This window comes from Arsenicibacter sp. R0_47 (assembly GCF_057652235.1).
This window is the reverse complement of sequence record NZ_JBYFCJ010000036.1, coordinates 1-57,671: the sequence shown is the minus strand read 5'-3', so window position 1 is coordinate 57,671 and position 57,671 is coordinate 1. Positions and strand designations below refer to the sequence as shown.

The following is a 57,671-nucleotide window of genomic DNA, read 5'->3' as shown; positions in this document are numbered from 1 at the left end:
AGCACGGTACTGATGACGAAAAGTACAAAGCGGCACTCGAGTATTACAAAAAGGGAGACTGGTATAAGGCAGGGGTGCTTTTTGAAGAATTAATTCCCCGCCTGCGTGGTAGTTCGGAACAGGAAATGTCTCAGTTCTATTATGCATACACACAGTATCATCAGCAGCTATACGCCGTAAGTGCTACCCTGTTTAAGAAGTTCTACGAAACGTTTGCCCGAAGTGATTACGCCCAGGAATCCATGTATATGTACGCCTTGTCCTTGTATAAGGATACGCCCAAATACAACCTGGATCAGTCGAATACCTTAGTGGCGATGGCTTCGCTTCAGGATTTTGTGAATGCATATCCTGAGAGTAAATACCGTGATGACTGCACCAAAATGATTGGTGATCTCCGTAAAAAGCTGGAAACGAAAGCCTACGAGCGGGCCAAATTGTATTACAAAACAAGTTCGTTCAACATTTCGTCACTGAAGTCATCCGTTGTTGCGATTAACAACTTTCAGAAGGAATTTCCGGATTCGGAGTTTAACGAAGAATTAGCGTATCTTAAAGTTGATGCCCAGTTTCAGTACGCACAGAACAGTATGGAAACCAAGCAGAAAGAACGCTACAAGGATGTTCTGACTTATCATCAGGAGCTGACTGATAAATTCCCGAAAAGCGCTAACCTCCGCCAATCGGAAAAAATGTTTGAAACGAGTCAGAAAGAAATTGAACGGCTCGATAAACTTGAAAAAGAAATAAAAGAGTTACAGCAAAAGCAGAACGATGCAAATCGTCCGGCGAAAGTAACATCAGCGAATTAATTTAAAGTAGTCTATTGTTGTTCAAACTGAAGACAAACTACTTCTTTCAACCAGCAAAATATGGCAACGAATCCTTCATTGATTACCCGCGATACGGATAAAATCGCAGCCGCAACAGGCAACCTGTATGAGTCTGTATCTATTATCTCAAAGCGTGCCCGTCAGATTTCTACAAAAATGAAAGAAGAGCTGAGCGGGAAACTTTCAGAATTTGTGTCGGCGGTTGATAACCTCGAAGAAGTTTTCGAAAACCGCGAGCAAATCGAAATTTCGAAATACTACGAACGTATGCCTAAGCCTACTTCGATTGCTACAGATGAGTTTCTGGAAGGCAAAATCTACTTCCGTTACAACACTGAAGAAGAAGCTTAGTCTGAATAGTACATGTGACAGAACCGCATGGGCTTTCCATGCGGTTTTTTTATGGTAAAATGATGCAGGGAAAACGGATTCTGCTTGGTGTCTCCGGCAGTATATCGGCCTACAAAGCAGCTTACCTGATCCGCCTCCTCGTAAAGGCCGGTGCGGATGTGCAGGTAATCATGACCGAAGCCGCTACCACATTTATTACACCCCTTACACTGTCGACCCTGTCGAAGCGGCCGGTATTAACAACCTTTGTCAAGGATCAGACCGGTCAGTGGAACAATCACGTTGATCTGGGTCTTTGGGCTGATGCACTGGTGATAGCCCCTGCTTCGGCCAACACCATTGCCCGCTGCGCGCAGGGGCTGTGTAATGACCTGCTGTCAGCGGTGTATCTCTCGGCCCGCTGTCCGGTGTTCTTTGCGCCGGCGATGGACCTCGACATGTATAAACATCCGGCCACCGCCGGCAACCTCAGCCGCCTCCGCTCCTACGGCAACCATATTATCAATGCAGCATACGGCGAACTGGCCAGTGGGCTGATTGGTGAGGGCCGGCTGGCGGAACCGGAAGAAATTGTGCAGGTGCTGGACCGGCATTTTAATCATCTGCCGGCCCTTGCCGGTAAGCGCGTATTAATCACAGCCGGCCCGACTCAGGAGCCCCTTGATCCCGTCCGGTACATCAGTAACCACTCGACCGGCAAAATGGGCTATGCCATCGCTGACGCCTTTGCCAAGGCCGGCGCATCGGTTACGCTCGTCAGTGGTCCGACAGCACTGCCGCTTCCCGACAGTACCATCCAGCGGATCAGCATCCGCTCGGCAGCTGACATGTTTGTCGCTACCGAAGAGGCGTTTCCCGAGGCTGATGTTATTATTCTGAATGCAGCCGTGGCTGATTATACACCGGCACATCCGGCGGATCAGAAGATAAAAAAGAAAGATGCACTTTTTGATCTCCAGCTAACCAAAACAACCGATATTGCGGCTACCCTGGGAAGCCGGAAAACGGCAGGCCAGCTGATGATGGGCTTTGCCTTAGAGACTGAGAATGAACGGCAAAACGCACTGAAAAAGCTGCATTCCAAAAACCTGGACTGGATTGTACTGAATTCGCTGCGCGACAAAGGTGCGGGCTTCGGACACGATACAAACAAAATTACCGTTATTGACAAAAACGAAGAGGTTTACGAATTTAGCCTTAAATCTAAAGAGGCCGTAGCCCGGGACATCCTGCACCTCGTCGAACGTGCTTTATAACATCAGCGCATTTTCATTTATGAAATTCATCCTCACATGCTGTCTGTCGGTCTGCCTATTCCTTACGGCTCAGGCACAGGAGCTTAACTGCCGCGTTACGGTCAATGCCGACCAGCTGGCAGCGCAGCAGAAAACTGATTTTACGTATTACGATCAGTTAAAGGCCTTTATTACAGACATGCTTAATAACCGTCGCTGGACCAATGATCAGTTTACCTCGACGGAAAAAATAAACTGTTCCCTGAATATTAACCTCCTGAAATCAACTTCGCAGGGCGTATTTGAAGGAACGGCGCAGTTTATTATAACAAGGCCGGTCTACGGGACAAATTATGAAACAACCGTGTTCAGCTACGTGGACCGGAACTTCAGCTTTGCCTACCTGCCGACCCAGCCGGTTTATTACCGCGATAACCTGTATACCGACGAACTTACATCGGTTATTGCCTTCTATGCCTATCTGGCACTGGCTGTTGATTATGATACGTTCAGCAGACTGGGTGGTAATCCATATGTCCAGAAAGCTTATTCGGTTATGAACTATGCCCAGCAGGGACCGGCACGCAGCTACTGGGGCCCCGAAGGTGACAAACGGAACCGATATTATCTGGTTGAAAATCTTCAGAACCAGCAGTTTCTGGCGTTTCGCGAAGGGTTGTATACCTACCATCGCATGGGCCTCGACCTGTTTGCATCGAATCCGATTGAAGTTCGTAAGCAAACCCTTGATCTGCTGACTAATATCCGTAAATTGATGTTGCAGGTGCCCAACTCTGTTCTGATCAACTCGTTTTTCGATGCGAAAGGCGAAGAAATCATTAACATCATGTATGAAGGCACGCCGAATGAACGTAAAAAGGCGTTCGATCTGCTGGCTCAGTTAGATCCGGGCAAAACAGAAGCCTACCGCCGCCTGTTAAATTAGGGTGATTTTCAGCGCTTTTTTTTTAACGTTGCACGCATTCCGGCAGGGAACCCGCCAGCCTGAGTGCGTTGTTTACTTTGTAAGGAGCTAACCGTATGCTGACGCATTTACTCATAAAAAACTACGCCCTGATTGACAGGCTTGAGTTGGTACCTGATACTGAACTCAATATCATTACAGGTGAAACAGGTGCCGGTAAATCGATCATGCTGGGAGCCATCGGCCTTTTGCTGGGCAACCGCGCAGATACCAAAGTACTATACGATCCGGAAAAAAAGTGCATCATTGAAGGGACCTTCAATGTGGCCGGCTATTTCATTGAACAGCTTTTTGATGAAGAAGAGCTGGACTATGGCACTACGTGTGTAGTGCGGCGGGAAATCAGCCCGAGCGGCAAATCACGGGCTTTTGTGAATGATACCCCCGTGACACTGGATGTCCTGCGCCGGGTTACCAGCCAGATGATGGACATTCATTCCCAGCACGATTCGGTGCTGCTGGGCTCCAATGAATACCAGCTTCAAATTGTGGATACCTACGCGCAGGATGATGATCTGCTGCGGATTTATCACAATGATTTTCAGGCCTACCGAAAGGCCCAGCAAGCCTACGATAAACTCCAGCAGGAAGCATCGTCGATGCGCAAGGAGTTTGATTATAATAAATTTCTGTACAAAGAGCTCTCGAAAGTTCAGCTACAGGCCGACGAGCAGGAGCAGCTGGAACAGGAACTGAACGTATTGGAAAATGCCGAGGAAATCCGCGAACGGCTACAGCTGGCCAGTGACTATCTGGACAATCCGGAACAGTCGGTTATTGACCTGCTGAAAGGCGTTGTCAGCAGCCTGGCGACCGTCAGCAAGCTCTCGGCCCAGTATGAGCCCCTGCTCGAACGCGCTCAGAGTGCTTTGATTGAACTACGGGATCTGGCGAGTGAGATCAGCGACGAACAGGATGGCGTTGAAACCAATGAAGACCGCGCGGAAACAATCCGGGAACGGCTCTCGGTTATTTATCAGCTTCAGACAAAGCATCAGGTAAAAACAGTTCAGGAACTGCTTATTATTCAGGAAGAGCTGGCCAGAAAAGTCAGCAAAGTCCTGAACCTGGACGATGAGCTGGATGCAGCAAAGGCGCGGGCAGAGCAAACCCGGCAGGTGATGATGCAGAGTGCAGAAGCGCTTTCGTCAGCCCGCCTGGCCGTGCTGAAACCGATTGAACAGGAAATTGCTACGCTGCTGGCCGATCTGGGTATGCCGAATGCTTCGCTGCATATTCTGTCAGAGACCGGTAAGCCAACCATGACCGGCATTGACACCGTTTCGTTTCTGTTCAGCGCCAACAAGGGCATTAAGCAACAGCAGCTAAAAAATGTAGCGTCGGGCGGTGAATTTTCCCGCCTGATGATGGCAATTAAATATATTCTGGCCAGCAAACGTTCCTTGCCGACCATTATTTTTGATGAGATTGATACCGGAATCTCGGGTGAAATCGCCATTAAAATGGGTATAATGATGCGGGAAATGGCCCATAATCACCAGATTATTGCCATTACGCACCTGCCGCAGATTGCCGGTAAGGGAACGGCTCACTATTTTGTGTACAAAGATCATTCGGCCGATAAAACCGTCAGCCGGATCCGGCAGCTGAGCCTGGATGAACGGGTTCAGGAAATCGCCCAGATGATCGGCGGGAATAATCCTTCGCAGAGTACGCTGAAACACGCCCGTGAAATTCTGAAACAAAACGCTGCCGTAGCGGTCAGGTAACGACCTGTCGGCTACGGCCTTAATTCCAGTATACGCTACCAGTTGCAAACACAATCATGAAAAAACTTGTACTGACCTTTCCGGCAGCCATGCTTATCAGTGGTATTCTGTTTTCCTGCGGAAATTCCGGACAGCAGGAAGCTATTGACAAAACAGAGAAAGAGGTTTTTGCCGTACATGATGAAGTAATGCCTAAAATCGGCGACATCATGAAACTCCGCAAGGAGCTAAACCAACTGATCACTACCGAAGATAGTCTGGCTGCCGCATCGGCTTCAGCTACCGTTCTCTCGGACGAAAAGAAAACGCAGGCTACCTTGCTCTCCCGGCAATTAGGCGAAGCCGATAGTCTGATGATGGCCTGGATGAACGGATACAACGCTGATACACTTAAAAAACTGGAGTCGGCAGATGCTTTGCGCTATCTGGAGCAGGAGAAAGGAAAAGTAACAAATGTCAAAGAAAAAATTAACAGCAGTATCGCCAATGCGCGTCAGTTTCTGGCTAAACCTTAGTCTGCTAACCGGTGTACTGCTGGGTAGCTGGGCCTGTCAGCAGGGTTCGGATAAATTACCGTTCCTTGGTGCTAAAAAGCCTGTGCAGCGAACTGTTAACGGGAAACAGGTTACAGATACAATCTATCACGCAATTCCTGCCTTTTCATTTGTGGATCAATATGGTGATACCGTTACTAACAAAACGGTTGCCGATAAAATCTACGTGGCAGACTTCTTCTTTACTACCTGCCCGACCATCTGCCCGAAGATGAAAACCCAGATGAAACGGGTTTACGAGCGTTTTAAAGGTAATGAAGCCGTAATGATTCTGTCGCATACCATTGATCCGGCACATGACTCGGTAGCAGTCCTCAAGGAGTTTGCCGGCAATCTGGGAGTAACAGGAAAGCAATGGCTTTTTCTGACCGGTTCAAGAGAAAAAATTTACGAAATCGGTCAGGATAGCTACATGGTTACCGCTGCCGAAGATAAATCTGCGCCCGGCGGCGTGGTCCATAGCGGCGCATTTATTCTGATTGACAAAGACAAACACGTTCGCGGCATATACGACGGCACTACTGAAAAGGGAGTAAATCAGTTAATGAGTGATATGGATAAGCTGCTTGCCGAAAAGAAAGGATGAAACTGACATTATATTGCGGGATCGGCCTGCTCTCCGCCACGCTTCTTCTGATGAGCAATTGCCAAAGCCAGGAAGAGATCAAACGACAGAAATACATTACGGAGGGCATGCTGGTGTACCAGAATACCTGTGCCAACTGCCACCAACCGGACGGGAAAGGACTGGAAGCCCTCTACCCGCCGCTCGTTAACTCGGATTACCTGGCCAAAAAGGATTCGGTAATTCATCTGATCCGGTATGGATTACAGGGGCCGATTCAGGTCAACGGCAAGCGGTACAACCGTGTTATGCCGCCCAATCCTCAGTTGAGTGACCTGGAAATTGCCGAACTCATGACGTTCATGTATGACCGCTGGGGCAATGATCCGGCGCTGGTTGATGTGGCACACGTTAAGGAAGTGCTTAAAAAAGAATAAAACCGAAAAGGGAGTCATCTGACTCCCTTTTCGGTTTTATAAACGACCCGGCCGGCTCAGAGAGGCGTACTTTCAACATTAAAGACACCCGTTGGCTTCCGGATTGTATATTTTGAAAAGTCCTGATTTGCATCCAGACCGATGCCTTTCAGACGCTCGCCGGTCAGTTTGCTGGTGATCGTAACAGGCCGTTCGGTAAAGATTTTCTTTGTGTTCGGATTCCAGTTAAGCACATCGGTTTCAAGCGTTTCCTGCTTCTCCTTATTTACAACCACTACGTTACCGAGCACAGTATACAGGTCTTTGGCTTTATCGTAGCGGCCGGAATCAGACCGGAGCGTCGTAACGACATCGGTACCGGTCGGACCGTAAAAATCGATGTGTACCTCTTCGGGATACTTCCGGTCTTCGTTCAGAAAGCGCAGCTGCCGAGCCGTCGTCATCCTGACTTTCATCAGCGCGGCCTCGCTATACAGCATCTGCACATTATTGATCTCTTCGATCGGCCCTTTATAGGCTTCGTATTTTTTCGCAGTTTTCTGCTCTTCACACGACCAGCATACGCTGACAGCGAACAGGAAAGCAGCAGAACGTAACAATAATTTCGGGTGCATAATCCAACGTAAACACTTAGTTAACAACAAGTAGTAACGTCTTGTTCACTGTTAATCAAGCGCGTAGCGGTAGAACCACTTATCGTTCAGGGTGAAGCCTAAAGCAATTTTAACGTAGCGTTCCCGGATCTGTGTACCAACCAGCGTTCCCCGCTGTCCGCCCACCACGGCCAGATTCAGGTTATTAACGAAGTAGGAACCGATAGGCAGGGAAATCCCAAGACTACCGTTAATATCGTTCAGCTGTTTGCCGGAAACCTGATAAGGAGACTTGATGTACTGAAAACCGGCACGATACGTCACAAGGTCCCAGTATTTTGTCGACGTAATCTTAGGAACATACTCTAAACCGGCCCCAATCCGCATACCGTTCATTAGCTTCGGATTTGAGTTATCAGCGGTCCGGAACTGGCTCCACTTCTGAAAGCCAACGTCCACCCCGACAGTCAGTTTGTTGTTGCGTTCAAGGCTGATCCCGAATTGCACCTGCTCCGGCAATGTCACATGTCCGGCCAGATTAGACCGTAGTGTGTCCGGATCAGACAGGCTGGTGCCTGACAGAGTAACCAGCTGATTTACATCCGTCTGCACTGCTTTTACGTTGGTTTTAGGATCATAGGTAGCCCCGACATTCAACGTCCACTTCTCCCCTAGCTTCGGTCGCCACGCGCCACCCAGTTTCCAGATAATATCGCTGTAATTAGTACGGTTGATCCGCGATACGGTAATATCCTGTGGCTGCACCGACGACACTACGTCATTGATCAGCAGCCGTGAATCTGAGTTATTCGTAATATTTCCGAACAGGTATGTGGCTTCAACCCCGACATACAGGTTTTTAAACAAGCGGAAACCATTGGAAAACGACGCTTTATTCAATGCCCCTTTTCCCGAATAATTTTTCTGTACTTCATAGATTGTATTCGGTACCTTGTCGAACACTTTCGTCTGGTAGTCAACATACGAATAGGGGCGCAGATTCAGCGAAGCAGTCCACCGCGACGACGCCGGAAAGGCCAGGGCAATGTAATTAATGTTTGCTCCGAAATCACGCTGTGACATCGTTGCGCCACCCTGATTCTGGCTTATCTGGGGCTTATACTGCCCGATGATACCGACTTCAAAAACCGTAAACCGGGCGCGGCGTGCCAGTAAGGCTGGGTTTTGCAGGTTCAAATGGATGGTATTTGCGTTACTGATACCAACGCTTCCCATACCCAGGTTGGCAATATTTGCCTGGCTGTATTCTTCTCCGACTCCTAACGCTGAATAAGGCGAGTTTCCTAACCCCTGCGCACGCGCAGCTGGTGACATGCAGGACAACAACAAGCCCCCAAACCCTAAAACTTTACTGAATCGCTGGTAATTTCTTGACATTATATTCTAAAATACGGTTCAATCCCCGCAGCACCAACTCCGGCACTGCAAATATCGGGGGTTTCAGATGACTTTCAAAAAGGGACGCATCCCCACCGCACAGAACTACGGTTAAATCAGGGTATTTCTTGCGGTGTTCTGCAATAATCCCCTCCAGTTCAAACAACATCCCGCTAACAGCCCCGCTGCTCATCGCCTGCCGGGTATTTTTTCCTAACAGGGGCGGCCAGCCGGTTTCGCGGATTTCCTGCACCGGTATGAGCGGCAATCTCGCTGTTTGCTGATGCATGGCCAGCAGGCGCATGTTCAGCCCCGGCGATATAAGACCGCCCTGAAAAGTGCCCGAGCGATCTACAATATCGGCCGTAATACAGGTGCCCAGATCCAGAACCAGACAGTCCTGCTCCGGAAACAAGGCCATGGCTCCTACCGCCGCCGCCACCCTGTCGGCTCCCAGCGTCAGCGGTGTTTCATAGTTCTTCGTGACCGGTACCGGTAACTGAGCATCCAGTACCAGCCAGTCAATACCGGCCAGCTCCGGAATAGTATCGGCCAGCGACTGCCCGGCGTGACTCGTCGAAGAAACAATCATCCGGTCCGGACGCTTTACCGCAATTGCCTCACCTAACTGCTCAACGGACGTAAAACGGTCAGTTGCCGTTAATGTTGCTCCGTCAAACCAGGCTGCCTTGATCCGGGTGTTGCCCCAGTCAACAATTAAATTCATGTGTTCAGCTACAGTTATGGAATCGGGCCGTACTGGTTTGTACTCCTTTAAAACCGGTTTCGTTGCGTTGCACATGTTTGCAACGTCAAATAACCCTATATTCGCCGTAAATACGGCCCGATTTAATTATTTTTAACATTATTCCGGCATTTGGCTCACAAAAGCCGGCAGTGTGACGTTTTTAGCAAGCCTGAGCCACAAATTGTCTGATCACCGGCCTCATGCTGCTACAATGCGATGCGTCGCTGCTTAGTTCTTAGTTCCATGAATACCCTCCAGAATTTTCTTGAGCATTACTTTACCGGTAACTCTCTGAACAATCTCTACTGGTTTGCCGGATTTCTGCTGGCAGGTTTGTTTCTGCACCGTGTACTGGCGCGGCACATGAGCCATCTGGTCTACCGGTTACTTAAACGCGATATTGCCGGTGTGCCGCTTAATGATTTCGTGCAGTTGATGAAACCGCCGATTGACGCCCTTATTTTAATGTCGGTTATCTATGTTGCCTGTCATCAGCTGACGATACCTGAACACTGGAATCTGATTCCGCCGGAGAAATTCGGCTTCAGAATGATTGTCGGCCGGATTTATAATACCGTTTTTATGAGCATGGTCACCTGGCTCTGCGTCCGCGCGGTAAAGGTGATCGGGCTGCTGTTTCAGAAACGGGCCGAACTAACCGAAACAAAGGTTGATGATCAGCTGGTACCGTTCGTGCGCGACCTGCTCATTCTGTTCGTGTGTTTTCTGGGGCTTTTTGCAACGCTCAGCTGGGTGTATGATGTCAATGTACTGGCACTGGTTACGAGCCTCGGAATCGGTGGTCTGGCACTGGCGCTGGCAGCACGCGAAACCCTCGAAAACCTGTTCGCGTCGTTTGCCATCGTTCTCGACCGGCCGTTTCTGGTCGGCGACTCTGTAAGTGTGGGCGGCGTATCGGGCGACGTTGAGCAAATCGGTTTCCGCAGTACCCGTATCCGTACCGACGACGGCAGTCTGTTAACCGTTCCGAACCGGCTCATGGTCAGCCAGTCACTCGATAACTTAACGGAACGGCAGACACGGAGAGCAAAGTTTATACTGCGCTTTCCCTACGACACACCGGCTGACCGGCTGAATGCCGTTCTGACAGACCTGCGTACCCTGCTTCAGAACCACGCCCGGACCAATAAAAAAACGAGCTATGTGCGGCTGGACTCGTTCGGTGACTCCGGTTTTGAGGTACTTGTTATTTTTTTTGTTGACTCACCCACTATTTCTGATTTCCGGATCGTTAAAGAAGAAATAAATTTCAGTATCATCGACATTATCCAACGGCATCAGGTCGCGTTTGCTATTCCCGCCCGGATTGTGCACGCTGCGGAAGCCGGTCAGGCCGAAAAACTGATATAATTCGCCCGGTGTATCGTATTACGAAAGAAATGCCGGGTAATTTTCCATAATAAATCAGAAACTTTTTGTTGTTTTACGCGTTATCTTGACAATACCAGGTGATTGACTTACTTTTGCTGAAGCATTCCGGCAAAAGCCAGCCAAATCAAAATATCCAAATTTGTTGAACACCGTGGCATGCAGGCAGTTTTATAACTCCGGCCAGCGCTTAGAAATCTCGGTCATTTAGCAAACTCATCCCCCAGAATGATACCTGTTTCGGTCCCCCCCGGGCTCTGTCTTCTGGAAAGAATTCAGCTACTTCTTGTTTCTAATGCCATTTCACTAGTGACACGTTAACTACTATACCGTCTTCTGTATCGACAGAAAGACCCTCTGTTTTCCTTAAACATTGTTTCTCAACACAAAGGTTATCTGTTGACCTGCCTTATATGTATAACATTGAAGAATTAAATCTTAAGCTCCTCTCCGAGCTACGCACGATTGCCAATGAGTTTGGGATTAGCGACGCCAGTAAGTTTCAAAAGAAAGAACTGATTTATAAGATATTAGACCAGCAGGCCCGTATGCCGGTTCCTGAAGACACTGCCCCTCAGGCTGACAGTGAAGCCGCCCCCCGCCGCGGACGCCGGACCCGTACCAACGCCGGTGAAGCACCCGCTACGGCACCGGCAGCCGCTACCCCGGCCAGCCCGGAAACACCGGCTGCTTCTGCACCGGCGACATCACCTGCTTCAGAAAGCCGTACCCGCCAGCGTACCCGCCGGGAGCCGGGCAACCGCACTACAGGCGATACCGCAACGGATTTGCAGGCAACGGCGCAACCGGCTGAAAACGTAGGTGCTGAACCGGCAGCAACGGAACCGGCTTCTCCGGTTGCCGAAGCACCGAAAGAAACACAGGCCCCGGAAACACAGGAACGCCGTCAGACTGACCGGTCTCAGGACGAGCGTCCACGCCGGGAAATGACCCGCAACGAAGCACGTCAGTTACGGGAAAACCGCTTACGGGCAGAAAACCCGCAGGCGTACGAACAACGCGCTACCTACGAACGGAACCGTCAGCAGAAACCGGAAGGCTTTGAACGGCAGGAACGTCCGCGCCGGGATAACTTCCGCGACCGTCGTCCGCCGGTTACCGACGAGTCGGCCCTGAACCTGAGCAGTGACCAGGAAGAAGAATTCGTAACCGCCGTGCCAATAGAAGTACCGGCACAACCTGTTGCGGAATTTGTACCGGCTCCCGACAGCATACCGGCCGATGCACCGGCATCGTTTACGGATGCACCGGTAGAGGCCGACCGCCAGCAGCCCCAGCCAAACCAACCGGCTCCGGCAGCGCCTTCGCGTGAATCGATCGAGTACCAGAACCGTGTTCGCCGCCAGTACAATCAGCATATCCGCGAATTCGACGGTATTATTGAAAACGAAGGGGTTCTCGAAATTATGTCGGATGGCGGCTATGGTTTCCTGCGGTCAGCTGACTATAACTACCTTGCCAGTCCGGATGATATTTATGTTTCCCCTTCTCAAATCAAACTGTTCGGCCTGAAAACCGGTGATACCGTCCGCGGTCAGATCCGTCCGCCGAAAGAAGGTGAAAAATACTTTGCCCTGCTGCGGGTATCTACCGTAAACGGCAAAACAACAGACGAGATCCGTGACCGGATTCCGTTTGAATACCTGACACCACTCTTCCCGGAAGAGCAGATCAAGCTGAGCACACGGCCGGAAATCCTGTCAACACGAGTGCTGGACTTGTTTGCACCGATCGGTAAAGGCCAGCGGGGTATGATTGTCGCGCAGCCTAAAACGGGTAAAACGGTATTGCTGAAAGAAATCGCCAATGCCATCACCAAAAACCACCCGGAAATTTACCTGATAATCCTGCTGATCGACGAGCGTCCGGAAGAGGTTACGGACATGGCCCGCAGCGTAAACGCCGAAGTTATTTCGTCAACGTTTGACGAGCAGGCAGACCGTCACGTGAAGGTGGCCAGCATGGTGCTTGAAAAAGCAAAACGCATGGTTGAATGCGGACACGACGTGGTCATCCTGCTTGACTCGATTACGCGTCTGGCACGGGCTTATAACACGGTTGTTCCGTCGTCCGGTAAAATCCTGTCGGGTGGTGTGGATGCCAACGCCCTGCACAAACCAAAACGCTTCTTCGGTGCAGCCCGTAACGTGGAAAACGGTGGTTCACTGACGATCATCGCTACGGCTCTGATTGATACAGGATCTAAAATGGATGAGGTGATCTTTGAGGAATTCAAAGGTACCGGCAACATGGAACTTCAGCTCGACCGCCGTCTGGCCAACAAGCGCGTATTCCCGTCGGTGGATGTGCTCACGTCGGGAACCCGCCGCGAAGACCTGCTGATCGACCGCGAAACGCTGCAACGTATCTGGATTCTCCGCAAACACATGGCCGACATGAATCCGCTGGAAACAATGGACTTCCTGCTCGACCGTCTGAAAGGGACACGCAACAACGAAGAGTTCCTCATTTCGATGAACCGATAGGTAATCCGGATTCCCGTTGTATAGTTTTAAAAAAGGAGTGGCGTAAAAAGCCACTCCTTTTTTGTTTGTCAGAAATCCTGAATTATTCCCTGTACGTAAGTAAAATTCTGATTTACTTGAATTTATGGTTTGTACCCGTAAATTTGGAATGACTTTTGTGATACTACCCTACTCTACCAGAGTTGTAGTATATCATTCCTGTTCAGGCCCTAAACCCCTGAAAACATTATGTTTACGAATAAAACGCCCTGGGTAATCATGCTGGTTATCTGGATTGCCGGCTCAGCATGGTGGCATGTCTGCCATATCAAACAGCTTTGCGCTGAAGAAGCAGCGCCGGTTGTGGCGGCCTCCGGAAACACGCCAATCGGCCTGGTCATTTCCGATGGCGGCCGTTTTCGCCTTGCCTTACCGGAAGACTTTGGTTTTGCTAAATCAGATCCGATTGCCAACCGGCGTAATATTGATATCAGTCTTGATTCACTGGCACTTTACCTGCTCAACAACCCGGAACGTCACCTGACAATCACCGGATTTTACAAACCCGGCGAAATCAACAATACATCGGCAACAAACCTGGGCATTGCCCGCGCTGAAAATATCAAGGAATACCTGATGCAGAAGGGCGTTCCGCTGAGTTCAATTACCATTACCGGCAAAGAAAAAGAAGATCTGGCGCTGAGTACAGCCGGCGATTCAGTCATGGGTGGCATTCAGTTTGATTTTGCGGCCATCGTACCTAAAGTCGATTCAGCGGCACTTGCGGCATCAACCGCAACTGTGGCGGCAAGCACCAGTGTAGCAACCACATCAGCGCTCTCAGCCAGTACAACGGCACCGGAAACCATGACGGCGATGACCGAAGAAGACCTGGCTAAATCGCAGAAATATACCTCTATTTTCGAGCCTATCGACCTGTATTTTCCATCGGGTCAGTCGGAGTACATAAAAACAGACGAGACAAAGAAGTTTTTCAAGGCTGCCATCCGCTATCTGAAGGAAAACCCGGATAAAAAATTGCGGCTTACCGGTTTTACCGACGACCAGGGCCCTGACGACATTAATTTAAATCTGTCGAAGAAGCGGGCCGAGTTTGTGAAAATGCGCCTTAGTAAGGTTAATGTGCCCGGTGATCAGGTGCAGGTTGAGGCCAAAGGTGAGGCGAACCCTAAAATGCCGAATACGACCGAAATTGGCCGGAAAGCTAACCGGCGGGTTACTGTTGTTGTGATTAAATAAACTATTTCAAGTTAATACGTATATGTTTACTCTAAATCCACACAATCTGGCTGATGCCATGCTACACCACGGCTTTATGCTGCTGGTAGCAGCGGTCATCGGTTTCATGATTGGGTTTATCTCGCAGAAAAGCATGATCAGACAGCTGGAGGGTGATCTGGCCATGGCTGAACGTGAGCTTGATTTGTGTGTGCGGGGCTCCGGTTTACCGACTAACATCGGCCTCGACGAGGCTGCCGTTCTGACCCGGATACGGGCGCGGGCATCTGAACTGAATTTTGAACGGATCGGGCGGGCCTCAGAGCTCGACGCCGATGACTTAAAGGCAATTAACGGAATCGGTCCGTTTCTGGAGCGCAAACTGAATGCAGCGGGTATCTACACCTGGCAGCAGGTGTCCAGCTTTTCGAAACAGGACATTGATAAAATTAACGAAATCATTGAGTTTTTCCCGGGTCGCATCGAGCGCGACAACTGGGTTGGTCAAGCCCTTGATTTGTACAAACGGAAGCAGTAACCCAATGCCTTAACTTTTACCCGTATGTTTGGATTAGATCCGCTCAGTCGTCCGGTTGCTATTATTGAAATAGTACTTCTGCTTTCCGGAGCTGCTTTTGCCGGCTGGCTTATTGCCCGCCTGATCATGAGTGCCCGGATTAAGGCATTACAGAATGAAATTGCCGGAAAAGAAGCATCCCTTGCCGAATGCCGCCGTACCAAGTCGCCCTCGGTTACAGCAAGCGTAACAACGCCGTCGCCGTCGGTTCCGGTACCGACAACCAAAAATACCCGGCCGGTAATCGCCGAAGTCGTGTCGCCAACCGTAACAATGCCCAGTCAGACGGTTATTGCCGATCCGTTAACGACAAAGGTAACCGAAACACCTGTTATCCCGCCGGTACCGGAGTCAGTACCCCAAACACCGGTGGTTCCCAAAGCAGCCGTTCCGGCAACGCCGCCGCCAACCGGCAACTCGGAGTCAGCCATTCTTGCCAGAATAGCCTTACGCGCCTCAGAACTCAATTTCGACCGCATCGGTCATGCCGGTCCGCAGGAAGCCGATAACCTGAAGGAAATTAATGGCGTTGGCCCCTTTCTGGAGCGTAAACTGCATAGCCTCGGCATCTATACATTCCGGCAGATTGCCAACTTTACCAAAGAAGACATCAAAAAGGTCAACGAAATTATTGAGTTTTTTCCAGGCCGGATTGAGGGCGACGACTGGGTCGGACAGGCCAAAGCATTTGCTGAATTTAAATCGCGGTAACCAGCATTACGCAGCTTCGCTGAGTAGTTGTTCAATAAGACGCGGCAAACCGGTTGACGCAGGTTCCGTAATAAACGTAACGTTTTTCCGGTTCCGGATCTCGGGCGTATTCGGGTCAACGACATAAACCGGCACACCCGGACGAACGGCATAAACCAGCCCCGCAGCAGGATAAACCGCCAGCGAAGTACCGACAACAATCAGGATGTCAGCCCCTTCGGTAATATCCATGGCGACATCCATCATGGGAACGGCCTCGCCAAACCACACAATATGCGGCCGGAGCTGCGATCCGCGCTCACAACGGTCGCCCATTTTAATTTCCCATCCGTCTATATCGTAGACCAGCGTCGGGTCATACGTGCTTCTGGATTTAGTCAGTTCCCCGTGCAGGTGCAACACATTGGCCGATCCGGCTTTTTCGTGCAGATTATCCACGTTCTGCGTGATAACCGTAACATTATAGCCACCTTCCAGCCTGACAAGCGCCCGATGACCGGGGTTCGGTTCGGCCGCCAGGGCCTGTTTCCGGCGCAGGTTATAAAACTCCTGCACCAGGGCCGGATTTTTCCGCCACGCTTCGGGCGTTGCGACATCTTCGATCCGGTAGTTTTCCCACAAACCGTTTGAATCACGGAACGTTGCCAGTCCGCTTTCGGCGCTGATGCCCGCGCCGGATAACACCACAATATTTTTCCGGTTTTCCATTCGCTCAGATGTTGGATTCGGCCGGCAATATACCAGTGTTATCGAAAACAGAAAGCCTTTTTTTAGCACACAGCCCCCCGGAGAAACAAAGACTGCTTTTGCCCGGGCAGCTATGTGCTAAACGGTTCAATGAAGCTTAGAATCCGGCAGCGTCGTCGGCGCTCGGGCCATAGCTGCCCGGAATCGGAATGTCGAGCAGACGCAGGTAAACACCTAACTGCGCCCGGTGGTGTGTGGTCTGGCTGAAGGCATGCCGGATGGTTTCCCCTTTGGTCAACTGGGCCAGCACTTTATCGCCATAGCGCATCTCCCAGGGCAGATCAAGCTGTTCTTCACTAACAGTGGCCAGTGTCTGACGTCCTGACGCTGCTTCCCTGTCAAAAATGGCCAGCAGATCATCAGCGCTGCTAACCGAAGCCGGTTCATACGGATGGGCGGCAAAATCCAGTACATCAGTATCAACAGCCATCGTTACCCAGCCCGGAATTTCAGCGATGTGGGTGGCCAGCTGGCGGATGGTCATGCTCTTTGGATGGGGCTGCCAATCAAGTTTGTCCGCAGGAACAAGGGCCAGGAATTTACGGGTAGTTGCGGCCTCGGCCTCAAACTCTTGCTGAAATGCAGGGATGATTTTCATACTTGTCTTTGTTGTTTTTACAAAGGTACCCTCCCCTTGTGACAGCCCTATGTCAGCAGGATTGTCGTTTTTTTAATTTTCTTTGTAAATCAAGGCAACCAGCCGGCCATACCTGTCTGTTGCCACAACGCTGTATCCGGCACGTTTTCGAACGCAGCCTCCAACTAAAGCCCTTTTACGCCCATGAAAACACTTCGCTTGCTCCCGTTTCTGCTGCTGGCCCTGGCAGCCTGCCAAAGCAAACCCAAACAGGAAACTGAAACCAAATCGGCCGTTGCTAAAGATGACAGCGCTGCGGCGCTGGCCAAAAAGCCGGGCCCCGACGATCCGCGCTCAGCAGCCGACCGGCTGATCCGGGCGCTTTACTTTGAGCATAACAAAACGGACAACCCGTTCCGTGAAAAAAACCGTGAACTGATTGACCAGTATTTTGCGAAACCCCTGGCCGACCAAATCTGGCCAAAAGCCGATGCCCTGAAGGCCGGAAAGGTAAACCCGCTGTTCAACGCACCTGATAAAGCCATAACCAAAACATGGGTTAATCCGGCGGCGGTTGGCGGCACACGGGCCATTGTCTACGTCACCTTTCAGGACAGCGGCAAGGATCAGGAAATTAAAATTGATATGCAGCAGTTTGCCGGCCGATGGCGGATTACGGAGATGACTTATCCCGACGGTAAAACACTGACACAGACTGTTCAGTAATGCTGTAGACAGTGCATGGCATTTTGTTGTTTACAGAAACAGACCCTCTGAACGGAACATCATTCCGTTCTACATACATATACTTGTGAAGGATTATCAACCAGAACTCAGAACCGTCGGTGTGACGCGCTATGTCACACCCCTGCGCGAAGGCGGATCGCTGCCGGCGATTGCCGAGGCCGACGATGACTTTTTATACGTGCTGAAATTCCGGGGAGCCGGTCAGGGAGCCAAAGCGCTGATTGCCGAAATCATCGGCGGCGAGCTGGCCCGTCTGCTCGGTTTCCGGATTCCGGAAATTGTGTTTGCCAACCTCGACCCTGCTTTTGGCCGCACCGAACCCGACGAAGAAATTCAGGATCTGCTGAAAGCCAGCGTTGGCCTTAACCTGGCCGTGCATTACCTCTCGGGAGCGATTACGTTCGACCCTATCGTCAATTCGGCCGACCCGCTGCTGGCCTCGCAGATTGTGTGGCTCGACTGCCTGATTACCAACGTCGACCGGACAGCCCGCAACACCAATATGCTGATCTGGCACAAGGAACTGTGGCTGATTGATCATGGCGCCTCGCTGTATTTTCACCATACCGGCGGCGACTGGAAAGAGCACAGTCTCCGGCCGTTCGGTCAGATCAAAGACCATGTTTTATTGCCCAAAGCCTCGGAGCTGGAAGCCGTCGATACGCAGTTCAAAGCCATCCTGACGCCCGACCGTATTCAGGCCATTGTGGCCCTGCTGCCCGATGAATGGCTACTGGCCGACCCGAACGTTGAGTCGGCCGAAAGCCAGCGGCAGGTATATGCTCAGTTTTTAGATTCACGGATAGCCCATTCCGACGTATTTGTAAATGCCGCGCAGTATGCCCGAAAGACACTTATTTGAGTATGCCGTCATTCGCGTTGTACCCCGTGTCGAGCGCGAAGAGTTTATGAACGTCGGTGTGATTTTGTTTTGCCCGTCACAGGGTTTCCTGAAAACGGTGTATACCATTCCCGAAGACCGGTTGCGGGCCTTTGCGCCGTCGCTGGATATCGACGAGCTACGGGCCCGTTTGCAGGCGTTTGAGCGCGTCTGTGCCGGCCGGTCGCAGGGCGGGCCGATCGGGCAGCTGGCCATCGCCTCACGGTTCCGGTGGCTGACGGCTATGCGGAGTACGGTCGTCCAAACATCAGCCGTTCACCCCGGTCTGTGCACCGATCCGGCAGAAACCACAAACCGGTTATTTGATCAATTAGCGGGGTAATGTTTCGGCGTCCATCTGCGACTGTTTTTCGGTGTCGCGCATGCGCAGGCTGACGCAGAGCGAAATAGCGGCGCAGGCGGTCAGGTACCAGTAAAACCACGTAGCATGCCCCATTTGCTTGAACAGCAAGGCCACGTACTCGGCCGTTCCGCCGAACAGGGCAACGGCCAGCGCATACGGCAGACTGACACCCAGCGAACGGATATTGGCCGGAAACAGCTCGGCTTTGATAATGGCCGAGATGGACGTGCACATGCTCAGAATCAGTAACGCCAGCGTGATCAGCAGCGTTGCGAACCAGAAGCTGTGCGTTTCGCCCAGCAGCATCAGGATCGGTATGCTTGTCATGACGCTCAGCACACCGTAGATGATCATCATGCGCTTCCGGCCGATCCGGTCGCCGAGCATACCCATAAACGGCTGGGCAATCATAAAGACGACCAGTGAAATAACCGCAATGGTAGTGGCATCGCTCTTGCTGAATCCGGCGGTGTTGACCAGATACTTCTGCATATACGTTGAGAAGGTGTAGTAGGAAACCGTCAGCCCCAGGGTTATGCCCACGACCAGCCGCGTTTCGCCGCTGTATTTTACCAGCTCCTGCAAGGTACCCTTGCGGCTGTCGTCGACCTGTTCCTGCTTAAACGACTCGGTTTCTTCGATGCCACGGCGCAGGTAAATGGCCGACAGCGCCAGCAACGCACCGATGCCGAACGGGATGCGCCACCCCCATTCTGTTAACTCCTCAGGGGTCAGCAGCCAGCGTTGCAGGATCATCAGCACCGCCAGCGCGACCAGCTGCCCCATGGTTGTTGTTACATACTGAAAGCTGGAATAAAACCCGCGCAGGTGCTTCGGTGCCATTTCGCTCAGGTAGGTTGCCGCCGTGCCGTATTCGCCCCCGATGCTGATGCCCTGAATCATCCGGGCCAGTACCAGCAAGATCGGGGCAAACAGTCCGATCCGGTCATAGCCCGGGGCCAGCATGATCATCAGCGACCCGCCGCTCATCATCAGTACCGACAACGTCAGGGCTGATTTACGCCCCCGCCGGTCGGCATAAGCACCCATGATCCAGCCGCCCACGGGTCGCATCAGAAAGCCGATGGCAAAAATACCGGCGGTATTCAGGAGCTGAGCGGTTTCGTCGCTCTGCGGAAAAAAGGTACCGGCGAAATACAGCGAAAACACGGAATAGGCGTACCAGTCATACCATTCGACGAGATTGCCGATGGAGCCTCCCAGAATGGATTTCAGTTGAAAGCGGTTTGTTGATGGCGTATCAGGTTGTGTCATACAGTACATGGGTAATGAATCAGGCCCAATGTACAATGAACGGGTCTGATAATGCATGTATGATACGAGTTTATGTAGAGTTATCCACAATTTTACTCAACCGGCGCCAATCAGGATCACCGGCAGGCCACCGGTTGAAATGCGCTGGGCATCCGCACCGACCTCCTGCATACCCTGTGACGCCATGGCTGCCTGCAACGCCTCAGCCGAGGGAAACGGCAGCTCGAACATCTGATAAAATGCCGGTGCCTCTGCTGATGCAGGGAGCATTTTTGTGATGGTATACGGTGCTTCACCGACCGGAATGCCGGCTTTCTCGTGTAGTAATGCCAGGTGAGCAACATAGTCTGCCTCAAATTGCTGAACATCCGAAGGCTGCGGATAAAGTACGATTAATCTGAGCATGATTCAGGGAGTAATTAGTTTGTTTTAACGTCAATATGGTGGCCGCTTACCTGTTTCCAGCCGGCCTCAGTTCGGGTAAACACATACGTCAGCAGGGATTTGGCATCATACTTTCCCGTTTGCGGACTTTCAAAACCCCAGTAAGATGTACCGGTAACGACGCCGGTTGTCCCTATACCCGGTATTCCTCATTTTCAATCCGGCAATAGACATTGGTCGCATTAGCAAACATAGTGCAGGTTGTTTCCAGATCACGCAGCTTTCCGTCTCCGCCTAACATCCGGTAGTCTTTTACCGCTCCTTTCCGAAGCGTTTCCGACGGATTCATCTCATAGGCTTTCACATAGGCCTGAAAGTACGTTTTAAATTCACGGGTATCTCCGGATTGCTGGCCCAGGGCACCAGTCTTTACGCAGATGATCAGGAAAAGGGTAGTTAACAGTTGCTTCATACAATCAGCGTTTTGGTGAATGCCCAAATGTCTGCGTTTCAGCAAGCTTATCCTTTTTTTCTTTCCCAATCACAGCATTGAGTTTCTGAACAACACCCGTTCAGAAACAGCTATGCCAGCTGAAGCCGTGTCAGCAACGTGGGTTTACCGGATCGGGAAACGCTTACCTCACTCCCGTCATTCATGATCAGCGTTCCGCCGTCCCCTCTGACATACCGTGTAACCTGATTGAGGTTAATGAGATGGGATTTATGCACACGCAGGAAATCGTTACCGGTTAGAAACGGTTCAAATTCGGCCAGTGGTTTAGAGGCCATTATCTTCTTGCTGTTCGTCAGGTAAATGTTGCAGTAACTTCCCAGAGCCTGTATACGGACGATGTCTGTAACAGGCAATAATAAAACGCCTTCCATTGACGGTACAGCCAACCGCTGAACAGTTCCGGAGACGTTGTCCTGATGAGCCGGCCTTTGTACACCGGCCTGCTCCAGTCTGAGTTTTTCTTCCAGCAACCGGTTATGGGTTAGTAACAGCTGTTCGTTCTCTTCCAGCCGTTGCATCGACAGCGCCTGCGCATCAGCGGCCTCCTGCCGGTAAATCCTGATCCGGTCTGCCAACGCAAACGAGAATAATGCCGCCTCCAGCATAACACTGATCAAAAAACTGTTGTAGATCAGAAAATGATTGATGGTAAGGATGCCCAGCTTCCAGAGCGTAAACAGAGTAGTTCCCAGCAAAAACAATGTCCATCCCAAGAGATAGAACCGGGCCTGCCGGAAATCGCGGCGGTACGCAGTCAGCGCGGTCCAGAATAAGAGAAAGGCTCCGGTCAGAAAGGCCAGCATGACCAGGTTATTTGACCATGGCCGTATATCAAAAAGCTCCAGCGGTATCAGCAAGGTCACAACTCCCATAAAGATGGTCAGTATCCGGTGGTGCGCAGGCAGAATGGCTTTTGTCTGTAAAAACTGCGTGGCAAAATAGACGACTACCAGCGTATTGATGATTCCCGGAATATCAATCCATTGGTTGAACCATGGCTTACTACGCCATAAAAGGTCAAACCCGATGCCTTCCAGCCGGATGATCAGGAACGTACACGTACAAACATACAGGCAATACCAGAGATAGAGCCTGTCGCGCAACTGTACGTAAATGAACAGGTTATACAGGAAAGTCAGCAACATCCACCCTAAAAAAATCCCTTCAGACACATCATTCAGGTGCTGCCAGGCAGCAAGCGGCTGCTGAGAAGCAATATAAAACGACGCCAGCAGGGACGCATTGCCGCTGATACCGATATATAACGTCTGAGGCTTGCGGCCAATTGGCAGCGTCAGCTGGTTATTCTCAAAAAAGCGGGATGAATACGGCTCAGTAAAGCCGGTCCTGCGGTAGTTGACCCGGCCTGTACTATCGATGACATACAGCTGACAGGTAAAAATATTCTCTTCATCGCACAGCAGGAACAATGGTTCTCCGGTCTGGTTATGCACTGTTACTTTCAGCCAGAATACAGAGCGGCCCGCACCGAAATTCGGCGACGAATCCGGGCTCAAGCGGAACAGGCGGTCCGGTGTCCGGCGCAACGTATGGATGGTCTGCTGCCGGTGCGGGTCCTCTAAAAAGCGGATAAAGCGGCCAATCGGTACCACACCCGACGAATCGGTGTATGTCAGCGTTTGCTGCGCACATGCTACCTGCATGCACAGCAACAGCCAGCCAATTACGAAGCCAGTACACCTTACCATACCGTATTCCGTTACAAATGCAGTTTCAGCCCCTCGTGCGTTGCCCGGAAGCCAAGGCTTTCATAAAACCGGATGGCGTCAGGTCGCTGTTTGTCGGAGGTTAGCTGCAATACATGGGCACCCCGTTCTTTGGCCCGCTCTATCGCCCACATAAAGAAGTGCTTACCAACCCCCTGATTCCGCGCACTTTTGTGCACGCGGACAGCCTCAATCTGTGCGCGGATGCCGCCCTGATACGTCAGGTACTGGATAAAACTCAGCTGCAGTGACCCGATGCGGTCACCCGCCGGATTTTCGACAATGATCAGTTCCTGATTCGGGTCCCCGTCAATCCGGACAAAGGCGTCGTAATACACAGCCGGCAATGGTTCGGTATATTTTTCTCTTTTTTGTCCCAGCGGGTCATCGGCCAGCATCTGTACAATAAACGGGACATCATCACGGGTTGCTTTACGGAAAGTCATGTCGGGAAACGTGTCAAACTCATCAGTTATTCATGCGAAAGTAGCTTAAACTTTTCATACTACTTTGCTCTCTTAATTAATCCCAAAGTATGCACTAAGAGCCAATCCGGGTATAAGATAGTACAAGTGACGTACTGTTTTCCATCAATTAAGCAACGGATTACATAAAAGTTTAATCACCTATACTGATCCCTATTTTTTTTAGACGCGAAATTATTGCCCCCTTTTTCCTTCCGTGCGCTGTTGCAATTTCCCCAATAGCTATTCCTTCAAAATATTTCATTTTCAGCGCTCTTTCTTCTTCCTTCGTCCATGGCATGTATGCTGATTTGTGTTCTTTCCGGATATTTTCAATTGAATATGCCTTATTTGGAATAACATTATCAACTTTTAGCTCATCACTCACGTCTTTGTCTTTAGCTTTCATTATTAAACTTTTATATTCTTCATATGAAAGCTGAACATAAATCACATTACCTTCAGGATCAGTTACATATTGTACCTTATTCATGTTAATTATATTTTACATTCATTTGACAGAAACACTAAAACAAATTAATATATTTTTATATTTAATTATAATATTCTCCAAAAATTCACCTATCGAACAAGACCATATTCGCACTAAAAAAGCCCCCGTCCGGAGAACAGGGGCTTTCAGTCGTATTAACTTGTTCTGAGAGCAACCCTCAGCAAAATGTTAGTAGCTCGGATTCTGCACCAGATAACCCGGCAGGTTCGACGCACCGTCGATGGCCGTTTGCGGGATCGGGAAAATACGCTTCTGCGGGTTGGTATCGGTTTTCTCCGTCCACGTTCCTTCGTATTTGCCGAACCGGATCATGTCCGTACGACGCACCATTTCCCAATACAGCTCAAACCCGCGTTCACGGAACAACAGGTCGAGGCTCATGCTCGTCAGCGCCGGAGCCGGATTCGTACGGGCAGCCCGCACGAGGTTCACATCGGCCAGAGCGGATGCCGCATCATTGCTCTTCCGCAGTTTGGCTTCTGCCCGCATCAGGTATACGTCGGCCAGGCGGACAATCGGCAGGTCTACGTCGCCCAGGTTACGGCCCGACTGTGATTTCGGACTGAACTCATACTTCAACACGCGGTAACCGGTGCTGTAATCGCTGCCCGCCACCGTATAGTTAATGGCCTCAGTAAAGATTACCGGGGTATTCGGACGGTTTCGCGTCACGTTGTAGATTTTCCCGACTTTGTAGTTGTTGCCGCACCGGACAAACGCACCGTTCACGCGGATCAACCCGTATTGCTGCCCACGCAGAATACCGCGGTTGTACACAAAATCAGCCGCTGCCATGCAGGAGTCAGCCGGAATGTTCATGTTCTGCTTGTAAAAGCGCGGATCCGTTCCGGCAGGATCTTTCGGTGCATAGGCATTTACCCAGGTACGGTAAAAATCGGGCGTAATACCAGGACCGTCCGTTCCGTTAGCTCCTGTGAATGCCGGCAGCGGGAACTGATCACCCGACAGCGAGAAATACGCCAGACGGTTATGGCCGTTCAGCTCAGCGCGCTGATCTACCGCAAAAACCAGCTCTTTGTTATCGTGGTTATCCGCATTGAAAATACCAAAATAATCCTTTGCCAGCTGATACTGACCGGAGTTAATGATCTTATCGCTATACTCCACCACCTTATCCATATCCTCCGGTTTGAAGGTGAACGAAGCAGCATAACGGTCTCTGTATACGGCAGCGTTCAGATACAGACGTGCCAGAAGCCCCCATACCCCGCCTTTTGTCAGACGGCCTGAGCCTACAGTTGTCAGCAGGTCCGGCTCTACAGCCAGAAACTCGGTCTTAACATACTCATAGGCCTGTTCGCCGCGCAGGATTTCCGAAATGGCCTGCGGACTTTCTTTTTTGAAAACAACACCGAATAAGTCCAGCAGCAGCATGTTGTAATACGCCCGCATACCCCGTGCCTCGGCAATGTACACCTTTGCGTTAGGATCGGTGTTGGTTGGCAGGGCATTGATAGCCGTGACGGCGCGTGAGATCCCCTGCGTCAGCAGCAACCAGACACTCCGCAGGTTTGGATCGGTGCTGGTATGCGTATGCTGGTGCAGGGCAATGTAAATTCCGTTATCACCCCAGTCGGTACCACCCCGATAGGGCAGAATCGCTTCGTCTGTCGAAATTTCCTGAATGGCGAAATAGTTTGTATGATTAAACAACGTCGGTAACTGCGCATATACTGGTGCCAGATTACCGTCGGCGGCCTGCTTGTCGGTCAGGCCGGTCACCGATGACTCATCGAGTACCTGTTCCTTTAGGTCCGTACAACTGTTTAAGAAAAGCAGGCTTGCCAGAGCGAGCGAGCTGGTTAGTATTTTTTTCATGGGAAATGCTAGAATGTCAGGTTAACGCCAAATACAAATGAACGGGCTTTTGGATAGCTCAGGTAATCGATACCGTACGATGAAATACCGTTGACGGTCCGGTCGATGTTTACTTCCGGATCGTAGCCATCATACTTCGTCAGCACAAACAGGTTCTGACCCGTTGCAGACAGACGGATATTCGATACCCATTTGCCCAGTCCGATTGTGCGCGGGCTCAGGTTGTAGGCCAGCGTCAGGTTGTTGAGGCGGAAGAACGATCCGTCTTTCAGGAACCGGGTTGATACCGGTGCTGAGTTGTTGATCGATTCGTTAGGCTCACCAACTGCCGATGCCGGTCCGTTCAGGTTTTTCACCAGACGGGCTTTGTAGAAGAACGCGTTGGCGGTGTTGTCATACAGTTTGTTACCCGAAACGCCGTTGAAGTTAGCCGTCAGGTCGAAGCCTTTGAACGACGCGGTCGTATTGAAGTTAAACTGCTTCGTTGGCAGGGCGCTACCGGCCGCAATCCGGTCTTTATCGGTACCACCGATCCCGTCGCCGTCGATGTCGCGGAACTTGTTAACGCCTTTATCGTCAACGCCCAGAAACTCGCGCAGGTAGAATGTACCGATCGGCTGTCCGTTTACATACCCGTTCACCGTTGCCGATGTCAGACCAGGGCCGGAAGCCGAACCGGACGTAATTACGGTATACGGCGAGTTCTGCACCATGTTTTTGATAAACGTAATGTTACCACCTACATCCAGGCGGAAGCCGCTGTTGCTGACATAACGGTAGTTCAGATCAAGCTCAACACCCTGGTTGGTGATCGTCATGTTCGGCACGTTTGTCCAGTAGGTAGCTGCGGGCTGAATCGGATCGGCCGGGATAACTTCAAGCAGGATTTTACCGGATACCTTCCGGAAATAATCCAGTGAGCCCGTTAAGGCACCTTTGAACAATCCGAAATCAAGTCCGATGTCGGTCTGCGAAGATACTTCCCACTGAATGTCAGGGTTGGCCAGACGGGTATAGGTCGTACCAGCCGGGAATACCGATGTGTTATCAAGCGGATAGCTGTTTGCCGCACCGGTGCTCGACGTAAAGAGCGCCTGCGTAATCTTCGACGGAATTTCCTGGTTACCGGTCTGGCCCCAGCCTGCGCGCAGTTTCAGATCAGAGAACGGCCCTGATTTCAGGAATTCCTCCTCCGACAGACGCCAGCCGGCCGAGAACGACGGGAACACACCGTACTTGTTGTTGGCCCCGAACTTGCTCGATCCGTCGGCGCGAACCGTAGCCGTCAGCAGGTAGCGGTCATTGAACTGGTAGTTCAGACGACCGAAGAACGACTGTAGCTCGTTGATGGTCGCAAAACCGCTTGGCCGGTTGTTGGCCAGTGTCAGGTCCTGGCCTAAGCCCGGGTTGTTAATCGGCTCAATCGGCGAAATAGGGAACTTGTTGATGCTCCACGTCCGGCCCTGAATCACAAATTTCTGGTATGAATGACCCAGCAACGCCGTCAGATTGTGCTTGCCAAAGCCTTTTGTATAGGTAAAATAGTTTTCTACCAGAATATTCCGGTTCGTACCATAGTTGCTTTCCAGACGGCCGTCTTGCTGCGGTATCGCACTCGCCAGCGACTGGATATCGCGCACGGACGAAGCATTATCGACACCGATATTCAGCTTATACACCAGATCGTTCGTGATTTTATACGAAGGCGATACGCTCGCTACTACCCGGTTGATTGTTGTCTGGTCTTTCTGTAATTCCAGCGTAATCAGCGGGTTGGTAAATGCCTGATACCGCACCGGCACCCCATTGGCGTCGTAGGCCGGATACGTCGGGTTGGCCGACAGTGCTGCCCCGACGATACCTTCGATAGACGGACGGTTATTGACGGTCTGCGATGCCGTCATATTCACGTCGAGCGTCAGGCGGTCGTCCATAAATTTCTGCGAGGCATTGAACCGGCCGGTGTAGCGTTTCAGGTCGCTGCCTTTCAGAATACCCTGCTGGTTTTGGACGCCTACCGAGCCATAGAACGTCAGTTTATTCGCGCCGCCGCTGAACGAGACGTTGTGATCCTGGGTAACGCCGGTACGCGAGATAACCTTCTGCCAGTCGGTCGATGCCTTCTGGTCATCGAGGGTACCGCCAACGGCTGGCACCTGCTTCCGGAACTCATCGGCTGAGAACAACGAAATTGGCCGGGCCATGTTCGAGATACCGATGTTCGACGAAATGGTCAGGTTTGATGAGCCGGACTTGCCTTTTTTAGTCGAAATCAGGATAACCCCGTTGGCACCCCGCGCCCCGTAGATCGCCGTTGCCGAAGCATCCTTCAATACGTCAATCGATTCAATATCCTGCGGGTTCAGGAAGTTCAGCGGGTTGCCGGAACCACCTGTACTTGAGTTATCGAGCGGAATACCGTCTAATACGAACAGGGGCGTACTTCCCGTCCGGACACCACCAGGCCCCCGTACGGTAATGCTCTGGCGGCCACCCGGCTCACCGCTGGCCGATGTCACGTTGACCCCGGCCACGCGGCCCTGTAGTAACTGCTCCGGCGAGTTCACAATCCCGCGGTTAAAGTCTGTGCTTTTTACCGTTTTCAGAGCACCGGTCGCGTCCTTTTTCGTTGTGGTACCGTAGCCGATAACCACCACCTGGGCCAGTTCCGAGGTCGATGACTTAAGCGAAATATTCAGGGTTGTACGCGACCCGACGGCCACTTCCTGCGATTCAAAACCAATGAACCCGAACACCAGGACAGCGTTCCCGTCCGGTACGGCCAGCGAGAAATTACCGTTTGCATCGGTAGTGGCCCCTTTCGATGATCCTTTAATAACCACATTACAACCGGCCAGCGGCTCATTGGTCGAGGCATCGATTACCCGTCCCTTAATGGTAATGTCTGCCACGGAGGTTGCATTGACCGGTTCCCGGCCCGTAAACCGAACCGGCTTTTCGGCCCATGCAGGAACGCTGCTCCCCGAGAGCAACGTAAAGACCAGGCTAAAAGCAAGTTTTAGCGGTGGTGAAGTGTAAACATGTTTCATGAAAAAATAAGAATTATTAAGTGTCGCAGAGTACAAAAGAACATTTAGAATGTCCTATACTATTCTTTAAATATTTTAAAATGATTTTCATCAGTGCCGCAAGTTTGTAAGGGCGGCGCTGAGATTCCATATTGGTCCCACAATTTAACGATACCATAACAAACAGCAGCAATAAGCCATTAATTTTCAGCGCATTAGTACCCACTATTGCGTTTTGTATTAACTTATTGTTAAACCAAAAGCCGCCCACAGCAAAATTGCTGCCAGGCGGCTTACGTATACGGAGAATTATCCTGGTATCAGTCTATGACATGCCTGAATTCGTGTTCGGCCGCATAATCGCAAAGGGCCGCAAAGTTGGCTTCGAGGTTTGGCTCTTCTACATCGGGAATAAGACCTTTCAACTCCGCCATATCGAACGGATAATCATCGGCCAGCAGGTATTGGCTTAACTGTGCCCCCGCTGTCCGGTAGTAAAGTTTCTCCACCGGATTCAGATCGGTCGGAATCTGGCTGACAAATTCGTAGTTGGTCCAGCCGGCAGCCTCTAACATTCTGGGCACAGCAAACGTATTCGGCACATATTTGCTGTGGACAATGTTCAGGTCCTTAACCGGGGAATCGAGCGCCCGGACGATGACCTTAGCCGCATAATCGACCGGCACCATGTTGAGCCCGCCGTTCGGGTTCAGGGCAATCCGGACGTTCATGTTGCCATACGCCTGCTTTGACCGGTAGAAAAACGCCCCGAACAGATAGAACACCAGAAAGCGGTACACCACATGATAGGGCGCATCCATCAGGCGGCCGGCGATGATGCTTGGCCGCAGAATCTGCCAGCCGAGGCCGTATTCATCGCAAAGCTTCGGAATTTCCTCCTCAATCTGCGCCTTGAAAATTTCGTAGTAGTTGCGGTACTGCACCATATTCTGCGCTTTCCATTCGTCAGGCCGGAAGGCAAAGGCGGTGCTGATGTAGCTAACCTTATGGATATACGGCCGCAGCTTTTTAATCAGCCGCAGCGTACCGTAGTAATTCGTTTGTTTGATCTCTTCACAGGCGGCCGCACTTGTCCCCAGATTAACCGACGCAGCACAGTGAATCAGGTGATACGTTCCCTCTTCGGATTTAAAACAGGCATCCAGCGTTTCTGAGGTCGTGATGTCATAATCCTGTAACACGACATGGTCTTTACGGATGCGGTCCAGATCGATTTCCTGCATAAACGCCGGCATCAGCACCGGATTCAGTAAATCCAGAAAACGGGCGTCAATCGATTTACCTTGTTTGGGCCTCAGCAGGAGCACCAGTTTTCCCTGGTAGCCAGCGGCGTGAATTTTCCAGAGTAATTCGTACAGAATATGGGAGCCTAAGACGCCCGTAGAACCGGTAAGAATAAAAAGAGGGTTGCCTGAACGTTTCATGATCTATTGCGCTGCAAGAATTTTCCACATGGTTCCACGCTTACATCCCGGACGTTGGCCTGCGTGTTACCGTTGTGACAAAGTTTGTGCTTTGCTCATAGATTTCTTTTGACAAAAGTCAAAATCGGCAACCAGCTATTCCCTTTTTGCACGGATACGGCTCAGTGTTTCCTGCGATACACCCAGAAATGAAGCGATATGCCCCAGGGAAGCACGCTGCAGAATCTGCGGCTGTTTGCTGATCAATTCATGGTAGCGTTCCGTGGCCGTTTTAAACTGAAACGAGAGCGTCCGTTCTTCCAGCTCAATAAAATACTGTTCAGTCAGCAGACGACCGATCAGGTTAAATTCCGGATAGCTTTCCAGCAACGCATTCAGCTGGTCGAAGGTAAAGCCAATCACAGCGCTGTCTTCCAGCAGTTCAATATTTGTATAGCTTGGTTTGCCGGTAGCATATGAATACAGCGACGTCAGAACATCACCCTCAAAGGCAAACCACAGGCTTACATCTTTGCCCTCGTGGTTGTAATAGCCGCGCGCGCTGCCCTGCTCCAGCAGGTAAAAATGCTGACATACTTTTCCCTGTTCCAGCAGCAGGTGGCCTTTGGGCAGTTCCCTGCGCGTTACCATAGCCGCCAGCGCCATCTGCCCCTCCAGGCTAACCGGTGCGGCCCGTTTCAGTCGTGCAAATAGTTCGATCAAGTTGTTTCAGGTTAATGACGAAGCAAGTTACAGGTATAGCGGATAAAATGGATAAGCTGGAGGCTGGTTGCTGGATGCAGGATAAGCCAGGCGCTCCCGGTATTCAGAACCATCCAGAACCATCAGCAACCATCCAGAACCATCCAGAACCATCAGTAACTATCCAGCAACCATCCAGAACCATCAGCAACCATCAGCAACCATCCAGCATCCATCAAGAATCTCCCGAATATCAAGTATCTTTGAACTAACCGGCCGCCTAAACAGGCCGGCAATCGTCAACATAAAACCCATAGTATGAAACTCACGCTAAGCCTTCTGGCATCAGCTACGTTTTTAAGCTCATTTATGATAGTGAGTCAACCACCTGTGACCGACAATCCGTTTTTCAGTGCCTATACGACGCCGCACGGGGTCCCGCCGTTTGACAAGATCAAACCGGAGCACTTTGAACCTGCCTTTGAGGAAGGCATGAAACAGCAGTCAACCGAAATTGCGGCCATTACCCGCCAGCGGTCCATGCCGACGTTTGAAAATACCATCCTGGCCCTCGAAAACAGCGGTGATCTCCTCGACCGCGTCGGCACGGTGTTTTTCAACCTCAACAGCGCCAACACATCGGATGAACTCCAGAAAATTGCGCAGGTACTTTCGCCTAAGCTGTCGAAACACCGCGATGATATTCAGTTGAATCCGGAACTGTTTCAGCGCGTAAAGGCCGTTTATGACCAGCGCAACAAGATGAAACTGACTGGCGAGCAGAAAATGCTGCTTGACAAAACGTACAAGGGCTTTGTGCGCAGCGGAGCCGCTCTGTCGCCGGAAAAGCAGGAACGGATGCGGAAAATCAACCAGGAGCTATCGATGCTGACACTCAAATTCGGGCAGAATCTGCTGGGCGAAAACAACGCCTATACGCTGGTAATCGACAAAAAAGACGACCTGAGCGGCCTGCCTGCCTCCGTTGTCGCCGCGGCGGCCGACGAAGCAAAAAAGCGGAAACTCGACGGCAAATGGGTCTTTACCCTGCAAAACCCAAGTGTGATGCCGTTCCTGCAATATGCTGATAACCGGGCACTGCGCGAGCAAATGTTCAAGGCATACCTCGAACGCGGCAACCACAACGACGCCCGCGACAATAAGAAAATCATGGCCGACATCGTTACGCTGCGTGCCGAAAAAGCCAGCCTGCTCGGTTATCAGAACCACGCCGCCTATGTGCTTGAAGAAAGCATGGCCACTACCCCGGCCAAGGTAAGCGAACTGCTGAACCAGCTCTGGACCGCTACCGTGCCGGTGGCGAAACAGGAAGCAGCCGACCTTCAGGCCATGATGGATAAAGAAGGAAAAGGTCAGAAACTCGAAGGCTGGGACTGGCGCTACTACGCCGAAAAACTGCGCAAGGCGAAATACGACCTCGACGAACAGGAACTGCGCCCGTACTTCTCGCTCGACAATGTCCGCGAAGGTATTTTCACCCTTTGCAGCCGGTTATATGGCCTGAAGTTTGAGAAATTAACCAACCTGCCGGTCTATCAGGACGAGGTTGTCGCCTATGAAGTGAAAGAAGCCGACGGCCGCAATATCGGCATCATGTACATGGATTTCTTCCCGCGCGCCAGCAAACGCGGCGGTGCCTGGATGACCAGTTACCGCGAACAGGAAGTTGAGAAGGGGAAAAAAATCACACCGGTGGTATCCATTGTCTGCAACTTCTCGAAACCAACCGGCAACACCCCTGCCCTGCTGAACCTCGACGAAGTGCATACGTTCTTCCACGAGTTCGGCCACGCCCTGCACGGCCTGCTCTCAAATGTGACCTATGGCAGCCTGTCGGGTACGGCCGTACCGCGCGACTTCGTGGAGTTACCGTCGCAGATCATGGAGAACTGGGCGACTGAACCGGACATGCTGAAGCTGTATGCCAAACATTACCAGACCGGCGAACTGATTCCGAACGAGCTGATCGACAAAATCCAGAAGAGCAACCTGTTCAATCAGGGATTTGCGACGTCTGAATACCTGGCGGCGTCGTTGCTTGATATGGATTACCATACCCTGGCACCTGGTCAGGCACCAAACGACGTGCTGGCTTTCGAGAAGCAGTCGATGGACAAAATCGGCCTGATTCCGCAGATTCCGCCGCGCTACCGGAGCACGTATTTCCAGCACATCTTCTCAGGTGGCTATTCGGCCGGCTACTACAGCTACATCTGGTCGGCGGTATTGGATGCCGATGCATTTGAAGTGTTCAAACAGAAAGGCCTGTTCGATCCGCAATCGGCGCAGTCGTTCCGGAAGAACGTACTGGAGCGCGGCGGCACCGAAGACCCGATGGCGCTTTACCGGAAATTCCGTGGGGCTGAGCCGGATATTAAGCCGCTCCTCCGCCGCCGCGGATTGCTGAAGACGTTGTAGTTGATTCGCTCTTTCTGAAAAACGTTTCACACAAACTCTCCGAGAGTTTTAAAACTCTCGGAGAGTTTATTTTTTTCCCCTCCCCGATTCCGGCCACACACTCATTCGAAGCCGCCACTTATTCAGTCGCCTGTCCACCTGGACAGGTCCCGCCCCATTTTTGGCAAAAATACAGCCTATGCCGTTTCCTCCACCCAACGCACGCTGGCAAAAACCGGCGCTGATTCTGCTGGTTATGCTAACCATACTCATCAGCCTGTTGCTCATTTTACGCTAACTGTCATGCTTACCCGATTTACGCAAACGATCCTGATTATGTCGTTTTTATCATTCCTGTTCGGTACCAAACCCGCAGCGGCACAACCAAAGCCGGTCGTCCCGTTTGAAGACGCTACCGCCACCTGCCGCGGCTTCACACTGAAAACCGGCAGCGGCTGGGAAACAGCCATGTATTCCGACGATAACAAACTGTTCGGCCGCACACAATTTACAATCATCGCGCTGGAAACGGTTAACGATTCGACCTGGATTGTACTGGATGTTCAGGCCTTTGACGCCAAAAACAAGCAGCATCAGGGTTCCCGGCTACAGGCGATCTGCCTGCCCGACGGCATACAACCCGATCTGGCAGGGCTTCCGGTTTCCGCTTATGTCATGTATACCTACATTGATGCCCTGCTGCTTCCCCGCACGACCAGCCAGGGCTATAAGCTTCCCGCCAACCTGAAAACCGGCCAATCGCTGCCCGACGTTACGCTTGATCTGCAACGTGCCTTTCCTCCGTCGAAGGAGCGGCGCAGCGCCCTCAACCGCCCACACCGCAGCTGGGAAACCTACGTCGTCAGCGCCGCGGCCACCATCGCCGGTGACCTGATGAAAAAACAGATCGGCCTGCGGATTGTACTGACAAACCAGCAGGTGCACGAAGCCAGCACGGTAGATACCCCAGTCGGATCGTTTCCCGCCCACCGGCTGACGGCCACTATGGATGTCCGGAATCACGGCGGACTGGCGGTTGGTAATTCCACGCAGGAGATCGTTATTTTCCGGTCCGCAACCCTCCTGCCCAACGTCCGGTCGGAGGTTTATCTGAACGGCAAACTGAGCTCCTACGAAGTCCTGAACCGGATTTTCTGATCTTATTTTACCCGTACCGGCTTTTCGGCACCGGCCTTCATGACGGCCGGCAACCGGAATACCTCACCGGCTTTATTGCAGAAATAGAGATACGACGCCGACGGTTTGCGGGCATTACCATCGGCCCAGAACGCATAAAAATCCGGATGTACCGCCACGGGCCGGCGCGGGTAACCCTGATTCCGCGCTGTATCGTGGGTCATGGTTTTGGTCGTTTTCCAGCTTTTGCCGCCATCCCGGCTTTCGAGCAGTAGCAGATCACCGCCCGTGCCGTAGGGTTGCGGCCCCGCCCCGATGGTGCCGATAATCCGCCAGGTGTTGCCCTCGACATAGAGCGAGCCCATGTCGTAGTTGTGGTCAGACGTAGTAACCGGCAGAATCTCCCATGCCTTACCGGTCCAGTGAGCCAGATGCCAGGTATGCGGCCCGCTCTGCGGTCCCGGCTCCGGCCCTTTGCTGGTGATGTAGAGAATCATCGGCCGGTTAGCCGCATCAAAATTAACATCGCTGATATAGGCGTTCATGCCCAGCGACTTATACTCCTGTACCAATGCCGGATTAGCGATATCGGCGAGTGGCAGCGAAACAGCTTTACCGTCGGCCGTGTGCCAGGATTTCCCCATATCGTCAGTTTCGACATAATAGACGTTTGTGCGGTAATCGAGACCCGCCCCGACTTTTGTATTCGGGTGGTAGTTGAAGGCACTGCCAATCTTATTTCCTTTCTGGCCGCTGCTCTGGTAATGGCCCTCTTCAATGGTACCGATGTCGTGCCATGCCGACCATGTCACCCCGTCCGGGCTTGTGATGAAGGCGGTGGTCCGGCGGGGTTTATTAGCGCCGTACAGCAGCATGCCCCGGTCATAATGGGTCATCAGCCCCAGAAAGCCCTTGCCGCGTTGCTGGTAGACCTGTAGGTAGGAGAAATTGTTGAACGGAACGGTTTTGCCGTCCTTGTCGAGCCGCGTGGCATCAATCCGGTCAAAGGCGTCAATCTGATAGGGCGCGCGGCTTTTATGGATAAACGACGGCCGCTCGGTACCGTGTGAGGTCGAAAAAATCCAGATGTAGCCCTGATCGTCCAGTTGAATAACCGGATTGTCGTGTGCATCGTCGGTCTGTTTGTCGAGTAGCAAGGTCGGGCGGGAAACCATGCCGGTTTTGTGGTCAAATACCCCGACCATATGGCACAGTGCCCTTGAAGTTGAATCGGTGACGCCGCCGTAGCAGAAAAAGGTCTTGTTTACGGCCGGAGCATACACCGAAAACGGATAATGGTTAGCCGGATAGGTGCCCAGGCCACCGCTGTATTTGTAGGCATATTCATTTTTGGTGGGGCCGATAAAATACCAGATTCCCCGATAGCCTTCAGCAGGCTTGCCGACAGGCTGACCGGAAACGGTTGTAGCTAATACACTAAAAATCAGAAACAGGAGACGTTGAAACACAGGCAGCAGGGTTAGTTGATCTACTGCCAATAAAGAAGCGATCGGGGGCCGGATACTGTGTCCGGGGCCCAATCCCTGTACATTTTTACAGAAAATGGTTACTCCTGCTTCAATACCCGCAGCGTTTCGGCCTGCCGCCCGTTACTGATACGCAGCAGGTACATGCCCGACGGTTGCCGTTGGATATCCATACCCGTGCGCTGATCGGCTTCCGTTACATCCAGCTGTTTTTCGGCAATCGGTTTGCCGCTGAGATCAGTAAGCTGCAACCGGATACGCTGCCCCTGCGCCCCTTCGATGCCCACCACCACGGCCGGCCCCACCGGATTCGGATACAGGCGTGCAGTAAAAGGCCGGGCGGTTTCCGGCGTGGCCGTACGCGCCTGTCCGCAGGCCGCCTGAAGGTTGAACAGGAAAGTGGTTTCGCGGCCGCCTTGCCGCGCATAGAGCGTAATCGGTTTCGGATCGGCCCGCAGACCCGCCTCTACATATTGCATCGGATTCAGGGTCCAGGGCGTTATGCCGATGGCAAAGAACTCAACCGGAGACCCGTTACCGCCTGATGTCTGAAAGACCAGCGAACCGGTTGAACAGTTGTAGACCGGGGCCGTAAGCCGCAACGGTTCCATCGGGATTGTCTGCTGAACCGTCAGCGTAAACTGCCCTGAGGCGGCCAATCCCCACGGGTCTGTTGCCTGAATCGTGATCGGGAAATCACCCAACTGGGTTGTTGAACCGCTGATGATGTTCCCCGACAGCGAAAGGCCCGGCGGGAGTCCGAACGAAGAATACACCAGCAGCTCGCCTTCAGGATCCGCAAACGCGCTGCTTAGAATGGTCATCGAATAGGGCTGGCCGGACAGCAGCGATACATTGGCAAACGGGCCGACAAAGGCAGGCGGCTGGTTTGTGCCGTTGCAGGCTCCCTGAAGATTGAACATGTAATTGACCAGCACATTGTTTTGGCGTGCCCACAACATCATGGGTTTCGGATCGGCCCGCAGGCCGGCTTCTATAAATTGATTCGGGTTGGTTGTCCAGCCGGTAACGCCAACCGCCTGGTACTCGACCGGTGTTCCGTTACCGCCCGTCGTTTTAAACTGGATGGCACCGGTCTGGCAGTTATACACCGGCGCTACCATCCGGAACGCTTCAGGCACGTCGGGGATCAGGTGGATGATTTTATACAGCATCCCGCTGCTGCCCCCACTACCCCGGCTCAGGCTATACAAAACGCCGTCGGTTCCGAGTGTAAGGCCCAGGCCACCCGCCGGCATACCCGTCGCGAAGGCCGAACGTACCGCCGCCCCCGCCGAAAGGTCGATGTAATTGACCCAGTTGTTGCACAAGTCCTGATAAAAGTATTTCCCCGTCATCGTTGCCGGATAGGTGCCGTTGTCCGGATCGTAGAAGGCCCCGCCGGTGATGGCACACCCCTTTCCGTCGCCGCTGCCGTGCGGATAGGCAAAGACCGGGTTCGCCAGGCCGGAGGTACTGGTCGAGCCCTCGGCCAGCGGCCAGCCAAAATTCTGCCCGCCGGTCGTTGCATCGTTGATCTCCTCCCAGCTATCCTGTCCTACATCGTTGACCAACAGGCGGCCACTCCCCGGCTGAAACGTAAGGGTATACGGGTTCCGTAAGCCATAAGCCCAGATGCGCCGCCGGGCATCGCTGCCGGTCGCGAACGGATTATCGGCCGGAATGGAGCCATCGGCATTGAGCCGCAGTACTTTTCCGAGATGGTTTGTAAGGCTCTGGGCATTCGGCGCATTGGCGTTTTCGCCCACCCCGATGTATAACTTTCCGTCGGGGCCGAAGGCCATAGCTCCCCCGTTGTGGTTAGTTGCGCTGCTTAGCGGATCAAGGTCGAGAAGCACCGTTTCGCTCCCGGCCACCGCTACATCGCCCGCAGCCGTGAAGCGGCTGACACGGTTGTGGGGAGCCATCCCGTTAGCCGCCGGAACGGTGTAGTAGAGATAGACATACCCGTTGACCGGAAAAGCCGGATCGACGGCCAGGCCGATCAGTCCCCGTTCGCCGCTGGCATCTACCGACAAACTTACAAACGGGGTTGGCAGCAGTGTACTGTTTTTCACGATGCGCAGGGTACCGCCCTGCTCCGCGATCCAGATGCGGCCGTCGGCGGTAGTGGCCATGGTCGTCGGATTGCGCAGACCGGCCGTTACAGTAACAAGGCTAAAGCTTTGCGGCAACGACTGCCCGTTGGCAGCCAGGATACAGGTAAGGAGAATGATGCCGGTGATGTGGCATATGGCAAGTGTGCGGCGCCCAATAGCCGCCGGTGCCCTGAGGATGCTGAAGATGTTCATGGCAGTAGACTTTTTTCATATTCGTTAATAAAAAGCGAAGCAGACAGGCAGGCCAGCTGCTTCCCCAGAAGAAAGTCTAACTATCCCACCTATTTAGTCGATCAAATTCATAAAACAGTACATTTGTTTACTTTTTCTTTATAATGGTTTATTCGAAAAGGAGAAAGTGGGTTATTTCCTGTACATCACCACCGCACACATGGCATGGGGCACAGGTGCGGACCTCCAGTCAAGTGCAGCAAAGCGGACATTGTTCCATATTCACTTTGCAATATTTCGGCCTTGCCGGATTTTTAGTTCAGCCCTGATCTTTCTCAGAGAATACCGGCTAAATATTAAGGCAATACCAAAACCACCCATGGAAAGCCCGTATCGCCCGGTCAATTCCTCAACTGAATACACCTTTTCTGAAACAAGGAGGTAAATACCATATCCAATCATGGCTGCAATGAAAAAAGCAGCCACATACATAACAGCACTCATGAGTGCTTCCCGACTTTTAAGCTCTTTTATACTTACTTCAGACAAGGGTTTCGCGGGCATTTTTATAAGAAAATAAAATTGAAAGGGATGCTAATGGCCAGGTCTTGAGTGAAAGTACCCTCTTGCCAGGTAGCTTAAAAAAATAAAAACAAACCGTCTTATAAACGTTGGTCACGATTGGTTACCGCATACTGCGGCTACGGAGCTCAGCCTTAATGGCGTTGAAGTTGTCGTCGTTTTTCTTCCCGCCACTCCCCAGAAAACCGAATAATAGCACAAGCAGCCCTATTTTAATTAGCGAAGCATGAAACAGAACGGCCCAGAGGATTATACCGATAAAGCCTCCGATCACGAAAGCCCAGATGATCCGCTGCTTTTTAACTTTGGCTTCTGCGGCCAGTAACTCGTCTATGGTTAGTTTTGAATAATCGGTAGCTGCAGCCATGGTTGGTTTGGGATATGAACAGATCAATACCAGACTAAAATACACAAAAGAATAATCCGTTTTTAATACCGGTCAAAAACACGGCAGATAGTCTCTTGTTGATCTCTACGGATGGGTTAGTGTTTTCAGGAAACCGCTCTTGCTGCCAGCTTCGTTGTGTTAATCAAGGGCGCTTCAGAAACCGTGTGTAGACCGGTTAAAACCAGCATTGGTTAATTAACTTACTCATGGTCACGCATGAACTGTCATTGATGAGGTATTTGGTCGATTGGTCTGAAAACCGTCCTTTGGGTGCGGCAGTATGTCAGTGGGAAGTTGGGTTTGTTTTTCTCAGACGTTCTTTTTCATAATTCCATTTGATAATGTCAGGTAGTTGAGCCCAAACGTGATCCGGAATACCAGCTTCAGCTTTATCAAAAATCATCTTACATTTCTGCCAGATTTTTACGTATTCCCAATACACCAAAAAGAAATCGCCTTCGTGAATAAATTCCATCCAGCCATCGGCAACCAAGTTATCATGTTCATCAAAAACCAAAATACCGGAGTAATTTTCTAAGTCGCCATCCAGGTAACTACTGTTATGCCCTTCAATACAACTGTCAGACCAGTCAAATTTTAACGTTGAACCTGCCCTTCCATAGCTGGCTAAATCAGCTATTAATTGCGTCTCAACTAATGCCCTGAGTTGCGGACCCATTAGAGCAGAAAAGCCAAAATCGGTATAATTAGGTTTGCCTGTCTGCATATGAGCTTGTCGTATGTCGCCTACGCTTAAAACTACCCCTGTCATGATTGAGGCTTTTCTGATGTCGACTACAGCTGACTAACGAAACCAAAGTTTACATATTGGGATAGGCAGCCTGTCGACCACAAGCTGGACCTTAAATCAATCACTATTGGATCACCCAAGGACGATAAGTATGTATGGCGACATAAATTGTTTTAACGCACATAGATTGGTGGACTATCGGCAGCGATACAGCACATAGTAATCTAAAACTCTGACTGACAAGGCAACTCAATAGGCGTCAGTAGCCATGAAAGACCATCTTCCCGTTGTTTTACGTGCCAAATAGTGAATCCGGCTGTAAATTCTGAAGTCCTTGCTCCTGTAAGCATAAACGGCGGGACCCACATTAACTCTATTTCCCCATCGCCATTCCAACCCGATTCCGAAAACTTTGCTTTAGCTATGGCTATGTACTCATCAGCATTGTCAAGACACTCCCTCGGGTCAATGGTGAAATTAAGGTTGTCAATCCACTCATACATAACTACGTTAAAAGAATGTAATCTGTCAGATGAGTAGTTGATTATTTGCCTTTTGTCTCTTTGCCAATTCACATGAAAAAAAAGTCAATATTATCAAGCCTGAATAGTACAGGCATTTGCATTGTCGCACGAAAGCCAAAATTGGAAGCTCAAACTAACTGCTGCTCTGCGGGGCATGCGGCCTGTCGCCGAAGAGCTATCTACCAAACCTTAACCCAGTTGCTGCTTAAGTCCATTCAGATTTGAACCTGTAAGTGTCTCCAGTCACTTGTTCAAGCTCTTCAATTAGTTTAGGGCAATCTTCATAGATGTCCCCACCGCTAATTTCGACTGCGTTATTTCCGTATAAAGACATAGTATGTGTGACAAAAATCTCGTATAGCTCGGGATCATCCTTCTCTGGATCAGGGATCTTACCATATCCGGCAAATTCTCCCATCTCCTTTACTGTGACGTAGTTGAAAAAATTAACGGAAGATGGATAGTAAACTAGTTCGTCACCCCAGCCGTCATTCTCCTGCCAGCCTTTGTCCTTATCAAGAAAGCCAATTTCATGAAGATGATTAACTATAGCTTCAGTTTTGTCGTCCTGAATCGACTCATCAGCAAAAACCATGTTACGAACCATTGTCATACTGGTGAAGCAGAATGTTTTGTGATAAAAAGATAATAGTGATTAGATAATCGAGGCGTTCATAACACTATGTCTCTGAAAAACCATAGCATCAACCTTTACACCCTCGTCATGTTAGCCTACCAAACTTCTTTCTGCGCGAGCCGCCAGTCAAAGCCCTTAATGAAAATAAAACGACAATACCCAACTGCTTTAGCGCCGGAAGGCACCCCAAGTCAGGGGGCTAACCGGCTCCGAATGGCTGAAAAGAGTACCTCGTTATAGCGTATTTCGGTCAGCAGGTTAATCTTCCACAACACCCAACGCTTACGCCAGCCGGTGGCTGTTTGACGTTGAGCTTCGTGCATGGCCTCCACCTGCTTTCGTATCTGATGGTAAACACCCGGATGTCCTGGTTGAAAAAAACGGCCGGGTAGCCAGGTATCGCCGGGTCGGCTCTTTTTCCGGTTAAAACGCCTGTCTGTTTTCATGGTATGTTTACTTATTGATATCACTAACCTCTAAGTAATCAACGGCAGAGGCGTTTTTTGCCATGCAAAGCCTCGCAATGGAAGCTTTTACTGACCAATTTGAGCAGCGCGCCTTGTCGCACGAATTAAGCTAACTGCAAGGCTGCAACGGGGAAGGTATCTTGCTGCAAAGCTCCTGTTGCATCAAACCACTGGCATTTAACCTGCTCTTTATCTTCCACAAGCGTAACCAGTATAGAACCGGAACCGTATTTTTTTCCGTAGCCTGTGACGGTCATCTGAGGACTGCCTGATTTAAGTTTGACTACACTACCAATTGAGATTTGTTCCATTGTGTTATTATTTACCGGGCCCGAAGCCCGAAACTGATATTTTGGGGCGGTTGGCGTCTTGTCTGAACGTTGACGTGTCAATAAAAACCTGACTTTCGCGGGGCTCGATTTGTCAACCCTAACCTGTCTGGTTGTCTGGCGCACCCAACACCCGCAGGTGTTGATAGCGAGCGAGTCACTCAACTAAGCACAAGCCGCTTGTACCTTTACACCCCTGTTTGGTTAGGCTGCCATGCCTACTTTGGGACGTGCTCCCTGTCACACGAGGCCTGAAATTACAGCTTTTCAAACTTCTCCTCAATATTCCACAACACTTCCGAGTCGTCGCCAGCGCCATTTTCAACAAGCCAATTTCTCAGTAGCTCAAAGTCAATTTCGTTTTCAACGCAGAACTGTTGAGTGAAACTAAAATTCGCGTCTGTTTCTTGGTCAAGGTTCTTATCCAAGAAGTCAAAAAGCTGCTCAAACAAATCCACCGACATAGGTAAGGACTGCTGAAACGAATCTAACTCTTGTTGCCTAAATTGATTTTTAAGAGCTTTCTTTTTGTCTTGATTTTCCATCTTAATGGTTGGTTTTTCTTTTCATAATGTCCCCGCTGTCGCCGGAAAGTTGAAAAAGGAAGTTTAGATTTTCGAAACGGGAACGTTTACGTTGTCAACCGCAACCCGATTAACGAGCACACAGCTTGCCTGTCGAGACGTGCGACCGGTCGCTGGTGACCCGCTATCAACACACATCTTCGCCGCTTCGCCCAATACCCATGAGCGCTAATGGAGGAGGACGAAACTCAAGACAACAAACGTAACGTCGACCTTAAAACCCTCATTGGGTTGGGCTGAATACTTCACCTCGGGACGGTCTCCCTGTCCCGGACAGGGTGGTTACGCTCAACGCAATGCCTGGACTCAACAAAGGAGACTTCTCACTCACCCGGAAGATTAGTGGCTGTTGCACAACTTCAAATGATTACATTTCAAACCATTCCTTGATAGTTTTAGGACGCTTTTCCAGGTAGCTATAAACTAATCCCAGCAGCACATTGAGACTAAGGCCAATAAACCAGCCGGCTCGGCGACCATTAGCGTGGGTAGCAAACGTTCCCATAAAGAATGTCCATCCCCAAACAAGGACCATACTGAAAGTCAGCAGTATTTTGGTGAGTTTGATCATCTGCTTTGTGAGATTTTATACTTCTACTTTTCAAGCGATATGTTTCTGGTTGACTTGCGGAGCGTTCGCTTTGTGGCAAACGCTCCGAAAATGCAAACCCAAAGCTGACTAATTCAGGCGTTCAATTTGTCGAACGTAACCCGAAACTACAAGCCCAGAGCCGCCTAACGAGCCGTGCGGCCTGTCGCAGAGACGACGGCAAACACGCAACTGCTTTTACTGTCCACCCAACGACCATGAGGGCTGATGGTGTGGGCAAAACTTGCCTGAACACACGTACCTGAACCTTTACACCCCCTGCCGGTTGGGCTGCACAACCTGTACTTGGGGGCGAGCGTCCTGTCAGCGGAAAACTCACCTAAACAACTTTACCTATGCGATAAACGCCAATTTTATTAAACTCCAGTGCTGTCACAAAATCTAAGCTCCAGATTTTAAAACCAGAATCGCACAAACCTTGAAAGAGCAGGCTGCGGACTTGACTTTGAAAAAGAATAGCCGAATCGTGCCGCCCTCGAATCAAAATGACTTTTTCACTATCGAAGCTGGTGCCGAGAATTTTGGCAAAACGTTCTTCAAGACCAGACTCTAAACCAATGTACTGCCAATCATCAATCCACTCCACTTGACGGGACAAAAACTCAGCTTTGATGAATAGTTGTTTCGAGTCTAATTCCATTCGATTACTTGTGGCGTTTCTTGTGTCGTACGAAACCCGCTTTGCAAGCCTGACTTACCCTTTCCGAGTGTTCGCTCTGTCAGCCGAAACTCGGAAATTGAAACCTAAACCTGCCCACGCGGGCGTTCAAACTGTCGCACGAAACGCGGAAATGGAAATCCAAAAATTGCCCTGCGGGACGTGCAGCCTGTCACACGCCACACGGAAATGGAAACACTGCTTGGATGGGCCACCCAACACCCGCAGGTGTTGATAGTGCCCAAGTCACTTGACTAAACACACGTACCTGAACCTTTACACACCCGTTTGGTTGGGCTGAAAACCTTCCTTTGGGGACGTGCTCCCTGTCGCCCGGCAAACCGCCTATGCAGAGCGAACATAACGCACTTACCGATGAAACCGAGCGCGAAGCCCACCTACCGAACAAATTTTAGCGTCTAACCTCAAAATAATACATTACGGACTTGTTAATTGATAGTAGGCCCATGCAAAGATTCAATTTCTGATTTTGATTTTTCCAAGAGCGACATTCTAATTCAGACACGCTTACATAAGGCTTCTCCTTCTTGTATTTACGCCTATTCATTTCACCTTCTAATGAATTATAAAGATCTTCTGAATAAAAAGCTAAATTTATGAGATCGCCACTTATACTTCGACTTAAAAACATACTTGATTCCTCAACTCCTCTTTTATCTCGACTGAATATGAAAACATATACATTCTGTTGGCTTTCTAAGCCTTGGTCAACTACTGATTTCTTTAAAAACTCAAACTTTAATTTATTAGCAGCTTTAGTAAACTCCCCCAAATTGTAATTACTCATTTTTTGTAACTCGGTCATAAGAAATGAACTATACTGATCCATTTGAGTTTGTTTCTTTAATTTCCCTTGCCCAAAACTCAATGATGAGTAAAAAAGACAGATTGTAAGAGTTCTCATTAGCACGCTCATGCCCTATTTGAGTTTAGCAAGTACTTAGATTTTTGAATTTACCCTGTCGCCTGTAAGCTGCCCAATCAAAAAATGCTACCAAATCGGGGCGTTCCATTTGTCGCCAAAACGTCAGTTTTTTAAACAAAAAACCTGACTGTCACGGGCGTTTGCCATGTTGTCCGAAAGGTGGACGTTGAAGCACTGACAGAGGAAACACCCAACATACTATTGTACGTAAACTCAATTAACGACAAAAAGCTGATAATTAGAAACTAATCGTTAATTGAGTGTATATTGTCGACTAATACATTAAGCTTAATGACGGATTGTTCATCAACGACACAAGCATATTAAAATAAACTTACTTTTTCAACAATATGACTCAGAAGTTTTTTCAGCCAGTCGAACGGGTTTGGGACATTGACGGCTAGCCTGATTATTTCTTTAGTTCCGACAAACAACTTTACCGCTTCGACAGTCAGGGCAGAATTCGTCAAAATAAACGAACCGTTATTGGGTATACCGAGGGCTACGTACTGAAAAGTAAATTTTTTAGTCTGATTAAACTTCGCCCAATGCTCCGACGACATACCCCCCTGGCTCTATCAGCTACAGATCATCCAATGGACTTTTGAGCTTGCTGATCTTATCTGCCGTCACGTGCGTGTATCGCATCGTCGTCAGAATACTTTCATGACGAGGCAATTACAGAATGTCAAAGCTTTTGCCTTACTGAACTAACCCTGTGCTTTAGTGCAGGGCTACTGGCAGATCACCCCTGCAAACAGGCATGGCGATGGTATCGAAGCTAGCAAATGATGCGTTATGGCAACACCCATAGCCAGGCCAGTTCCAGAGGCTTGCCGTAGGCCCCAAACTGAAGTTTGGGGTTCAAAAGATGGGCCATCTCCCCTCTACATGATCAGGGCTAAATACAGTGACGGTTAGTATAGCACCCTCCGGCATCCACCCCTCCCTGCCCTCTCTTACTCCTCAATCACCGCTGACTCGCAGATGTACGTCGGGATAATGCCGGTGCTGCGGACGCGGACCTCAACGTCGTCGGCGAGGGTGTTGCCGGTCAGGACGAGGGCGGTGTCGAGGCCGAATTTGTTGCCGCCCAGGATGTCGGTGTGCAGCGTATCGCCGACCATCAGGATGTCTTTGCGGCCTACCGCCGGGTAACTGTTGATGTGCTCGTAGGCGAAGATAAACATCTGGGCATCCGGCTTACCAAAACGCATAAACTGCTTGCCCACAATGGTTTCAATCATTTTGGCTACCCCACCGATGGCAATCGCAATCTGGTTTTTCGAGACCGGATACGTGTTGTCGGTGTTGGCCACAATCACCGGAATGTTGCGGCGGCGGAGCAGGTTCACGGTCTTGTTCAGGTCGGTGTTCCAGTCGAACCCTTCGTCGTCCAGAAACACCAGGGCGTTTACCTCGTCAATGTCGTTCAGGTCAAGTTCGCGGATCGACAGCGTTTTCAGGCCCGCCGTTTCAATGTAATGCGCCGATTTTTCGGTCCCCAGATAGGCCACCGTCCCGTGGCTGACCTTCAGCTGCAGGTACTCCCTGGCCAGCATCCCCGATGAGATAATGCACTCGGGCACAATGTCGTACATCTCCAGCCTGTGGTATGACTGCGCCAGCGCCTCGGGACTCCGCGACGCATCGTTCGTCAGGACATAAAACTCCTTGTTCGTTTCTTTCAGGTAGGCAAACGTCTTTTCGATCCCCGGAATCAATCCGTTGGAGTTTTTCAGCACGCCGAAGGCGTCGAAGAAAATTACTTTGTACTGGTCAACAACGTGTTTAAACGACTCGAACTGCGACATAGAAAGGTAGAATGTGGTAAGTACGGCTTAGTATTTCGGATAAAACAGGTGGATGTGCGGGCGATGGTCTCACCCGCACAAATCAGATTTTCAGCGCTTTCAGGATTACATCCGCATCAAACAACTTGTCAATCGACGGCAGGTAAATGTCGTAGGCTTCGCGCTGTAGCTTGGTGGCATAGGTGCGGTGGAAGAAATACCGTCCGTATTTAATCACGTAGTTCAGGATAAAGAACCGGTAGGCCTCCTTCATGAACCGCACCTCGTTTTCGGTCAGCGGATATACCTTGTGGTATTCCTGCAGAAACATCAGAAAACGCTCTTCCATCATCGGCCCGATCAGGTAGCTGAACACCGTCCGGTCACCCGCGTCGGAGACTACACGACTGAAAAAGTAAAAGTCCATGACCCGGTAACTGATCCGGAACCAGTCATAATCCCAGCGCGAGTAGAGCTTCAGGTCGTCGGTCACCGAGAAATTGCCGATGTTCCAGTCAACGAAGACAGGCATGGTCTCCACCGACCCGTGCACCAGTTTCTGGCGGTTTTTCAGGAACGTCTCGCACTGCATTTTCAGGTAATCGACGTGATTCCGGTGTTCATACTGACCGGCTTCGGTATCCAGCATATCGACAAAACTCTGGATGTCGCTCCGCAGCGTTTTCGACGACTTCGGCAGCACGTTGGCCACCCGCGAGCACGCCTTGTGGAACCGCCCGATCTCGCCGCCCAGCTTCCGGATATGCTCCTCATCGAGGCGGCGCGGCATCCGGTGCATGGTCCGGATCGGGTTATAGAACACGACCCACGTATCAATCAGGTCATCCTTAAACCGGTACGTAAAGACCTGATTATTCTTCAGCAGCGACTTGGCCAGCACGTTCTCAAACGGATAGAGCAGGTTATTGGCCAGGGCATGAATAATCCGGTGATCTTCCTTAAAGTGCTCGTATTTACCAAAGTAAGACAGTTTGGCAATGACAATATCGTCGTTATCGAACCGCACACGGAATACGTGGTTGGTCGATACCTTTGCACTGATATCTTCAATGGTATGAATCGTATGTGAGGCATCAAAAGCCGCCCAGGCCTGTCGGATAATGGCCGGGTAATCGATCATTCGCATGTATGTGTTTTGTTGTACTAGATTAGTTCGAAATAACGCCGCAGTTCCCAATAGCTTACCTGACGGGCATATTGCCGCCATTCCCATTCGCGCGTCTGCGTAAAATGGTCAACAAAGCCTTCGCCAAACAGTTCCGCCGCTACGGCTGATTGTTTCATTACCTGCGTGGCATCCCACAGATTTGCCCGAATTACCCCGTTTGCCTTGTCGGCGTATCCGTTACCGACCGTAGCCGGTATGTCCAGGGATAACTGGTGGCGGATGCCGTACAGCCCCGATGCCAGCGAGGCCGCAATGGCGAGGTACGGGTTAGTATCCGAGCCCGACACCCGCTGCTCCAGCCGCGTGTAGGCTTCGGCATGGTTGAGCACCCGCAGCGCCGTTGTCCGGTTGTCGATGGACCAGGTGATGGTCGTCGGTGCCCATGCTCCTTCGACCAGCCGCTTGTAGCTGTTGACGGTCGGGGCCAGCATCGGCAGGATATGCGGCAGGCAATACAACTGCCCGGCCAGGTACTGACGGAACAGCGCACTCATGTTATCGGGTTGGGACGGGTCGTAGAACAGGTTTTTCGACCCATCGGGCGTCCAGAGGCTTTGGTGGATGTGGCCGCTGCACCCCGGCAGCTCGGCGTTCCACTTCGCCATGAACGTCGCCATGATCCCGTGTTTATAGGCAATTTCCTTGACGGCCGTTTTAAACAAGGTCGCTTTATCGGCGGCTCGCACCACTTCGTCGTGGTGAATGGCGGCTTCGTAAACGCCCGGGCCGGTCTCGGTATGCAGGCCTTCGAGCGGTATGTCAAATTCAGCGAGCAGGTCAAACAGATCGTGATAAAAAGCCGTTTCGAGCGACGGGCGCAGGATGGAGTATCCGAACATGCCCGGTGTCAGCGGCTCCGGATTCCGGAAATCCTTTTCGTGCAGCGACTGCGGTGTTTCGCGGAAATTGAACCACTCAAACTCCTGGGCAATTTCGGCCCGGAAGCCCATTGCTTCGCTTTGCCGGGCAATGCGTTTCAGCAGGCTGCGGGGACAAGCCACCAGATCGTTGCCGTCTTCGTGGCTGAAATCGGCGATAAAAAACGGCAGATTATCTTCCCACGGAATCCGCCGGAAGGTCGAGAGGTCGATGCGGGTGGGGGTATCGGGATAGCCGGAGTGCCAGCCCGTGAGCTTTACATGGTCGTAAGGGGCGTCGGCGCTGTCCCAGCCAAAGACCACGTTGCAGAAGCCATAACCGGACTTGAGGCCCGCCTCAAACTTCCGGCGGCTGATGACTTTGCCCCGCAGCACCCCGTCGATGTCGGCAAAGGCAAACTTTACTTTCTGTATGCTGTGTTGATCGAAGTATTCCCTAATCTCGTGCTGCTCCATAACTGTTGGGTTATGCTATGAACAGCAATCTACTACATTTACCCAAACTGCGGCAACTTATGCGGAATAAATCTAAGGAAGCAGGTTGCGGTAATACGTAGCCTGAAGGAATTTACTTACCACAAAGGCACATAGCGCACAGAAGAAGTTTACATTCTTTGTTTTCTATGTGCCTTTGTGGTCAATCAGTTTAGCGATAATGCTCTGTGTTTTACACGCCGAACTTACGCAGGTTGTACGTAAAGCTTAGGAGGAAGTAACGGCGCAGAATACGGTTCTGCACATCCTCCACATAGGTATCCGTCACGTTCCGGATGATGCTCTTGTTCTGGTTCAGTAAATCATAGACCTGTAGCTTCAGCTCACCCTGTTTGTTTTTGAAAAACTGACGGGCCAGACCAGCGTTCCAGAGCGTAACATTCTGGTTATACCCCGCCGACCGGCCGGTATTGTTCAGGTACAGCACATCCGTGGTCAGCACAAACCGGAACGGCAACTGCCAATGAATGTTGGCATCGGCCATGTTAGTAAAAAATGCGTTGTTCTGCGCCGATTGCAGGGAGTAGGTCGCCCGCTGGTAGGTCACGTTGCCCATCAGCCCGAACTCAAACTTCCCGTTGAACGCCGAATTCAGGCTCAGCCCCTGCCCCAGTGTCATATTCCGCGAATAGTTAGTCTGCCCGTTCACAAAGCCGATCCCGCGCGAGAAGCCCAGATTTGTATTCAGGTTCAGATTAATCTTCCACGGCATCAACCGGCGGCCGAACGACACATAGCTATTGACGGCGTAATAGCCATCGGCATTCACCGGCTGCGTGGTCTGTACACCCGAGGCATTAAAACTCGTCGAGTTTACGATCCGGTCGTTTACCTGATTGACATTCATCATGGCAAAGAAACTCTGCGACCCCGCCGACCGGTAGGTGTTATAAGTCATCGACAGCGTGTTGTAGTACTCGGGCCGCAGACCGGCATTGCCCAGCCGGATCTGCAACGGGTTGGTATTGTCCGGCACCGGCTGCAGCTGACTCACCGACGGCGCATTGATCCGCGTCCGGTAATTGATCCGGAGCGTGCGGTTGCGGGTCCAGTTGTAGGAAAACATGCCCACCGGCAGCAGGTTGGTAAAGCTGCGGTTCAGGGTTGTGTCGGTGGTCCGGTTAGTACCCTGTAACGAGGCCTGCTGCACGTCGAAACCCAGTGAGTAGGTATACCGTAACCGGCGGTTCTGCAACGTTGTACCGATCCGGTGCGTCTGGTATTCGTTACGGAAATTGTTGCTCAACAGCGCGTTCCGGCGCGAATAAAAGCCGGTCACCTCGTCGAAATCGTTTACTTCGCGGCTGGACAGGTTCAGGTTATTGGCAAAATTATACCGCAGTTCCAGCTTCTTGCTCAGCGACAGCGGTTCGGTAAACGACAGCATCAGGTTATGGGCCCATACGTTGTTGCCCTGCTCATTCTGCTGGTTGATGCGCGTCGTCCGGTCGCCGGTTGTACCACCAAAGAACAGGTTCGTTGCCTGGTTGATGCCACGGGTATCCTGCTGGTTCAGCACCGTATTCAGGTTTGCCGAGAATGTCCGGCCTTCCTTCATAAATTTCCGCATCAGCAGGATATTACTCATACCATTCAGTCCGTTGCCGTTCATGCCATAATCAGTAGTGTTCCGGCTCAGCGCGGCCCCCGACTGGTTCTGTACCTCCTGATTGGTCAGGCTGTTGAACCGCGAACCATTATACGACACATTGGGTGTAAACCGCAGGCTGGTCAGGCTGTCGAGCTTCCAGTCGAGGCGCATGTTAAACCGGTGGTTGGTATTCCGGCTCGTCGACGTAAGGGCCTGATTGGTCAGAAACGACCGGTTGGCGGTAGCCTCTCCTCCCGCTGTTTGTGCCGGCAGAATATTTTGCCGGCGGCTGGTCTGTTCCGTCCGGACGCTGACATCATTGATAAAATAGCTTGCCGCCACTTCGGCTTTTTTGCCCAGACCGTCGCGGAAGTTCATCCCGGCCGCCTTTGAGCTGGTGATGTTGGTTGGTTGCTGATTGCCGCCGAAACCACCGCCTCCGCCACCGTTTGACGTGACCATAAACGAGCCTCCCCCTCCACCCGCAAGCCCGCCGCCGGCGTTAATGCCCGCGCCGTCCTGCGCCGTAAAGCCCTGATTGTTCAGGTTATTGCCCATCCCCACCAGCGACATCTGGCGGCCGTTGTTAAACCGGTTCAGGTTGAGGTTAGCCTGATAGCGGTCGTTGGTGCCGCCACCCAGTGAATTGCGGCCAAAATAGCCTTTGCGCTTATCCCGTTTGGTCGTCAGGTTGATGGTCCGTTCACGGTTGCCGTCGTCAATTCCCGAAAACGACGACTGATCGGATTGCTGGTCATACATCTGCACTTTATCAATGATATCGACGGGCAGATTGCGGGTAGCCATTTTCGGGTCATTGCCGAAAAACGGTTTGCCGTCGACCAGTACCTTGTTCACCGTTTGCCCCTGTGCCTTGATCGTACCGTCGCGGCTGACTTCAACGCCCGGCAGCTTTTTCAGTAAGTCTTCCACCGCAGCATTGGGCTGGGTTTTAAACGAATTGGCATTAAACTCGAGGGTATCCTGCTTAACCGTAATCGGTGCCCGCTCCTGTACCACCGTTACCTCGTTGAGGGTTGTCATTTTCTGGTTCATCCGGATCGTGCCGGCGTCGGTCGATGCGCCCTCCGTCGTAATGAGACGCGACCCGTTTTCATAACCGACATAGGTCACCAGCAGCCGGTAACGGCCCGGCGCCACGTTCCGGAGCAGGAAGTTGCCATCGCCGTCGCTGATCGTATAGGCGAGATACGACGAGTCTCTGGCCTGCAGCAAGGACACCGATGCCTCGCGGAGTGGCTTCCCCGTAGTCGAGTCGGTGATTGTCCCGCGAATAACGCCCTTACCAGCCTTACTTACCGGTGTTTGCTGCCCGTGAAGCGCTCCGGCCACGGCCATAAGCATCAGAAAAATGTATAGGTAGCGCATCCCTTACTATGATTTACTATGATTGAATGATTAAATTGCCGAATGACTGAATGATTAATGTCATTTGGTTAATTGTTGTGGGTACCGGCCGGTTTTTGATTAGTCTGATTGCTGTTTATTGCGATATTCATCAGCATATTTGTTGTTTACTGTGATTAGCTGGCTAATATGAATTCCGGGTAACGCACTTGCTTAAGGAATCAAAAACCCTGTAAATCAATAGCTACCACTAAAAAATCACACTAATCATTTAATCATACGAATCATAGTCCTAGTTATTCCGCTCAAACATCCGGGCGCGGAAGTCAGCCATGGCCTTGTCCCGCACTTCCTTCATTTCTTCCGGCGACACGGCCTTAGCCGATGCTGAAGGCAGCACATCCTGCTCAGATACAGCCGCTTTCAAATCTACCTTAATCGCCTTGTACGCTTCTTTACTTCCCTCAACGGACAAAACCACCCCTTTCTCCGGCATCAGCTCCCGCACAGGCGAGTAGGTTATAGGCAGCTCGGTTGTGTACCAGACTGTATAGTTTTCATTTTTGTACGGCACAACGGCTTTCTGACAAACGTATCCCGCAATTTTCTTTGTCTGATCGGCTGGTTGCCAGGCAGCTGGCTTTTTAAACGGTGTTTCCGATTTATAAAGTTTTGCCTCGGCATCCTTCCCGACCGTCAGGACGGTAATCAGTTTTTGTCCGGCCAGATCGAGATAGGTCTTTTCGCTGAACGGTGCCTCTATACGCGTTGTCTGTGCCGGTGCAGCGTCACCTCCCCCCGCACCATCAAAGGACCGGCGGATCATTGTAGCACCACCGGCTCCTTCACGCTCCTCTTTCGCATTACTTCCGTTAAAACTGGTTTTGATCTCAAACGTGCGGGTATCCGGAATATCGGCCGGAAACGACGGGTCACCCGGCTTCATTTCCTGGCCGTTGATGTTGATCCGCATTTTCGAGAGATCGACTTTAACCATCGCTTCGTAGGATATCCGGCCACTATTCTGGGCCTGCGTGGTCAGTCCGGCAAAGAGTAAGGTGGCGGCAATCAGTAGTTGTTTCATGGAATGTCTGTGATTAATTATGTGCAGCAAAGGTCAGCGGAAGTACTGTAAAGAACCGTTATGTAGTGTTAAACAGTGTTAAGATGACAACACAAGCCTATGAAGTAGAAAGTGACCTGATTCGGGTTTTGGTAGAAATAAACCCGTTATGAACGCCCGCAACCTTTTTGTCAGCAGCCTTTTAGCGCTTTGCCTTTCACTTACTTTGGCCATGGCCCAGACCGACCACCTGCAATCGGTTTCTGCCCCCGGCAGCCACCCGCGTCTGCTGCTGCCCGCCCGCGACGAAGCGGCGATCCGGCAGGTTGTTGGTACCGACCAGACCTGGGGAAAGGTACACAAGGCCATGCTGACTGAATGCGATGCCCTGCTTAACACCCCGCCCGTCGAACGGATTCAGATCGGCCGCCGGTTGCTGGATAAGTCGCGGGAAGCGCTGCGGCGGTTGTTTCTGCTTTCCTACGCGTGGCGGATGACCCGTCAGGACACCTACCGGCAGCGCGCCGAAAAGGAAATGCTGGCCATCGCCGCGTTCAGCGACTGGAACCCGTCGCACTTTCTGGACGTGGCCGAAATGACCATGGCCGTCGCCATCGGCTACGACTGGCTGTATAACGATCTGTCGCCCCAATCGCGGGCAACCATAAAGGAAGCCATCCTGAAGAAGGGCATCGAACCGTCGCTCGACCCCAAAAACAACAGCTGGCTGAAAGCTTCCCATAACTGGAACCAGGTCTGTAACGCCGGCATGACCTTCGGCGCACTGGCTATCTACGAAGACGAACCCGCGCTGGCGAAACAGATTATTAACCGCGCCCTCGATACCATCGTGCTCTCAATGGGCGATTACGGCCCGGACGGTGCCTATCCTGAAGGCTACGGCTACTGGGGCTACGGCACCAGCTTTAACGTGATGTTTATCAGCGCCATGGAAAAAGCCTACGGGCAGGATTTCGGTCTGAGCAAACAACCCGGCTTTCTGCAAACCGCGGTCTACATGGAAAACATGACCGGACCAACCGGCCGCTCGTTTAATTATTCTGACGCCGGCACGGGGAGCGAACTGCAACCGGCCATGTTCTGGTTTGCCAACAAAACCAACAACCCGTCCCTGCTTTGGATCGAACGCGAACGGCTGCAAACCGCCGAGGGCAAATCATTCGTAAAAAACCGGTTGCTACCCGCCATCATGGTCTGGAACGGCGGCCTTAGCATCGACAAAATAACCGCCCCGAAATCGCTGGCATGGACCGGAAACGGCAAAAATCCCTTAACACTGATGCGCACTTCGTGGACCGATCCGAATGCCATTTTCGTCGGGGCTAAAGGCGGTTCTCCGTCGGTAAACCACGCCCACATGGACGCGGGATCGTTTGTGATGGATGCCAACGGCGTCCGCTGGGCCATGGATTTCGGCATGCAGGACTACAATTCCCTTGAATCCAAAGGCGTCAAAATCTGGGATAAAGGCCAGAACGCCCAGCGCTGGGAAGTGTTCCGCTATGGCAACGCCGTCCATAATACCCTGACCATCAACGACGGGCTTCAGCGCGTAGATGGTTTCGCCCCCATTAAACGCCACGGCAGTTCACCCGATTTCATGCAGACGACTATCGACCTGAGCGACATCTACAAGGGGTCTCTGGCAGAAGCGACCCGAGGCATTGCCATTGTCAAAAAAGCGTATGTCGCCGTGCGGGATGAGCTGAAAGCAGGAAGTACTGATGCCACCGTGCGCTGGACGTTGCTGACGCCCGCAGCGGTTAACATCCTCGGGCCAAACCGCGCAGAACTGGTCATAAACGGCAAAAAGCTGCTGTTACAGGTGCAGGAGCCTGCCACCATCACCCTGCAAACCTGGCCAACCACGCCGACCCACGATTATGATGCACCTAATCCGGGATCAATCCGTGTGGGTTTTGAGGTGAAGCTACCAGCCAATACCGCCGGCAACCTGACGGTTCTGCTGATTCCGGAAGGCAACGCGACCGGCAATCCGGCCGCCGTTCCGCCCCTGCGCCAGTGGCCTTGAGGGTTGTTGCGGTTAAGCTTCGTTATCTAATGTTAAGCAGTGTTAACGACCTGCGGATTCTGTCAGAACACGCGTTACTTTTGCGTTGTAGGTTCAACTCCCCAAGGGTTTAAAACCCTTGGGGAGTTCACCACTCGTCAATCCATGAAAACACGAATCCGATCCATATTCTGGCTGATGACCGTCTGTATCCTGGGCATAAACCTGTTCCAGGCCTACTGGCTGTTTCAGACCTATCAGCTGACGCTGGAGCAGTTCAGGCGGGCAGTACGGGAGGCGCTGTTTGAAAGCTTTCAGAATAACCAGTTGTCGGCCGTCGAAAAGCTGGTTGGTCAGCGGCATAAGGGACAAGTTACCGCCCGCGTCACGTACCGCGCTCTGTCTGATAAGGACTCAACCGGACATAAAGCCTTTTTTTACAGCGAGCAACATAGTGAAGCCTCCCGCCTGAAACCTGACCTGGATACCGGCAAAAGCATCCGCCGTATTGTTATTAACCTGAACAGCAAGTCGGCCAAACCATCCAAAAATGCGGATACACTGGCCCGTAAGCTCTCTGACCTGTTCATTTACCGGTGGTCGGGCAAGGATCAGTTTAACCTCAACCAGTTCACGAAACAATACGAGGCCGAACTCACCAACTGGGGCATTACCGACCCCGATTTTGTCCTCGACACGCTATCCCGCAAGGGCCGTTTTCTTCAGACTTCCGACCAGCCGGGCATTCAGCGGCCGGGGTATCGCGTACAGACACCGCTCGTTCCGATCAATCCGGTGAGGGGGCAGTTTATCCAGGCATCGTTCAAAACCCCTACCGTCTATATTCTGCGGCGTATGGGCTGGTTGCTGGCCACATCGGTCCTGTTGCTGATCCTGACGACGGGCTGTTTTCTGTTTATGCTGTCGACTATTCTGCGCCAGAAAAAGCTCTCGGATATCAAAAACGATTTTATCAATAACATGACCCACGAGCTGAAGACACCCATTGCCACGGTGTCGGCGGCGGTGGAGGCCATGCAGCATTTCGGGGCGCTGAACGATCCGAAGAAAACCCAGACTTACCTGACGATCTCGCAGAACGAGCTGCGCCGGTTGTCAGATCTGGTCGAAAAGGTGCTGAACATGGCCGTTGAAGAGCAGAAGGAAATGGCACTGCAACCCGACTGGATTGATCCGGCCGGACTGGTGCTGGAACTGGTGCAGCGGCATCAGCTAAAAGCACCGAAGCCCGTTACCTTTCAGGTGAATGTCGAACCGGAACTGATTAAAGCCGACCCGATGCATCTCTCGAATGTGATTAACAACCTGATCGACAATGCCATTAAGTATTCAGACGACGAGGTAACGATCCGGATCAGCGGCATGTCAACGCCGGATGGCTGGCAGCTCACGGTCGCCGATAACGGGCCGGGGATTCCGAAAGGCTACCAGGAGGCTATTTTTGACCGTTTCTTCCGCGTCCCGACGGGTAATCTGCATCCGGTGAAAGGCTTCGGGCTTGGCCTATACTATGTCCGTCAGGTAATTGAGCGGCATGGCGGTACCATCCGCGTACAGAGTGAAACCGGCGCATCTGAGCGGCGCGGCAGCGAATTTTTTATCTGGCTCCCCCTTTAACATGGCAACCGTACTTTTGATTGAAGATGAACAGGCCCTTGGCATGATTGTGAAAGACAGTCTGGAGGTGCGTGGTTTTACCGTAAACTATGCCTGCGACGGCGAAGAAGGCCTGGCGCTGTTCCGGCAGCAGCCACCGGACATTGTTGTGGCCGATATTATGATGCCGAAACTCGACGGATTCAGCCTGGCCGAGCGCATCCGGCAGCAGAATACGCATATCCCGATTATCTTTCTGACAGCCCGCTCGCAGACGGCGGATGTGGTGCGGGGCTTTGAACTCGGCGGCAATGATTACCTGAAAAAACCATTCAGTATGGACGAGCTGATTGTCCGGATGAAGGCCCTCCTTAACCGCCAGTACACTACGCTGATCCCGACGGGCGACCGCGTCAGCATCGGGCGTTACGAGTTCGACTACCCTAAACAGAAGCTTATTTTTGATGGTCAGGAAACCACCCTCTCCCACCGCGAATCAGAGTTGTTGAAGCGCCTGTATGAGCAGCGGAATCAGGTATTAGAGCGTACTACGGTGTTGCTGGAACTTTGGGGTGACGACAGCTTTTTCAACGGCCGCAGCCTCGACGTATTTATTACCCACCTGCGCCGGTATCTTAAGCACGACGCTCAGGTTCAGATCGTTAATGTGCGGGGTGTGGGGTACAAGCTGATTGTGTAGCACTTACTGACCAAGGGTACGTCTTCTTTCTCTATATTTATATACAGGGCTTTCTCATAAAAAAAGGCAAGAACCAGTATGTCCTATTTTTGTGGTGACGAAACTACAAAACGATGAC

Annotated in this window: 54 protein-coding genes (1 of these 54 running past the window's edge); 22 read left to right on the top strand and 32 right to left on the bottom strand. The window is 51.4% G+C overall.

From position 1 onward, the window contains the following. The 8 genes from AC23NW_RS32070 to AC23NW_RS32035 form a co-directional block, all read left to right on the top strand. Positions 1-812, top strand: the 3' portion of a protein-coding gene (locus AC23NW_RS32070; protein WP_487454687.1) for an outer membrane protein assembly factor BamD. Its footprint begins 88 nt before the window's first position; only the last 812 of its 900 coding nucleotides appear in the window; its start codon lies off the left edge, out of view; the stop codon is at positions 810-812. A gap of 60 nt (positions 813-872) precedes the next feature. Then, positions 873-1,184: a DNA-directed RNA polymerase subunit omega gene (locus tag AC23NW_RS32065; protein ID WP_293836076.1), complete on the top strand. Its 312-nt coding sequence runs from the start codon at positions 873-875 to the stop codon at positions 1,182-1,184. A gap of 38 nt (positions 1,185-1,222) precedes the next feature. Then, positions 1,223-2,440 (top strand): bifunctional phosphopantothenoylcysteine decarboxylase/phosphopantothenate--cysteine ligase CoaBC, encoded by a 1,218-nt coding sequence (coaBC, locus tag AC23NW_RS32060; RefSeq protein WP_487454685.1) that lies wholly within the window; start codon positions 1,223-1,225, stop codon positions 2,438-2,440. A gap of 19 nt (positions 2,441-2,459) precedes the next feature. After that, positions 2,460-3,365: a type IX secretion system protein PorD gene (porD, locus tag AC23NW_RS32055; protein WP_293836071.1), complete on the top strand. Its 906-nt coding sequence runs from the start codon at positions 2,460-2,462 to the stop codon at positions 3,363-3,365. Between the two features lie 95 nt (positions 3,366-3,460). Continuing rightward, complete coding sequence (gene recN, locus AC23NW_RS32050) at positions 3,461-5,134, top strand: DNA repair protein RecN (protein WP_487454684.1); 1,674 nt, start codon at positions 3,461-3,463, stop codon at positions 5,132-5,134. A gap of 56 nt (positions 5,135-5,190) precedes the next feature. Then, the gene (locus AC23NW_RS32045) at positions 5,191-5,649 is read left to right on the top strand and encodes a viral A-type inclusion protein (RefSeq protein ID WP_487454683.1); all 459 of its coding nucleotides are present in this window, start codon (positions 5,191-5,193) and stop codon (positions 5,647-5,649) included. Continuing rightward, positions 5,621-6,274 carry an SCO family protein gene (locus AC23NW_RS32040; protein WP_487454681.1) on the top strand — a complete coding sequence of 218 codons (654 nt, stop codon included), beginning with the start codon at positions 5,621-5,623 and terminating at the stop codon, positions 6,272-6,274. Before AC23NW_RS32045 ends, AC23NW_RS32040 begins: the two co-directional genes overlap by 29 nt. Beyond that, the gene (locus tag AC23NW_RS32035; protein WP_293836060.1) at positions 6,271-6,690 is read left to right on the top strand and encodes a c-type cytochrome; all 420 of its coding nucleotides are present in this window, start codon (positions 6,271-6,273) and stop codon (positions 6,688-6,690) included. Before AC23NW_RS32040 ends, AC23NW_RS32035 begins: the two co-directional genes overlap by 4 nt. A gap of 56 nt (positions 6,691-6,746) precedes the next feature. Here the strand turns inward: AC23NW_RS32035 and lptC are convergent, their stop codons facing one another. From lptC to AC23NW_RS32020, 3 genes are read right to left on the bottom strand one after another with little or no spacing between them, the layout of a single operon-like run. Further along, positions 6,747-7,304, bottom strand: a complete 558-nt coding sequence (lptC, locus tag AC23NW_RS32030) for an LPS export ABC transporter periplasmic protein LptC (RefSeq protein WP_487454679.1) — start codon at positions 7,302-7,304, stop codon at positions 6,747-6,749. A gap of 51 nt (positions 7,305-7,355) precedes the next feature. Beyond that, positions 7,356-8,618 (bottom strand): BamG family beta-barrel-assembly machinery protein, encoded by a 1,263-nt coding sequence (gene bamG, locus AC23NW_RS32025; protein ID WP_293836055.1) that lies wholly within the window; start codon positions 8,616-8,618, stop codon positions 7,356-7,358. Positions 8,619-8,652: 34 nt separating this feature from the next. After that, positions 8,653-9,408 (bottom strand): type III pantothenate kinase, encoded by a 756-nt coding sequence (locus AC23NW_RS32020; RefSeq protein WP_487454677.1) that lies wholly within the window; start codon positions 9,406-9,408, stop codon positions 8,653-8,655. Positions 9,409-9,672: 264 nt separating this feature from the next. On the opposite strand from AC23NW_RS32020, the gene AC23NW_RS32015 reads away from it, so the two are divergent. The 5 genes from AC23NW_RS32015 (at position 9,673) to AC23NW_RS31995 (ending at position 15,831) form a co-directional block, all read left to right on the top strand. Continuing rightward, positions 9,673-10,800 carry a mechanosensitive ion channel family protein gene (locus AC23NW_RS32015; RefSeq protein ID WP_487454676.1) on the top strand — a complete coding sequence of 376 codons (1,128 nt, stop codon included), beginning with the start codon at positions 9,673-9,675 and terminating at the stop codon, positions 10,798-10,800. 431 nt (positions 10,801-11,231) lie between these two features. After that, positions 11,232-13,325, top strand: coding sequence for a transcription termination factor Rho (gene rho / locus AC23NW_RS32010; protein ID WP_487454675.1), 2,094 nt, complete (start codon positions 11,232-11,234; stop codon positions 13,323-13,325). A 228-nt stretch (positions 13,326-13,553) separates the two neighbouring features. Beyond that, a complete protein-coding gene (locus tag AC23NW_RS32005) occupies positions 13,554-14,564 on the top strand; it encodes an OmpA family protein (RefSeq protein ID WP_487454673.1) in 1,011 nt (336 codons plus the stop codon). A 22-nt stretch (positions 14,565-14,586) separates the two neighbouring features. Next, positions 14,587-15,081, top strand: coding sequence for a hypothetical protein (locus AC23NW_RS32000; RefSeq protein WP_487454671.1), 495 nt, complete (start codon positions 14,587-14,589; stop codon positions 15,079-15,081). A 24-nt stretch (positions 15,082-15,105) separates the two neighbouring features. After that, on the top strand, positions 15,106-15,831 hold the full coding sequence (locus AC23NW_RS31995) for a hypothetical protein (RefSeq protein WP_293844354.1): 726 nt from the start codon (positions 15,106-15,108) through the stop codon (positions 15,829-15,831). 6 nt (positions 15,832-15,837) lie between these two features. Here the strand turns inward: AC23NW_RS31995 and AC23NW_RS31990 are convergent, their stop codons facing one another. Then, a complete protein-coding gene (locus tag AC23NW_RS31990; protein WP_487454669.1) occupies positions 15,838-16,539 on the bottom strand; it encodes an SIR2 family NAD-dependent protein deacylase in 702 nt (233 codons plus the stop codon). 136 nt (positions 16,540-16,675) lie between these two features. After that, on the bottom strand, positions 16,676-17,176 hold the full coding sequence (locus AC23NW_RS31985; RefSeq protein WP_487454667.1) for a DinB family protein: 501 nt from the start codon (positions 17,174-17,176) through the stop codon (positions 16,676-16,678). A gap of 183 nt (positions 17,177-17,359) precedes the next feature. Here AC23NW_RS31985 and AC23NW_RS31980 point away from each other — a divergent pair, with 183 nt between their 5' ends. From AC23NW_RS31980 to AC23NW_RS31970, 3 genes are all read left to right on the top strand, one after another. Then, the gene (locus AC23NW_RS31980) at positions 17,360-17,881 is read left to right on the top strand and encodes a hypothetical protein (RefSeq protein WP_487454665.1); all 522 of its coding nucleotides are present in this window, start codon (positions 17,360-17,362) and stop codon (positions 17,879-17,881) included. Positions 17,882-17,966: 85 nt separating this feature from the next. Further along, positions 17,967-18,764, top strand: a complete 798-nt coding sequence (locus AC23NW_RS31975) for a HipA family kinase (protein ID WP_487454664.1) — start codon at positions 17,967-17,969, stop codon at positions 18,762-18,764. Next, positions 18,742-19,125 carry a DUF3037 domain-containing protein gene (locus AC23NW_RS31970; protein WP_293844369.1) on the top strand — a complete coding sequence of 128 codons (384 nt, stop codon included), beginning with the start codon at positions 18,742-18,744 and terminating at the stop codon, positions 19,123-19,125. The genes AC23NW_RS31975 and AC23NW_RS31970 overlap by 23 nt, the downstream gene beginning before the upstream one ends. Here AC23NW_RS31970 and AC23NW_RS31965 read toward each other — a convergent pair. From AC23NW_RS31965 to AC23NW_RS31920, 10 genes are all read right to left on the bottom strand, one after another. After that, entirely contained in the window at positions 19,114-20,421 is a 1,308-nt protein-coding gene (locus tag AC23NW_RS31965) for an MFS transporter (protein ID WP_487454663.1), read from the bottom strand. The two genes, AC23NW_RS31970 and AC23NW_RS31965, sit on opposite strands and share 12 nt — an antisense overlap. A gap of 96 nt (positions 20,422-20,517) precedes the next feature. Next, positions 20,518-20,826, bottom strand: a complete 309-nt coding sequence (locus AC23NW_RS31960; protein WP_487454662.1) for an EthD family reductase — start codon at positions 20,824-20,826, stop codon at positions 20,518-20,520. 172 nt (positions 20,827-20,998) lie between these two features. Continuing rightward, a complete protein-coding gene (locus tag AC23NW_RS31955; RefSeq protein WP_487454661.1) occupies positions 20,999-21,277 on the bottom strand; it encodes a hypothetical protein in 279 nt (92 codons plus the stop codon). A gap of 110 nt (positions 21,278-21,387) precedes the next feature. Beyond that, entirely contained in the window at positions 21,388-23,028 is a 1,641-nt protein-coding gene (locus tag AC23NW_RS31950; RefSeq protein ID WP_487454660.1) for a 7TM diverse intracellular signaling domain-containing protein, read from the bottom strand. A gap of 11 nt (positions 23,029-23,039) precedes the next feature. Continuing rightward, complete coding sequence (locus AC23NW_RS31945) at positions 23,040-23,492, bottom strand: N-acetyltransferase family protein (RefSeq protein ID WP_487454659.1); 453 nt, start codon at positions 23,490-23,492, stop codon at positions 23,040-23,042. 172 nt (positions 23,493-23,664) lie between these two features. Further along, positions 23,665-24,003 (bottom strand): hypothetical protein, encoded by a 339-nt coding sequence (locus AC23NW_RS31940; RefSeq protein WP_487454658.1) that lies wholly within the window; start codon positions 24,001-24,003, stop codon positions 23,665-23,667. 189 nt (positions 24,004-24,192) lie between these two features. Further along, entirely contained in the window at positions 24,193-25,863 is a 1,671-nt protein-coding gene (locus AC23NW_RS31935; RefSeq protein ID WP_487454657.1) for a RagB/SusD family nutrient uptake outer membrane protein, read from the bottom strand. Positions 25,864-25,871: 8 nt separating this feature from the next. Beyond that, positions 25,872-28,913, bottom strand: coding sequence for a SusC/RagA family TonB-linked outer membrane protein (locus AC23NW_RS31930; protein WP_487454656.1), 3,042 nt, complete (start codon positions 28,911-28,913; stop codon positions 25,872-25,874). A gap of 299 nt (positions 28,914-29,212) precedes the next feature. Beyond that, positions 29,213-30,337 (bottom strand): SDR family oxidoreductase, encoded by a 1,125-nt coding sequence (locus AC23NW_RS31925; RefSeq protein WP_487454654.1) that lies wholly within the window; start codon positions 30,335-30,337, stop codon positions 29,213-29,215. 135 nt (positions 30,338-30,472) lie between these two features. Then, positions 30,473-31,039 (bottom strand): Crp/Fnr family transcriptional regulator, encoded by a 567-nt coding sequence (locus AC23NW_RS31920; RefSeq protein WP_487454653.1) that lies wholly within the window; start codon positions 31,037-31,039, stop codon positions 30,473-30,475. A 14-nt stretch (positions 31,040-31,053) separates the two neighbouring features. On the opposite strand from AC23NW_RS31920, the gene AC23NW_RS31915 reads away from it, so the two are divergent. The 3 genes from AC23NW_RS31915 (at position 31,054) to AC23NW_RS31905 (ending at position 34,594) form a co-directional block, all read left to right on the top strand. Then, positions 31,054-31,290, top strand: a complete 237-nt coding sequence (locus tag AC23NW_RS31915; protein ID WP_487454652.1) for a hypothetical protein — start codon at positions 31,054-31,056, stop codon at positions 31,288-31,290. A gap of 46 nt (positions 31,291-31,336) precedes the next feature. After that, positions 31,337-33,457 carry a M3 family metallopeptidase gene (locus AC23NW_RS31910; RefSeq protein WP_487454651.1) on the top strand — a complete coding sequence of 707 codons (2,121 nt, stop codon included), beginning with the start codon at positions 31,337-31,339 and terminating at the stop codon, positions 33,455-33,457. 282 nt (positions 33,458-33,739) lie between these two features. Further along, complete coding sequence (locus AC23NW_RS31905; protein ID WP_487454650.1) at positions 33,740-34,594, top strand: hypothetical protein; 855 nt, start codon at positions 33,740-33,742, stop codon at positions 34,592-34,594. Positions 34,595-34,596: 2 nt separating this feature from the next. On the opposite strand, the gene AC23NW_RS31900 is transcribed toward AC23NW_RS31905, so the two are convergent. The 17 genes from AC23NW_RS31900 to AC23NW_RS31820 all read right to left on the bottom strand — a co-directional run bounded on the left by AC23NW_RS31900 (position 34,597) and on the right by AC23NW_RS31820 (position 53,225). Beyond that, positions 34,597-36,042 (bottom strand): BNR-4 repeat-containing protein, encoded by a 1,446-nt coding sequence (locus AC23NW_RS31900; RefSeq protein WP_487454649.1) that lies wholly within the window; start codon positions 36,040-36,042, stop codon positions 34,597-34,599. A 98-nt stretch (positions 36,043-36,140) separates the two neighbouring features. Beyond that, entirely contained in the window at positions 36,141-38,372 is a 2,232-nt protein-coding gene (locus AC23NW_RS31895) for a PQQ-dependent sugar dehydrogenase (RefSeq protein WP_487454648.1), read from the bottom strand. Positions 38,373-38,633: 261 nt separating this feature from the next. Further along, positions 38,634-38,915, bottom strand: a complete 282-nt coding sequence (locus AC23NW_RS31890; RefSeq protein WP_487454647.1) for a hypothetical protein — start codon at positions 38,913-38,915, stop codon at positions 38,634-38,636. 121 nt (positions 38,916-39,036) lie between these two features. Further along, positions 39,037-39,300: a hypothetical protein gene (locus tag AC23NW_RS31885; protein WP_487454646.1), complete on the bottom strand. Its 264-nt coding sequence runs from the start codon at positions 39,298-39,300 to the stop codon at positions 39,037-39,039. 304 nt (positions 39,301-39,604) lie between these two features. Beyond that, entirely contained in the window at positions 39,605-40,093 is a 489-nt protein-coding gene (locus AC23NW_RS31880) for a hypothetical protein (RefSeq protein WP_487454645.1), read from the bottom strand. Between the two features lie 708 nt (positions 40,094-40,801). After that, entirely contained in the window at positions 40,802-41,203 is a 402-nt protein-coding gene (locus AC23NW_RS31875) for a hypothetical protein (RefSeq protein ID WP_487454644.1), read from the bottom strand. A 221-nt stretch (positions 41,204-41,424) separates the two neighbouring features. Next, positions 41,425-41,679: a hypothetical protein gene (locus tag AC23NW_RS31870; RefSeq protein WP_487454643.1), complete on the bottom strand. Its 255-nt coding sequence runs from the start codon at positions 41,677-41,679 to the stop codon at positions 41,425-41,427. Positions 41,680-41,804: 125 nt separating this feature from the next. Continuing rightward, positions 41,805-42,011 (bottom strand): YodC family protein, encoded by a 207-nt coding sequence (locus AC23NW_RS31865; protein WP_487454642.1) that lies wholly within the window; start codon positions 42,009-42,011, stop codon positions 41,805-41,807. 275 nt (positions 42,012-42,286) lie between these two features. Then, entirely contained in the window at positions 42,287-42,574 is a 288-nt protein-coding gene (locus tag AC23NW_RS31860) for a DUF2695 domain-containing protein (protein ID WP_487454640.1), read from the bottom strand. Positions 42,575-42,980: 406 nt separating this feature from the next. Further along, complete coding sequence (locus tag AC23NW_RS31855) at positions 42,981-43,184, bottom strand: hypothetical protein (protein ID WP_487454638.1); 204 nt, start codon at positions 43,182-43,184, stop codon at positions 42,981-42,983. Between the two features lie 358 nt (positions 43,185-43,542). Continuing rightward, positions 43,543-43,863 carry a hypothetical protein gene (locus AC23NW_RS31850; protein WP_487454636.1) on the bottom strand — a complete coding sequence of 107 codons (321 nt, stop codon included), beginning with the start codon at positions 43,861-43,863 and terminating at the stop codon, positions 43,543-43,545. Positions 43,864-44,293: 430 nt separating this feature from the next. Beyond that, positions 44,294-44,707 (bottom strand): hypothetical protein, encoded by a 414-nt coding sequence (locus tag AC23NW_RS31845; protein ID WP_487454635.1) that lies wholly within the window; start codon positions 44,705-44,707, stop codon positions 44,294-44,296. 1,079 nt (positions 44,708-45,786) lie between these two features. Next, complete coding sequence (locus tag AC23NW_RS31840; protein ID WP_293838805.1) at positions 45,787-46,641, bottom strand: HAD-IIA family hydrolase; 855 nt, start codon at positions 46,639-46,641, stop codon at positions 45,787-45,789. Positions 46,642-46,723: 82 nt separating this feature from the next. Next, positions 46,724-47,767 (bottom strand): hypothetical protein, encoded by a 1,044-nt coding sequence (locus AC23NW_RS31835; RefSeq protein WP_293838802.1) that lies wholly within the window; start codon positions 47,765-47,767, stop codon positions 46,724-46,726. 17 nt (positions 47,768-47,784) lie between these two features. After that, on the bottom strand, positions 47,785-49,143 hold the full coding sequence (locus AC23NW_RS31830; RefSeq protein ID WP_487454634.1) for a glutamine synthetase family protein: 1,359 nt from the start codon (positions 49,141-49,143) through the stop codon (positions 47,785-47,787). Positions 49,144-49,354: 211 nt separating this feature from the next. Further along, positions 49,355-52,162 carry an outer membrane beta-barrel protein gene (locus AC23NW_RS31825; protein WP_487454632.1) on the bottom strand — a complete coding sequence of 936 codons (2,808 nt, stop codon included), beginning with the start codon at positions 52,160-52,162 and terminating at the stop codon, positions 49,355-49,357. Between the two features lie 271 nt (positions 52,163-52,433). After that, the gene (locus tag AC23NW_RS31820) at positions 52,434-53,225 is read right to left on the bottom strand and encodes a GLPGLI family protein (protein WP_487454630.1); all 792 of its coding nucleotides are present in this window, start codon (positions 53,223-53,225) and stop codon (positions 52,434-52,436) included. A 148-nt stretch (positions 53,226-53,373) separates the two neighbouring features. Between AC23NW_RS31820 and AC23NW_RS31815 the strand changes: the two genes are divergently transcribed. The 3 genes from AC23NW_RS31815 to AC23NW_RS31805 all read left to right on the top strand — a co-directional run bounded on the left by AC23NW_RS31815 (position 53,374) and on the right by AC23NW_RS31805 (position 57,553). Then, positions 53,374-55,257: a heparinase II/III domain-containing protein gene (locus AC23NW_RS31815; RefSeq protein WP_487454628.1), complete on the top strand. Its 1,884-nt coding sequence runs from the start codon at positions 53,374-53,376 to the stop codon at positions 55,255-55,257. A gap of 144 nt (positions 55,258-55,401) precedes the next feature. Further along, positions 55,402-56,874, top strand: a complete 1,473-nt coding sequence (locus AC23NW_RS31810; protein WP_487454627.1) for a sensor histidine kinase — start codon at positions 55,402-55,404, stop codon at positions 56,872-56,874. A 1-nt stretch (position 56,875) separates the two neighbouring features. Continuing rightward, positions 56,876-57,553: a response regulator transcription factor gene (locus AC23NW_RS31805; protein ID WP_293842961.1), complete on the top strand. Its 678-nt coding sequence runs from the start codon at positions 56,876-56,878 to the stop codon at positions 57,551-57,553. The last annotated feature ends 118 nt before the right edge of the window (positions 57,554-57,671 follow it).

Bases quoted from the DNA above. Each gene is read 5' to 3' on its own strand.
- AC23NW_RS31990 (WP_487454669.1), bottom strand. From the start codon at position 16,539: ATGGAAAACCGGAAAAATATTGTGGTGTTATCCGGCGCGGGCATCAGC.
- AC23NW_RS31985 (WP_487454667.1), bottom strand. From the start codon at position 17,176: ATGAAAATCATCCCTGCATTTCAGCAAGAGTTTGAGGCCGAGGCCGCA.
- AC23NW_RS31830 (WP_487454634.1), bottom strand. From the start codon at position 49,143: ATGGAGCAGCACGAGATTAGGGAATACTTCGATCAACACAGCATACAG.
- AC23NW_RS31805 (WP_293842961.1), top strand. From the start codon at position 56,876: ATGGCAACCGTACTTTTGATTGAAGATGAACAGGCCCTTGGCATGATT.
- AC23NW_RS31840 (WP_293838805.1), bottom strand. From the start codon at position 46,641: ATGTCGCAGTTCGAGTCGTTTAAACACGTTGTTGACCAGTACAAAGTA.
- AC23NW_RS31870 (WP_487454643.1), bottom strand. From the start codon at position 41,679: ATGAAAACAGACAGGCGTTTTAACCGGAAAAAGAGCCGACCCGGCGAT.
- AC23NW_RS31915 (WP_487454652.1), top strand. From the start codon at position 31,054: ATGACGAAGCAAGTTACAGGTATAGCGGATAAAATGGATAAGCTGGAG.
- AC23NW_RS31895 (WP_487454648.1), bottom strand. From the start codon at position 38,372: ATGAACATCTTCAGCATCCTCAGGGCACCGGCGGCTATTGGGCGCCGC.
- AC23NW_RS31810 (WP_487454627.1), top strand. From the start codon at position 55,402: ATGAAAACACGAATCCGATCCATATTCTGGCTGATGACCGTCTGTATC.
- AC23NW_RS31815 (WP_487454628.1), top strand. From the start codon at position 53,374: ATGAACGCCCGCAACCTTTTTGTCAGCAGCCTTTTAGCGCTTTGCCTT.
- AC23NW_RS31850 (WP_487454636.1), bottom strand. From the start codon at position 43,863: ATGGAATTAGACTCGAAACAACTATTCATCAAAGCTGAGTTTTTGTCC.
- AC23NW_RS31885 (WP_487454646.1), bottom strand. From the start codon at position 39,300: ATGGCTGCAGCTACCGATTATTCAAAACTAACCATAGACGAGTTACTG.
- lptC (WP_487454679.1), bottom strand. From the start codon at position 7,304: ATGCACCCGAAATTATTGTTACGTTCTGCTGCTTTCCTGTTCGCTGTC.
- AC23NW_RS32000 (WP_487454671.1), top strand. From the start codon at position 14,587: ATGTTTACTCTAAATCCACACAATCTGGCTGATGCCATGCTACACCAC.
- AC23NW_RS31935 (WP_487454657.1), bottom strand. From the start codon at position 25,863: ATGAAAAAAATACTAACCAGCTCGCTCGCTCTGGCAAGCCTGCTTTTC.
- AC23NW_RS31955 (WP_487454661.1), bottom strand. From the start codon at position 21,277: ATGAAGCAACTGTTAACTACCCTTTTCCTGATCATCTGCGTAAAGACT.
- AC23NW_RS31880 (WP_487454645.1), bottom strand. From the start codon at position 40,093: ATGACAGGGGTAGTTTTAAGCGTAGGCGACATACGACAAGCTCATATG.
- rho (WP_487454675.1), top strand. From the start codon at position 11,232: ATGTATAACATTGAAGAATTAAATCTTAAGCTCCTCTCCGAGCTACGC.
- AC23NW_RS31945 (WP_487454659.1), bottom strand. From the start codon at position 23,492: ATGACTTTCCGTAAAGCAACCCGTGATGATGTCCCGTTTATTGTACAG.
- AC23NW_RS31875 (WP_487454644.1), bottom strand. From the start codon at position 41,203: ATGGTTCGTAACATGGTTTTTGCTGATGAGTCGATTCAGGACGACAAA.
- AC23NW_RS32020 (WP_487454677.1), bottom strand. From the start codon at position 9,408: ATGAATTTAATTGTTGACTGGGGCAACACCCGGATCAAGGCAGCCTGG.
- AC23NW_RS31910 (WP_487454651.1), top strand. From the start codon at position 31,337: ATGAAACTCACGCTAAGCCTTCTGGCATCAGCTACGTTTTTAAGCTCA.
- AC23NW_RS31845 (WP_487454635.1), bottom strand. From the start codon at position 44,707: ATGACCGAGTTACAAAAAATGAGTAATTACAATTTGGGGGAGTTTACT.
- AC23NW_RS31890 (WP_487454647.1), bottom strand. From the start codon at position 38,915: ATGCCCGCGAAACCCTTGTCTGAAGTAAGTATAAAAGAGCTTAAAAGT.
- recN (WP_487454684.1), top strand. From the start codon at position 3,461: ATGCTGACGCATTTACTCATAAAAAACTACGCCCTGATTGACAGGCTT.
- AC23NW_RS31925 (WP_487454654.1), bottom strand. From the start codon at position 30,337: ATGAAACGTTCAGGCAACCCTCTTTTTATTCTTACCGGTTCTACGGGC.
- AC23NW_RS31835 (WP_293838802.1), bottom strand. From the start codon at position 47,767: ATGCGAATGATCGATTACCCGGCCATTATCCGACAGGCCTGGGCGGCT.
- AC23NW_RS32035 (WP_293836060.1), top strand. From the start codon at position 6,271: ATGAAACTGACATTATATTGCGGGATCGGCCTGCTCTCCGCCACGCTT.
- AC23NW_RS31930 (WP_487454656.1), bottom strand. From the start codon at position 28,913: ATGAAACATGTTTACACTTCACCACCGCTAAAACTTGCTTTTAGCCTG.
- AC23NW_RS31905 (WP_487454650.1), top strand. From the start codon at position 33,740: ATGCTTACCCGATTTACGCAAACGATCCTGATTATGTCGTTTTTATCA.
- AC23NW_RS32040 (WP_487454681.1), top strand. From the start codon at position 5,621: ATGCGCGTCAGTTTCTGGCTAAACCTTAGTCTGCTAACCGGTGTACTG.
- AC23NW_RS32045 (WP_487454683.1), top strand. From the start codon at position 5,191: ATGAAAAAACTTGTACTGACCTTTCCGGCAGCCATGCTTATCAGTGGT.
- AC23NW_RS32015 (WP_487454676.1), top strand. From the start codon at position 9,673: ATGAATACCCTCCAGAATTTTCTTGAGCATTACTTTACCGGTAACTCT.
- AC23NW_RS31855 (WP_487454638.1), bottom strand. From the start codon at position 43,184: ATGATCAAACTCACCAAAATACTGCTGACTTTCAGTATGGTCCTTGTT.
- AC23NW_RS31995 (WP_293844354.1), top strand. From the start codon at position 15,106: ATGTTTGGATTAGATCCGCTCAGTCGTCCGGTTGCTATTATTGAAATA.
- AC23NW_RS31980 (WP_487454665.1), top strand. From the start codon at position 17,360: ATGAAAACACTTCGCTTGCTCCCGTTTCTGCTGCTGGCCCTGGCAGCC.
- AC23NW_RS31950 (WP_487454660.1), bottom strand. From the start codon at position 23,028: ATGGTAAGGTGTACTGGCTTCGTAATTGGCTGGCTGTTGCTGTGCATG.
- AC23NW_RS31860 (WP_487454640.1), bottom strand. From the start codon at position 42,574: ATGGAAAATCAAGACAAAAAGAAAGCTCTTAAAAATCAATTTAGGCAA.
- AC23NW_RS31820 (WP_487454630.1), bottom strand. From the start codon at position 53,225: ATGAAACAACTACTGATTGCCGCCACCTTACTCTTTGCCGGACTGACC.
- bamG (WP_293836055.1), bottom strand. From the start codon at position 8,618: ATGTCACCAGCTGCGCGTGCGCAGGGGTTAGGAAACTCGCCTTATTCA.
- AC23NW_RS32065 (WP_293836076.1), top strand. From the start codon at position 873: ATGGCAACGAATCCTTCATTGATTACCCGCGATACGGATAAAATCGCA.
- AC23NW_RS31970 (WP_293844369.1), top strand. From the start codon at position 18,742: ATGCCCGAAAGACACTTATTTGAGTATGCCGTCATTCGCGTTGTACCC.
- AC23NW_RS31940 (WP_487454658.1), bottom strand. From the start codon at position 24,003: ATGAATAAGGTACAATATGTAACTGATCCTGAAGGTAATGTGATTTAT.
- AC23NW_RS32005 (WP_487454673.1), top strand. From the start codon at position 13,554: ATGTTTACGAATAAAACGCCCTGGGTAATCATGCTGGTTATCTGGATT.
- AC23NW_RS31960 (WP_487454662.1), bottom strand. From the start codon at position 20,826: ATGCTCAGATTAATCGTACTTTATCCGCAGCCTTCGGATGTTCAGCAA.
- coaBC (WP_487454685.1), top strand. From the start codon at position 1,223: ATGCGGTTTTTTTATGGTAAAATGATGCAGGGAAAACGGATTCTGCTT.
- AC23NW_RS31825 (WP_487454632.1), bottom strand. From the start codon at position 52,162: ATGCGCTACCTATACATTTTTCTGATGCTTATGGCCGTGGCCGGAGCG.
- porD (WP_293836071.1), top strand. From the start codon at position 2,460: ATGAAATTCATCCTCACATGCTGTCTGTCGGTCTGCCTATTCCTTACG.
- AC23NW_RS31965 (WP_487454663.1), bottom strand. From the start codon at position 20,421: ATGACACAACCTGATACGCCATCAACAAACCGCTTTCAACTGAAATCC.
- AC23NW_RS31865 (WP_487454642.1), bottom strand. From the start codon at position 42,011: ATGGAACAAATCTCAATTGGTAGTGTAGTCAAACTTAAATCAGGCAGT.